Raw genomic sequence first — 57,671 nt, forward strand, 5'->3', positions numbered from 1 at the left:
CGCAGGATCATCCCCATGCCCTGCGGCCCCGCGCGGGCGCCCCGCGGTGCGGTTCGCCGGGGTCCGGCCTACTGCCCCTGGGCGCGGTAGCGTGCCTCGGTGGCCTCCTTGGCCGGGCGCCACCAGGACTCGTTGGCGACGTACCAGTCGATCGTCTGCTTGAGCCCCTCGGCGAAGTCGGTGTGCGCCGGCCTCCAGCCCAGCTCGCGCTGGAGCTTGGTCGAGTCGATGGCGTAGCGGCGGTCGTGGCCGGGGCGGTCGGCGACCCAGTCGAAGTCCTCGGGGTCGCGGCCCATCGCCTCGAGGATCATGCGCAGGACCGTGATGTTGTTCTTCTCGCCGTCGGCGCCGATGAGGTAGGTCTCCCCCATGCGGCCCTTGGTGAGGATGTCCCAGACGGCCGAGGAGTGGTCCTCGGTGTGGATCCAGTCGCGGACGTTCTCGCCGCGGCCGTAGAGCTTGGGGCGCACGCCGTCGATGATGTTCGTGATCTGGCGCGGGATGAACTTCTCCACGTGCTGGTAGGGACCGTAGTTGTTGGAGCAGTTGGAGATCGTGGTTCGCAGCCCGTAGGTGCGGGTCCAGGCGCGCACGAGCATGTCGGAGGACGCCTTGGTGGAGCTGTACGGCGAGGACGGGCGGTACGGCGTCTCCTCGGTGAACTTCGCCGGGTCGTCGAGCGCCAGGTCGCCGTAGACCTCGTCGGTGGAGACGTGGTGGTAGCGGACGCCGTATTTCCTCACGGCCTCCAGCAGGCGGAAGGTGCCCTCGACGTTGGTGCGCAGGAAGGGCTCCGGGTCGGCGATGGAGTTGTCGTTGTGGCTCTCGGCGGCGTAGTGCACGATCACGTCGTGGCCGGGGACGAGCCTATCCAGCAGCTCGGAGTCGCAGATGTCGCCCACCACGAGCTCGACGCGGTCGGAGGGCAGCCCGGCGATGTTCTCGGGGTTGCCGGCGTAGGTCAGCTTGTCCAGGACGGTGACGTGCACGTCGGGGTGGTTGTTGACCACGTAGTGGACGAAGTTGCTGCCGATGAAGCCGCAGCCGCCCGTGACGATGATGTTCCTGGGGGAGAAGGTCTCCTCTGCCATGTTCGTATCTCCTTGTTTCCTAGTACTCGCGCGGGCTGTTGACGATCTCGCCGGCGGCGACCTTCTTCAGGTGCTGCCCGTAGACCGACTTGCCGTAGGCCTTCGCGGCCTCCTCGAGCTCGGCGGTCGTGATCCAGCCGTTCTCCCAGGCGATCTCCTCGGGCACGGACACGGGCAGGTCCTGGGAGTGCTCCACGGCGCGGACGAACTCCGCGGCCTCGTGCAGGCTCTCCATGGTGCCGGTGTCGAGCCACGCGTACCCGCGGCCCAGGGTCACGACGGACAGCGTCCCCTCCTCCAGGTACATCTGGTTGAGCGTGGTGATCTCCAGCTCCCCGCGGGCCGAGGGCCTGACCTCATGCGCCTTGGCGGCCACGTCGCCCGGGTAGAAGTACAGGCCGGTGACGGCGTAGGAGCTCTTGGGCTCGGCGGGCTTCTCCTCGATGGAGACGGCACGGCCCTGCGCATCGAATTCCACGACGCCGAAGCGCTCGGGGTCGTCCACGTGGTAGCCGAAGACCGTGGCGCGGCCCGACTCGGCGTTCTGGACGGCGCGCGTCAGGTGGCGCGACAGGCCGTTGCCGTAGAAGATGTTGTCGCCGAGGACGAGGGCGCACGGCTCGCCGGCGATGAACTCCTCGCCGATGGTGAAGGCCTGGGCCAGGCCGTCGGGGCTCGGCTGCTCGGCGTAGGACAGGTTCACGCCGTAGCGCGAGCCGTCCCCGAGCAGGCGCTCGAAGTTGGGCAGGTCCGTCGGCGTGGAGATGACCAGGATGTCCCGGATGCCCGCCAGCATGAGGGTGGACAGCGGGTAGTAGATCATGGGCTTGTCGTAGACCGGCAGCAGCTGCTTGGAGGTCACGAGCGTGAGCGGGTACAGGCGCGTGCCGGACCCGCCGGCGAGGATGATGCCTTTCATATAATCCGTCCTCTGTAATCGAAAATAGTTATAAATCAAGCGGTTAGTAAGAGTTTGATATTCTTTAAGTTAAACCTTCTCAATATTAACGAAAGAAGCAATTGATGAACAACCGCAAGGACACAACCCGTAGAGACGACATAACGAACGTGAGGGCCCTTGCAATATTCCTTGTAGTCCTAGGCCACAGCATTATTCTGTATTCAAGTGCGTGGGGATATTATCCAACTGAACAAAAATCAATTCTGTTGGATAATCTCAAATTCTTAATTAACGGAATCCAGATGCCCTTGTTCTTTTCGTTATCTGGCTTTTGTTTTTTATGGAGCTGGAATCGATCAAGCGATTTTATAAATCAGGTCATTAAAAAAGCTCAACGCTTAATTATCCCCTATATCATGATTGGAATATGTTGGCTCTTCCCCATCAGGATGCTCGTTAAGTATCCCTATTACAATGGCCTAACTGTACCGCACATCATCTTTAAATCAATTCTGTTGGGCGAAGACAACGGTCACCTTTGGTTTCTCCCGACTCTTTTTTTCATTACAGCAGCCACGTCGTGCATCTTTCAAATACTCGAAAAGAGCCCTCTAACAAGTTTTAAGGTTCCGATAGTTTTCGGCGCTTCAATTTATCTTTACCATTTTGGAATACCATCAGCGAACAGATATATCAATTTGGCAGAAGCAAATGCAATATGGTTTGCGCTTGGCCTAACAATCCACTACTTGGAAGCAAACAAATGGTTCGAGAGCTATAAAAGGCGTAAAAGCATATCAATAGTCCTAATACTATTATTCCTTGTAAACTTACTAAAACAAGTGGTGCCCCCCATTGCTTCCACCGCCCTTACTTGCATGGCGCTTGCATCAATTTATTGTGTCATCCCCCAAAAGGCAAACCTACTAACCGAAAAGATTAGCAAAAACAGTATGGGAATATATCTTTTTCATTCTCCACTGGTTTACATTTCTTTTACCTACTGGCCCAACATAGCCCCAATGGCGATGGCAGCAATTAACCTGATTGGATTTGGATCAGTCGCCTATATGTTGACGAATCTAATTCGAGCCACAAATATGGGTTGGATAATCGGAGAAACGCCAAAGGCACCACACGATAAGAAAAAGGGAAAGCAATAGCCAAGGAATACAGCTAATTAAACTGTTTCTTCCATTTATCGATGCTCGTCCAGGGAAGATTAATCTCAGTTTTAACGGGATGGTTTACCCAATCAGCTAATTTATGGAGATAGCCGTCCTCGCGTTCAAGAACGGGAAGTCCCGTGTCTTCACCGATTTGGCGGGCTCGATTATCAATTGCAATAATTAGAGAGCGATGTCCTCCATTTAAACAGCGGATGCCCGCATGGAGACGCGTCCCCACATAATCAAACTCCTCGGTTTCAATTACACGATTAAGCTCTTCGGTATTGGGGCCTATGACATTAAATTGCTTCAGATCGACTATTTGATCAAGACACCAATCAACATCATGGCTTCCTTGAATCCAAATCGTTACCTTTTCGTATTCCGACGACAGCAATTCCAGCATCTTACGGTCACGTTCCGCATCGAAACAATAATCGGTAATTGACGTAACAACGTTTTTAGAACGCTTAGAGGATATCTCGAGTTGCCTAGATGGGGTTAACGACCACATGGTCGGACATGCGGTATTAAGAACATTCTCTATGCCAATAGAGTTAAGCCTCTTCTTAGTCATTTCATCTCGAACACTATGAAGATATTCATCGGATAGCAAGGTTTTATAGAACTTCTTTGTATAGGCGTCGATAGCATCGTCCACCCCAATATCAGACATGCCCACGCCGAACAAAACAACATTTCTATTATTGCCCAACCGCTTGGCAAGCGCCCATTGCTGCTGATCAGCCATATGCGTATACAGAATATTGGTGCCGCACAACAGCTTTACGTATTCAGGATACATTTCAAGCTCTTTGGAATAATAGTGCGTTGCCACATGGGGCAACGCACCGCCAAAGATTTGATCCGCGATACAGCCACAGGCATCCATGATCACATGGTCACCAGAGTTCTCGCTTCCCATAGCCGTATCCAAAAGGAGATAGCGTTCTTGCTTAACACCATCGGATTTTTCATCGTGCCTGCACGATGTCGCAGAGGCTTTAAGTAGCTGAGTCCATTGGTTAAAGCGCGCCATTAGTTTCTCCGAAATAAACGTTTGAGTAGAGCAACGTGACCGCCTTCGACGCCCGTCGAAGCAGAAGGCTGAAACGGTTCACAATAATCATCAGATAGGTTAAAAACGGCAGACACGCTGCATGCGCCACTTTCAACCGAACGAACAACAGGATGAGCGTTGCGAGAAGGCGAAAGACAGACTAGTTGGCTTAGCTCGGCGACACAAAGCGGATTCTTGCCGTCTTCCGCAAAAGAGTATATATGAATGCGAAGATAGGCCTCTTCATCATCATTTAAAAACAGCGGAACATGCCCCGCAAAAAGACCGTCCCTAGATTCAAGACTAATCCAGCGAATATCAGACTGATCAAGGGCACACCAAACTGCCGCGCGAACATCCACAGGCATCAAAGACGACTCAAAACGCACAGTCAAATCAACAGAAGAAGCTTGAATGAGCGTTTGAGACATGGCAGACGATCGCAATCGAGCATCAGCGAGATGATCGCTGAGCAAGAAGACCTTACTTAGTTCTTCGGTTTTTAGCACATTCCCGAAGGCGGACTTCCCGCTAACCAAGGATGGCTCTTCATTCAGATAACGTGTAAAGGCCTCGAAGAACATTTCATTTTCACGCTCAATCGACGTGCAGCTAAATCGATTAGGCGAATCGCATTTTGAGCCTGAAAGAGCCTCAAGAATAGAAGAAGCAATGCCGCAAGCAGAGGGCTCAGCGAGGTGGATGGTGCCCTCCGGAAAGTCGAGTAGATTATTCTCACGGTTTATTTCAATTACCGAAAGCTTCGATGCAAGCATTTCGAAAGGCAGGCGAGAGGGATTAGTCACGCTCAACGATACGCCGGCAACACACTTGGCATAAAGCGAGGCGCATTCATCAGCGGTCAAGATGCCGAGGCTGCGTACACGTGGATCACGAATGGGAGGCATTACGTCTTCGCCGTATAAATATACGACAACTGCATCGTCGAGCTTGAGAAGCAATTTAATTGCATCAAGCAACATGCCAGACAAACGCCGATCCTTATTGGATTGATAAATAGCACAGATGGCATACTCTCTGCTTAGATTTTGTTCCTGCGCAGTATATATATCGCTAACGCCAAAATCACAATATGGGACTTCATGCGAATAATAGGGTTCAACTTTTTTAGAAAGCCATCTGCCTATTGTTATGGGGTTTAGTTCATAACGATAACTTGCTTCGGCATTTAGATACATCTCCCCCATCGGATAGAACCAAGGTTCAAAATCCTGAATGAAGTAGAACTTATGGGTGCACTTCTGCATAGATGCAAAGTGCGCCGTATTCCAAGCGGTGGCGATTACTGCAAAAAAATCCTCGGACACACTCGGAGCCACACGAACTTCTTTAGGCGAATAACCAAACCAATCCTTTATTTCGGTCTGAACTCTATGAGCACTTTTGTATGCTTCACAGCCCGGCATAATGTAAAAGTAGTTCTCATATCCGCGAGAATCTAGAAAGGAAGCCTTGCTGCAGATGGTTCGAAAGCCGCCAGAACCCTTTGCCGGCGGAGATATTATCCAGGCAATTTGTTTCATTTAAAGCACTCAAATCGCTTCGTAGTCAAAAGGATCGAACTTATATAACGCTGCGCGCTTGGGATCTCGAGAAAAGTTAACGGAGAACCATGGATCTCCCTCAGAGAAACGCTCGGACCAGTTATGCAACAATCGTGCCTTATCCTCAAAATGCTTATGAGAGCGAGATTTACTATCAAGGGATTTGTCAACACATGCCATATGGTAGAGACATGCCTCTGGTGTATAGATCACTTTTAACCCAGCTTGAGAAGACTTGAAGCAAATATCAACATCCGAATAGTCAAGAAGATACGACTCATCAAAACCACCCAGACGATTAAAATGTTCGCGTGAAATAGCTAAACAGACACCACTCACCGCCGATACATCCCTTACGGTCAATGGCATATAGATATAGCCAGGAGAAGAGCGATGAATGCCTTGCGACAGGTTGACGATTGATTCTCCAACATAAGACAGGCCTGCCTGCTGCACAATGCCGTCAAGATCGCACGTCATTGTTCCAACGACGCCAACATCCTCTCGTTGAGAAAAACCGACGAGAGTCTTTAGCCACGAGGAGTCTAGTGCCTGAATATCGTCATGAATAAAGACGAGTTGCTCGCCACGCGCGGCGAAAGCACCGGCATTTCTCCACACAGATATATTAAAGGGGTCATCAAGCGCGTGAACGATATAGCGGCAACGAAGTCCAGAGCTCGATTGCTTAACAGCAGCTTCCGCTTCCTGCGAGCACACGAAAACGACTTCAAGATCATCAAAATCGGTGTCATTGATTGAAGATACAAGAGTCGAAAGAACCGAAGAATTGCCGCGGGTGGTAACGATTAATGAACAGGACTCAGATGAAGGAACATCATAAATGGGGCTATAACGAAAAGCACGATTATGAGAATTGACCACAGTCGCCTTGATACCGCATCTATCAAGGTGCTCCTGAACAGCTTTTATTCCAGCGAGGGTTGCATAGGGTTTACTATCGGAATTACCCGCAGTCGAATTCTCGCTTATTCTCCAGTGATACAAGATTTTAGGAACGTGATGGATCGTCCCACCAAGTTCGGCAATCTTCAGCACCATGGCATGGTCCTGGGCGCCATCCAACTCGCTGTTAGAAAGGTCAATTCTGTCTAAACATGCCCTCTTAATAGTAAGAAGGTGGCAAATATAATTATTGTCTCGAGCCATATCAAGACTAAAATCCGGCTTAAAAGTAGGATGAGCCAAGGACCCATCAGGCAATAGCTTATCTTCATCACAGTAGAGAAGATTAATATCCGAATTATGATTTAGAGCGTGTGCATACTCAAACAAGATATTCGGTTCGAGAACATCATCATGATCGAAAAAGCAAAGGTAGTCTCCCTTGGCCATCTTGATTCCGACATTGGTGTTCTCAGTGATACCTAGATTGCCCTCAAGATCAGTCACTTTAATTCTAGAGTCTGCAGTCACATACTCGGAAACCAAGTCGCTAAGTCCATCGTAATCTGGCGTAGAGTTAACCAGGATGAGTTCCCAATTCGAATACGTCTGAGCAATCACAGAATCAGCCATATCCCTGAAGAAATTCAAGGGAGTCTTATATAGAGGAACGATGATTGAAAACAAGGGCTGGTATGCAAGTCTTATTTGTGCTTGTGCCCGCGAATCGGATCCAGTCAATCTGCGCCCAGAAAACCAGGACAAATAACGGGGTTGATCGAATGCACACGCATGATTCCGATCAGCCTCATCCAAAAGCTCTTTAAGCATATCTTTCTTTAGATTGATAAACGTATCTAGATGACCAGAAGCCCTGTGTATGCAAATGCACAGGCTATCCCCGACCTCAGGAATATGAAGAGAGAAATTTATTAGACCAGGATTCGCATCGGCTATTAATTTATTAAATAACAAAGATTCCCCAACAACGCAGGCTTCTTCATTAAAAGCGACAATACGATCACCCTCAAGGTAATCAGTACCCGAAAGAACACCTCTAACGATTACGCCATCAACGCAGGGAATAAAGCTCTCAATTTGGATAGAAGCGAGCGCATGCACGCCAGAACGGTCAATATTGCGAAATTGTCCACAATGCTCCGCGCGCAGCAAGCCGTTAACTTTCGACTCAATCGAAAACTTGCCAGGATTGATGCGGCGCTGGTAAATTACATTATCTCCGCTAAAGAAAGACAGCGATTGGTCGACACCAAAATCGGCAAGAACAGCAACAAATTCAGTCTCTGAAATAGGAATGATTCTTGCGGGCAGAATTTGCCCATTAGGTGATTGCGACTCAACAGCATCAGGAAAAACGGATGCGGCTTCATACAGTAGATATAGCTTGCCGTCGCCACGGCAATTTAGCTTATTGTTAAATTCGGTATTAAAAACTATGCCCATATCAGCAACACTTTCCAACAACTAAAACAAACTCGCAAATCGTAGCCAAAGTAAACGGGAATACGAGGCATATCAATATGAATCGTTTACTGTCCCCAAAGACCAAGCGACTTTGGTTAAGGATAAACGATAGGCACGGAACCAGAAGTGGCAAAAGGTAACGACTCTGGCAACCATTAACTGTCCCCAATCCAACGGGAGTAAAAGACACATAAAGTGCAGTTGCCACCAAAATCACCGTAAACAAAAACACAAATGAGGCCCATAGAAATTGTGCGAGACCAATATGATTAACGCTAATCGAATCGGCCGAAAAAAGCCCAAACAACAATAGGCAAACAGCTGGAAGCACCTGAACCAACCCACGGATTGCATTTACAGAAATCTGAGCAGCAAGCGATCCAAGGTATGCAAAGTTCAATGCATATCCAGAAGAGGTTATCGGATTTAAATAATAAGTTGAAAAATAATTGGCGAGTATTTCCGCGTAGCGCAATGGATCGGCGAGAATGAAAGCGATTTGCTGACCAGAGTTAACATCGGAGCCGCCTCGCATATCGCCAACGTTAGATCCGCCGGCCGTTGAAAACAAGAACGGAAGCGCAAATGAGGCAAAAGCAATCAAGCCCAAAACAAACACGGCGGCATAGTAATGAACTCGTTGCTTCGAGCCCGCAAAACGATTACGCGGAACCATAAAGAAAAGACCGATTATCGGAAAATACACAGCTTTGACTGCGAGTCCTAAAAAGGTAAATAAAAATGCGAGTGCTATATTGCGAACTGTAAATTCATTTAAATCACCCCATGCATACCTCAAAAAATAAGCAAAACCGAGAATGATAAACGAAATGAGCCATGCATCATATGAGAAACATGACGCAAGAAAGATCGAAGTTGGCAGCATTCCCACAAAAGCAAATAGTCCCTTTTTTGAGGGCGTAACCTTGATTGCAATGGCAATTGCAAGACAGTAACTAAATAAATTGCAAATCCGAGCGAATTGAATCATAGAAGAAAAATCGAAATGCAGAAGGCGAGCGAGCCAAAGGCCAATTGCCGATGGAATATACCCAATGCTGCTAAGCGTATAAACGAATTCTTCATGCTTGTTAACTTGCACATGACCAGAAGCGATATCAGATCTATAGGAGCCATTCAACTGCCTAGCATGCTCAAGAATTTCCGCTCGATCAAAATGGGAAAGAGAGGGCTCTTCATAGCCCTGTGCACGACGGACCGCTTCGTCAGTAAAGTTAATATCCGAATCAGTTTTTTGAGTTTCAAATAAATAAGATGTCGAAAGGGCATTGGAATAGTGAATTTGATCATCCCATGAAATACCCGTCGTTATCGGAGTGCTCACCACAAGGAAAACACCAATTGAGAATGCAGCGATAAAGAAAGCAACAGGAAGGGCAGAATTTCTCTTTCGAATGCCCGAGCAAGCCGTGAAAACCGAAGTTATGATTACCAGCAGGAAATAAACAACAGCATTAATGAACCCATTCACGAATGCAATCGTAGAGCAGCCAAAAACAATAAAGAATGCGATAATCAGCAGGGAAACGTAATCGGTAGCCTTGACCCTCGCCGAAGCAGAATGGAACAACGCTTTCAGAGAAAAGCCGCTTTGGAATAAATAGAGTATTGCGCAATAGGAAATCAGAAAAAAGAATATGAGCCGCTTTTTATTCCAGTCAGCAATATTCGAGAAATGAGAAGCCGGCGAGCCAAGAACGGTGCAGCCCTCCCAGATGACCGCCACAGCAAATGCCGTAAGCAACAGGACTAATAATTGAGCGCAGCGACCAGAACAGTTGCCACGCTTTTTTTCATCATCTGAGGAAAGGAAGATATAATATGATTGCCAAATGGCAACATCTACAACGACGCAATAGAGCGCTAAAACGAACAGCTGTGAGACAGAGTGGTTCACATAAAAGTGCTTCATGCACAGAAGCTCGACAATAAAGAGAAGAGCAACGAAGACGGCTTTCATTATTTGCTTTTGGTTTACGCATCGAGACAACACGGGGCTAATTCACCTTTATCCAAATCAAGCTGCAAGGGCCCTCGAAGAATCGTTCCCAGTCATCTGGATGACAAGTATGGGCACCAAGCACTGTTCACAACTGTTGAAAGAAATATAAGTAGAGACATTCCCATCCGGATGATTTATACGCCAAAGCGAAACGCATAGCCTACTTTTCCTTCTCCCTACTTAACGCAACAGCCTGAACAAGCGAGTTCAAACGCTCTTCCTGTCGAGAGAGGCGAAGAGAATTGCAGAAATCACGGACCACAAGAACGGCAATAACGTAAAGGAACACGAAGTTAGAAGCCGACAGGAAACCAAATAGACTTGAAAGCCACATTGCAACTTGTGGAAAAACGCCCAAAATTACAAAACTGACGCTGAATAGCAGCCAAAACAGAGAATCCAAAACTTGCATTTGGGATTTTTTTAATTTGCGCAATACGAACACGAATACCAAAACAGCGCAAACGAGAAGCAAAATACGAAGAGAGACCGGCAAATGGATCACCTAAACCACTGAACGACAAGGAGCGTAACGAAAACACGAACCATATACTGCATAGACCTAACAGGGTTAAGATAGCTCTCGCCACCTTGACGCTCGCGCATCTTAACCTGTACCTCTGAAATAGAATACCCTTGCTTCAAAAAGAGAGCGAGAGATTCTGGTTCCGGATTTAAGGTATTGTCGTAATAGTATTTCGTAAGAATATCCCGCCCAAATAGCCTAAATCCAGACGTGGGGTCACTGATCCTCTTGCCTGTCAGAATCTTTATTAGCACCGTAATCATACGCGAGCCGATCATGCGAAGCGTCTTGTCTTTGCGCACGCTTACAAACCTAGAGCCAATGACAATATCTGATCCATCAGATTGAGCCCTATCAACAAGGACCTTTATATATTCCGGACAATGCTGGCCGTCAGCATCAAACTGAACCATATAGTCATATCCATGATCAACCGCATAACGCGCAGCCGTCTGAAACCCAACGGTCAAACCACAGTTAATGGGCATATCAATGATGTCACAACCAAGATCCTTGCAGATAGCTAGCGTTCGATCTCGAGACCCATCATTGATAACAACAAAATCAAACTCAGGTGCAATTTGCCTGAGCTCGCATATCGTCTTTTCTATGCATTCCTCCTCATTATAAGCAGGAATAGCGATAAGAGTTTTAGGTGTCATATACACATAAACCGATCTCTAGTTTTTCTCATTATTATAGCGAGAGATATACAAATGGTTAAATAGACACAACGAATGGTGCACCCTTGATTATCAACCCTTGATTATCAACTTCATCCGAACACCTCCCACATTCATCCGCACATGTGCGGATGAATGTGGGAACCCGATACCCTGAGGGCCGAACCGGTTGGCCCCGGGGACTCGAAGGACGGCATGTCCGGAAAGAAGAAAAAGGGTTCCGAGAAGGCGACCCCGAGTATCTACGGCAGGCGCTCACCAGACACGAAAGGGACACGGTCCAGAAGATGCTGGAGCTGGACGCCCGCGCGCCTCCAGGGCGATGCTCGGCGGCGATGCGGAGGCGCTGCTAGACGCCTACAGCCTGGAGGACGTGCCCATCGGAAGACTCGACCTGACGCCGAGCCTCATCGAGAGGGCACGCGCAGAGAGGCGCGACGCCCCGCTGGCCTAGCCCAAAGGCAAAACGGAAGAGGCGGACCGACCGTCCGGCTGAGTCTGGAAAGAGGTGCCAGACTGAGGGCGGAGAATGGCCCCCGGACCTATCGAACACATATCCACCGTTCCTTCAACTGGGGAAACGGCGCCCCCGGGGTCCATGGGGGCCGCGGGGGCGTTCGGCTAGCCGCGGGTACGGACTATCTGCGCAGTGTGTTCGGCTGAGATCGGAAATCAACCACGAATGGTGCACACGGCATCGAGAACCCCGCAACAAACCTAGCCCTAGATTTCAAAGCTAGCAATCTTCCGAGTGTCAAACGGCATGGTTACGCCATGTCTCTCTAAGCGTAGGTGCACAACTACGAGGTTTTCTCAAATGTTTTAATTGTAACCACACGCGCCATATTAATGACATTCATTAAATACGACTTAGAGCAAAATGGGATTTGAAGCAATTGGGAAATACCTTTTGCTCGATTACCAGAATGAATATTTCTCAACCCATTATTAAATAATGCATTTGCCTTTAGATAGTTCTCAGCTCGTCGCCGATCGAACCGCTCGGCGACGATTGTATCAATCTTATCGACATCCAGTGATCGGCCCTCTTTGAAAGCTGAACGTAAACACTGAGAAACAACGAACTGTTTATACAAATTGCTACGCGAAATGCTATTAACAGTCATTCTGTATCGAATGAGCGGCTCTGGAACATTTCCAATAGTGAACCCTTCCAGCTCGGCACGCAACAGTAAGTCATAATCTTCTGCTAGCGGAACAGACCGATACCCCATTTCAAATACAGACCTTCTTCCAAACCAACTCGGATGAGGTACGCAATTTCTAATCATAAGAGAACGCCTAACGCCTTCACTCGAACTTGGAATTGAATCAACGAGATATAATTGACTACCGTCTTCGTCAATGGCGTTCAAATAAGAACCCACTAGGTCAAGCTCATGTTCTTCAAGATACGACAACTGCCGTTCAATGCGCTGCGCCTCAGAAATGTCATCTGAGTCCATTCGGCAGATATACTGACCGCGTGAGACCTTGAACGCCCTTTCCAAAGATGCAGCAAGACCAAGATTGCGTTCATTTCTCACGAGGCAAATCCTACTGTCATGAGAGCTATAGTTTTGAGCAATATCGTAAAGTGTGTTGTCATCTGGATTATCAAAAACAACAACCACCTCGATTCGATGATAGGTCTGCTTTAAAATAGACGCTAGTGCCTCAGTAAAATCTTTGGCGCTCTCCCTATAACAAGGCATGAGCACTGAAACCAACTGTGAATCTGTCAACTAAAACCTCCAACACCGCTGCGGGAGCAAACGCTAATGAAAACTACCGATAGTTTAATAGTCCTTCATGTGGCATATATTACAAGTGATTTCGCTTCTGGCGTGTCTACAGTGGTGCCTCAATACCTAAATGAGCAGTCAGAAATAAAGGACATGAATATAGCTCTATTAAATCTTACAAACTACAGACCTAAAGATGCGAAATATCCCGTCTTCTATCAGTCATGCATAGAAAAACTTCCTGAACCGTTTTGCAATCCGTCACTCGTAATATTTCATGAGATATATAGGCCAGATCACATTAAACTAAGCCATTGGCTCAGAAGACGTGCGATCCCATACATCATCACACCACATGGGTCTCTAACATATGTGGCGCAAGAACAGCATCATTTAGCTAAACAATTGCTTAATGTTTTCTTCTATAACGCCTTTATTCGCAATGCTGATTGTATCCATTTTCTATCGGAAAAAGAGGCGATGAGTTCAAACGGCTTTAAACATAGGAAAGCAAGCATTATTCCAAATGGTGTTAGCATCCCAAAAGCCAAAGCCTCAAACTTAGACAGCCGCATCGCGCTTTTTATTGGCCGCCTAGATATAGAGGTCAAAGGTCTTGATCTACTGATCAAAAGTCTGCCACTAATTGCTGATGAGCTAAGAGGGCTCGGAGCAAAAATCTACATCTACGGTCCAGACGAAGATGGGTCTATGGCCAAACTGGAACTACTTATTGCCGACAATCAAGTATCCGATATTGTTTTATTAAATGGTCCAGTTAATGGTCAATCTAAAGCGGACGCTTTTCTCCAATCGCAGTTTTATATCCAACTTTCACGCACTGAAGGTTTCCCGACGTCTGTTTTGGAAGCACTAGCATATGGCCTCCCAATTATTGTTACCGAGGGAACTACATGGAAAGAAACAGCGAACAATAAAGGAATTGGAATCGGTGTAGAATCTGATCTCGAAGCCATTTCTAAAGCAATTCTCACGCTGTTCAATGACGATGAACTTCGTTGTAAACTTGCAACTGCAGCTAGAAAGTATGCAATTGAACACTTTCAATGGAAGGCCATTGCCAAGCGTCAATTTATTTTATACAGGGACATTGTAAACGGGCTTTCTAACTAACCATCTTGTTCTTCCAATACGGAAAGGGACTAAATGCTGTTTTCAATTATTATCCCTGCATATAATGCGGCATCCAGTTTGCCGGAAACGCTATCATCCATCTACCAACAAACATATGACGGCTATGAAATTATCCTCATTAATGATGGATCAGCAGACGCTACTGAAAGTGTCTGCAAAGTGTTTTGTGAATCTCACAACAATACTCATTACGTTAGACAAAATAATATGGGCGTATATGAGGCCAGGCGAAAAGGCGCGGAGATAAGCGCCGGAGATTACCTGGTCTTTGTTGATGCGGATGATTCTTTGCGCTTCGATACCCTATCTATTCTTGCTCGCGAAATCGATAAGTGCAATCCAGACATAATCTGTTTCAGCTATACAAGAAACCCAGACTATTCAAACGATCCGTTTATCAATCCCGCCCTTCCGTCTGGCATCTATGAAGGTGACGATCTCGACGAAGTCAAAAAATGTTTGGCGCGAGGGAAACTCAATTCAATTTGGGGAAAGGCAATCAAAAGAAACTGTCTGATTGACGATTTAAGCAATACCGATACAAAGAGAATCGATTTTGCAGAAGATTTTCTGCAAATGATACCCATAGTCGATTCAGCCAGATCGGTTTTACAAATAAGTGATGCGCTGTATTATTACAATTGTCAAAACGGACAAAGTGCAACACACAGCTATAAGGAAAAACAGCTTTCAGATTTAACCTTCGTCACCTCAAGCCTAGTGAAAATCGCCGCTCGTTGGGGAGAAGAAACAGAAAGGCTGGCATGGAAAACAAGAACGGAACAGTATCTTTATCTCCTATCGATCAACGAGCTCAGTGACAATAATGAGACCAAAAAACGTAACTTTGTTTCAATTTCAGAGGCCTTATTTAATCCCTCAATTAAAGCTGATGTCCCTTGCAGCACCTACAGACCTGACAGCTATTTACTGTTCCTTGCGGCAAAGAATAAGCACTATTTGTTATCTCGAGTAGTAATACGCTGTTGTGAACAGCTAAAACTATTGATACTGAAAATCTTGAGCTAATCGCCCTGTTGTCATCGCTCATTTTTCCTGGCACCGAGTAGTAAAACCAACCGACTTAGCCTTCGATAATCAAATGTCAGGCAAGCCGGTTGGTCATAAAAGTAATGAAAGAACATTAGGCTATTCTGCTTAACAAGCGTCACAGATTATCGCTTGATAAATGCAGATATGCTCGTCTTTTCGGATTCGTTTAGCCCAAACATCAAAACCAAGAAGAAATAGATAAAGAAATAAATTATTGCTGACACCAAAACCACCACAAGGCCAGATAAAAGGCTTTTAATTAGGTTATAGAGCAGCAGCAAAGCCCCCGTACCGGCAATAACCAAGACGGAAAGTTTGGCAATTTCAAGCCAAAATTTCTTTATGTTCAACCCAAGCTTTTCAGAATAATACCAATTCATACAGAAACCGTTACCTATAACCATAGCGATGGCTGTTGAAACTGCTGCGCCCACTATGCCCATAAGCTTGAGCAATATAATCGTCACGACCACGTTGACAAGCGCAATCGCAAGATACATATACCCCCTATACAGGTAAACATTCGCAACCTGCATTATGGTAAGTCCCAGGTTCTGAATTAAGTCAATGGTAAATGGAACCATTACGATCAAGGCGATATAGAAAGCGTCTATATAGTCCTTACCAGCCCAAATAATGATGAAATCTTTCCCCAGAACAATAAATAAACTAAGAACAAATCCGCAGACGATAAAGGAAATGCGACCGACTTTAATGAAGAGATCCGAAATTTCAGACATATCCTTATTCTGGCAATACAGTTCTGAAACTCGAGGAAGAAAAACTGATGAGGCTGCCGTACCGATTGTCATATAAATCGTGTAGATTTGAGATCCGACAGAATATACCGCAACGGCGGCAGCACCAAAATAATAGCCGACAATTAATTGATCGGTTTTCCAGAAAATCTGGTCAGCAATCGTCACCAATACAATCGCGCCGCTAAAAAATAGCAATCCTTTAGCCAGTTTCATGTCCCAGCCATGATATCTGAAACTAATGTGCAGATTATATTTAGCAAACAAACGCTGACTCACCGCGCACAACACATTTGTAACAAGCACAACTAAACATACGGCTAATGCATTCTTAAAAATTGTCGTAAGTCCATACACTATGAAAGGCTGAGCTATTAGGGCGGCCAATTGCGAGCCCTTCAAAAAAACGAACCTTTCATTAGCAGTTATCGCCGCAACGCTAATAGTGTTGTTCATGATAACAATTGTGTTGATCCCTAATACAACAAGCATTGCGGAACACTCATCAAGCTGTGAGTTTGTAAAACTGGCTGAATATACAAACCGAACAACCACGGCGAGAACGCAACTTATTAGCATCACGAACACAGATAGGACCCAGTACAGACGCCTAGCTATTGCGAGAGTATTCTCCATTAAGTCATTTTTGCCCTCTGCCATATACTTGCAATAAAAACGCCCAACACCGGCAGACAAAATCCCATTAATGGAAACTATATAAGACATGATAGAGCCTATCAATTGATAGAGTCCATATTCGTCTTGTCCAATGTTTTGCAACAACATCGGAACATATACAAAGCCGACTAAAGCCTGAGCCAGTATATAACCATATGTAATTATTATGCCAGTAAGTCTTCTGCTTGCGCTACTTATCAGAATCACCGTTTCACAATTAGTTGCTTCAAATACCATTCAGAAATTAAAGCACTATTTAATCAGAACAACCGATTGCCGAACCTCTCCTTTGTTCGCATTGTTAAAACAGGGTCCGATTAAATTCCCAGGCAGAATTTGATGCCACATTTTATTGTCATGCGGATTATCTCCCCAGAAGAACCCAATATGACAGTCGATTGATCCGTCAGTCTTAAAGAAGATAATATCTCCCTTTTGAGCATAACCACTATTTAGCATATCTTGGACAGTACGGAACTCATACATTTTGCATCCCAAATCTCGAGCATAGCCATACCATCTCCAAGCGTTAATATAGCCGCCACCGCCTGGCCCCCCAGCCCAAGGAGAGTGATTATTATTCTGCGCAATACGATTGACATCGCCACCAACCGCAGCATAAGCATGGGCCACGAAGCCAGTGCAATTCATGCCAGTATAGCCATCCCATCTCGGGGCACCTTTTGGGTAAAGGCAACTATCATAGGAGAAGCCACCGGAATATCTCGTTCCTAAATAATAGCCATCAAATTGATGCGTCGTAAGCCAAGTGACGAGTCCAATACGACTAACCCCCAAAACCGTTGAGCTGCCAAATGGGCTGTAGTAAATCTGAGTCGACTTCGACTGGAGAGTGCCATCAGGAAGCAAGACATCGCAGTAAAGATCGTAATAACCATCTTGCAATCCAAGTGCAGAGGGATTGAAATAAGCGTCATTCACACTGGAAAATTCTTTTAGAACACCCCATTTACTCCAGTCGGACTTGGCCCAAACAAATTTAAACTGAAATTGTCCAGATTTTTCAGCTGCAAGCGTTCCCAAATCAGCTCGAACTCCCCAAGAATTATTGCCATCAGTCGAAATTGCAGTAATCCTCGAGAAATCCCAACAGCTAATGATTGTTCTTTTTGTTTGGACAACTCCATCTGACCCCGAAACGTCACAGATCAATTCATAGTCTCCGGCGTCTTTTGGAGCCCATTGCAAGTGTGAACTTGTGCCCTGTTGAGCAACGCCCCAGTCAGCCCAATTATTCTTATTCCAGACGAACTTATACTGTAAGTAATTAGTATCACCCGAGCATCTAGCATCGATCTCAGTGCTTTCATTAGGCCTGACAAGCGTTGCAGAAGAACTCAGGGACTCGTAATTCCACTTCTCGGAGCCAATCGAGCATTCAGTCTTCGAGGTCATCGTCTGATCGTTGGCCTCATCAATAACATCAACAAAAACGGTGACAGCGCCAGATTTATCGACTCTCCAGTCAATTGAGGATTTACCTCTGCCGGAGTCAATCACACCCCATTCAGCCCAGTTGTTCCGCATCCAAACATATTTGTATGAAATCTGATTATTCTTTCGGATGGTAATCCGAGGTGTAATTGAAAGCGTATCCCCTACGCACAAATTGGATGAATCAGATTTCAAATCTATTGAAGTGAAGTTAGATAGATTTCTCTCCACCCTGACGGGGAACCTCCAGGTCCTCACGTTGCCGGCCGAATCGACGGCGTCGACCAAGATGTTGACGTCGCCGGCGACCTCCGGCACCCAATCGCAGGAGGCCTCGGGCCCGAGCTGGCGGATGGTGCCCCACCTGGACCAGCCGCCCTGCTCCCAGACGAACTTATAGCGGACCGAGCCCGAGTTGCCGGACGCGGTCAGGCCGAGCGAGCAGCGGTCGCCCAGGAGAGGAGACCCTCCATCGGACGCCTTTGCCGAGAGGCCGTCGACAGAGTAGTCCTCTGAGATGCGAACGGGGAGTCTTGACGTCGACGTGAGCCCGCCGACCGTGACGTCGGCATAGAGAGTATAGGAGCCGGAAGACGGGGGCGTCCAGGTACAGGCGGCGGACTCAGATGCTGCCTGGATGACGCCCCACTTGGACCATGAGCCCCGTTCCCAAAGGAATTTAATCTTTGCGCCGGGAGCCGCGGCGGCGGAGATATCGACCTTCATTCCGCCGCTCCACTCGAGCGTATCCCCGCCGCTCACGGAAAGGCGACAGGCATCCACCCTGACGGGGAACCTCCAGGTCCTCACGTTGCCGGCCGAATCGACGGCGTCGACCAAGATGTTGACGTCGCCGGCGACCTCCGGCACCCAATCGCAGGAGGCCTCGGGCCCGAGCTGGCGGATGGTGCCCCACCTGGACCAGCCGCCCTGCTCCCAGACGAACTTATAGCGGACCGAGCCCGAGTTGCCGGACGCGGTCAGGCCGAGCGAGCAGCGGTCGCCCAGGAGAGGAGACCCGCCATCGGACGCCTTGGCCGAGAGGCCGTCGACGGAGTAGTCCTCTGAAACCGGCGAAGTTGCACTTAAATCATCGGCCCGTGTTGAATCTTCAATCTGTGATGGAGACAGGCCCGCTTCACTCAAACCAAAGCAAGGAGTTACGGCCAAACAGAAATAAAAGAAGAAAAAAGCGACACGGACAGCCTTACTTCTAAAGAAATGCATATAGAACCTCCCCGATAGTTCACTCCAACATAATATTGCTAGCAAGTAACAATTTAAGGCCAAGATTTACCATACAAGTAAGGTCGACTACAACCAGCGCAGTCGACCTAGAGAATTCATATTGATATTAGCCAATTAAAGAAATAATGCGCGCAATATTCTGACCATATGTGTCACCCGGAACAGCCCAGCGGCCGTTTAAATCTTCCAAATATGGCGCAACTCCGAGAAAACCCTTAGACTGAAGGACTTCATATCGAGGATCCACACAAGTGTTATTCAACGCCGCACCAGTAGCATATCCTTTAAGATGCTGGACTTGGGCAAGCAAGCCCTGATATACATCGTCAAATCTAGCGCCTCCCGATTGTTGATTGACGGCGCCCAGTCCGGCGAAATTGCACTGATTCGGCTTTACGGAACCTCCAAATTGCAACCATCCAGTCTCAAGCATAGCCTGAGCAAAAACAACTTCCGGACGAACCCCTTCAGAAACAGCGGCTTCAACAATTAATGAACAAAAATCACGAATAGTAGGTGCTCCCTTTGAAACAAATTCGTCTGAGGGATATGTATGTCCTGTTGATTCATATAAGTTCACCATAGCATCAACTGAAGTCTGCAGACTTCCCATAATTGGAGTACCCTCCACCGTGACCTTGCGGGTCAGGTGCCTCTCGGCGGAGCCGTCGATCACGTCGAGGTAGACGGTGTACTCGCCCGGCTCGGTCGGGGTCCACTCGCAGGAGGAGGAAGCGGAGGGCTGCTGGGCGACGCCCCACTTGGCCCAGCCGCCCTTCTCCCAGACGAACTTGTACTTGAGGCCGGAGGCGTCGCCGGACACCTTGGCCTGCAGCTTGACCGGCTTGCCGCAGAGGGCGGAGCCCGAGACTTCGAGCGACTCGACGGAGCAGCGCTCGCCGACCGTGACCTTGCGGGTCAGGTGCCTCTCGGCGGAGCCGTCGATCACGTCGAGGTAGACGGTGTACTCGCCCGGCTCGGTCGGGGTCCACTCGCAGGAGGAGGAAGCGGAGGGCTGCTGGGCGACGCCCCACTTGGCCCAGCCGCCCTTCTCCCAGACGAACTTGTACTTGAGGCCGGAGGCGTCGCCGGACACCTTGGCCTGCAGCTTGACCGGCTTGCCGCAGAGGGCGGAGCCCGAGACTTCGAGCGACTCGACGGAGCAGCGCTCGCCGACCGTGACCTTGCGGGTCAGGTGCCTCTCGGCGGAGCCGTCGATCACGTCGAGGTAGACGGTGTACTCGCCCGGCTCGGTCGGGGTCCACTCGCAGGAGGAGGAAGCGGAGGGCTGCTGGGCGACGCCCCACTTGGCCCAGCCGCCCTTCTCCCAGACGAACTTGTACTTGAGGCCGGAGGCGTCGCCGGACACCTTGGCCTGCAGCTTGACCGGCTTGCCGCAGAGGGCGGAGCCCGAGACTTCGAGCGACTCGACGGAGCAGCGCTCGCCGACCGTGACCTTGCGGGTCAGGTGCCTCTCGGCGGAGCCGTCGATCACGTCGAGGTAGACGGTGTACTCGCCCGGCTCGGTCGGGGTCCACTCGCAGGAGGAGGAAGCGGAGGGCTGCTGGGCGACGCCCCACTTGGCCCAGCCGCCCTTCTCCCAGACGAACTTGTACTTGAGGCCGGAGGCGTCGCCGGACACCTTGGCCTGCAGCTTGACCGGCTTGCCGCAGCGGGCGTCGCCCGAGACTTCGAGCGACTCAAGAGACCAATTAACAACTTTGTATTTAGAAGTGCTAGTCACATATCCATTGGAGTCAATGACATCAGCATAGATCTCATATTCACCAGCCTGGGGCAGGGTCCAAGAAATCGACGGCGAAGTTAAGTCTTGACCGATTACACCCCAATTGGAATCACTCCAATCAGACCCAGCCCTATGCCAAACAAACTTATATCTAAGGCCATCAGTCTTGCCGCTAACATTTACACCGATTTTTACCGTTGACCCCGCATGTCCCAGTTCTTCCGAGAAGGAAATTCCATTGACGGAGTAGGGATGCGGGAACTGCGCGATGATTGCGGCAGCGTCAGCCTCGCCAAGACGGCGGCAACCATCGTCCGAGAAATAGTTGGCCACATCACCGTAATTCGAGATAAAGCCATGTTCGATAAGAATACCTGGAATTCCCTGCTCGCGAGCGCAGCGGATAACGGCGAACTCGTCGCCTACCTCCATTTGAAATACGCCGCGGTATGTTAGTCCCATAGCAGCAAGGTTGTTCATGACCTTGTTGGCAAGCTCAACAGAGACCTGCGTGTAGTCGGTGCCATTTGCGGTAGGAGCATAAACTTCTGCGCCGTGAGCCCCAGAAGACCCAGAGTTGATGTGAAAGCTAACAAAGGCCTGCGCGTCCTGATCAATGCAGCGCTGTACGCGGTAAAGATAATCATTGCTGGGATAGTAGCCAGACTGCTCGCGCGCAAGAACGATCTTAAAGCCGTAAGCTTCAAGTTTATTTTTGCAGGCTGTCATGATCTTCCAGGTAAGGTCGGCTTCACTCTTGCCATTACCCTGAGCGCCAGAATCCACCCCGCCATGTCCCGCGTCAAGTGCAATAACCCCCACATTACGCGCGGAGCGCTCAGCATAGGTGGAAATGCCATCGGGTGAATCGGCGCATTCCAATGCCTGCTGAATCGACTGGGCTTCAACGGCATTGCCATCGCCGTCCGCATAGTAAACAGAAGTGCCCTCGGAGCTCACGGAGCCATTAATGACCGTAAACGAATAATCCCTGTCAGAAAGATCCACCTCATGCTCAGAGCCATCGCCCTGCAAAGCATAGGTTATCGATGTGAGGAAATATGTATTAGATTCCAACTGCGAACCAAAAATAAAAGCAGCAGAATTATCAGCCGTTGCAGATGCTTCAATAGTCCCCTGAACCCCATTGGCACTTACATAGTTGAGAGTTGCGGAGGCAAGGCTATCGCCGTCATCGGGAGTAGCAAAGGCAACGACCTGATCAGTCCCGCTGGAAAGGCTCGGGTAGGCAAGATATACATACTGGAAAGAAGAATCGACCGGTTCAGCCTGCTGATGGTTCTCAGATACATCAACGCCAAAATCCTCATCAGCCGATTCGTCAACGTTCGTTGCCGGCGATGAATCATCAGCAGCGTCGACATCAACAGAACCCGCATCACGCGAGGCCTCGCCATCATCGTCTGCAGTAGCAGCGTCCACGGCAGCGTCCGCAGACGGGACGTTGCTCGCAGCGTAGGCAGCAGCCACAGGACCCATCAAGGATGAAATGGTCAAAAGACCAGCAAGAGAAAAAGCTGTTGAGGCACGCAATGCCTTTTTCATATTGAATCCCCCGTCACAAATAATGTTACTAAGAGAAGATTATCTTACAATCTCCTCTGCATCGGAAGTCCAGTTATTCGAAGCGCGGGAATTGTTATAAAGGCAGGCAGAAACCTGCTCTTATAAAAAGCAGGTTACGTTCTCAGCAAACTTTTGTTTTTTCGTCCTTCCATGGACACAGTGCTAGCTCTAGTTTTTGAAGCAATTAGCGGCGCCCCAAACAGCGCAAGTGCCAGTAACACGAAAATCCACTGAAGCACGCAATTCGTTTAAGCACGTGACGGACGACGAAAGCGTGTACGCAGCCGCGAAATACAGCAAAAAGCCCCATGTTTCGCTTGTATCAGAGGCGTCTGGGGCTTCATCGAAAGAGTAGCCTGGCTAACGCATTCAAGAAAAATAGAGCGTGGTCTTCATGAATCAAACGCCAGTATGCAACGCTCGCGCGCGTCTTTGAATCTTCTAATGAGCAAGAAGAGGGGGGTCTAGGAAAGACCTAATAGTTCTTGGAATCTGGGAATCGTCGAACTCACCATCTTTAAACAAGAGAATCATATAGCTTCTTATCGTTCTGTCTCGAAAAGATATGAGTGACCAGATGCACATCGTGGGCCTTTGAAATACAATCTTCGTCCCTTAAAGATTCAGCAACATAACAACCGCCCCAATCAAAAAACCGAGATAGCCCCGGCTGATAATCAAAGAGGCGGTTGGATTGGCAACACCTATTTGGACGATTCCGGGAGGGACAGCCCCGCCTCCCTGAACTCGACCGGCGACATGTAGCCCAGCGTCGAGTGGATCCTGAAATTGTTGCACCAGTGCACGTAGTCCGAGAGTTTGACCCGGAGCTCGCGCGTCGTGCCGAACGTCTCGCGGTGGACGAGCTCGGCCTTCAGTATCCTGTTGGTCGACTCGTCGACGGCGTTGTCGTAGGGGCAGCCCATGGCCGACAGCGACCTCTCTATGCCGAAGGCCTCGAGCATCAGGTCGATCTCGGCGTTGTCGAACTCGCTGCCGCGGTCCGTGTGGAAGACCTCGATGTCCGAGATCGGGAAGGAGAGCGTCGCGAACGCCGACCTGACCAGCCGGGCGTCCTTTGTGTTCTGGTGGCGAAGCTCCTGCGGTGGTACATTTCATTTTTCAGCGTCGCAAAGAACGACTCTGCGACGGCGTTGTCGTGGCAGTTGCCGGTACGGCTGCAAGAGAGGCGCACATGGTTGCCCCTGGCCCACTCAGCGAGCTTGCGGCTGGTGTACTGCGCCCCCTTGTCCGAGCGGAATATGGCGTTCTCTGCCACGTACCCGCGCGCACGCGCGCTCTCGAGGGCGCTGACGACGATATCGGCGGTCATGCGCTCGGACAGCGACCAGCCCACGAACATGCGGGTGTTCAGGTCGATCACCGTCGACAGGTAGAGCCAGCCCTGGCCGGTGCGCAGGTAGGTGATGTCGCCGACGAGCTTGTAGGTGGGCACCGGGCTCGTGAAGTCCCGCCTGATCAGGTCGGGCCTTGGCTTGGCGTCCCTGTCGGGGACCGTCGTCCTCTTCGACTTGTACGGCGTGCAGCCGCGGATCCCCAGCTCGCGCATGCACTTGCGCACACGGTACAGCGTGATGCCGCGCAGGCCGTCGGGCAGGAAGCACTTCACGAACCGCGCGCCGAAGCGCCTGTCGGACTCGAGCCACACGCGCCGCACGGCGTCGCGCGCCTCGGACCAGTCGTCGACGGGGCAGCCGTTGGAAACCCAGCTGCAGTGGCCCGACCGGCTCACCCCCAGCACCTTGGCCATCATCGCCACCGTGAAGTTGCCCTTCTCCGCCTCCATGAGCCTGTACCTGGCTAGAGTGCCTGCTCTTTGGCGAAGAAGGCCGCGGCTTTTATTAGGAACGCGTTCTCCGCCTCGAGCTCGCGTATGCGCTTCCTCGCCTCGCGAAGCTCGCGCTCCTCGGCCCTCGGGTCGGGCTCGCCCCCCAACTCGCGCTTGCGCTTGAGCACCCAGTCGTTCACCGTCTTGGGGTTGAGCCCGAGCTCCCCGCAGACCTGGGTTATGGGGCGCCCCGTGGAGATGACGTAGTCGGCTGTCTCCCGCCTGAACTCGTCGGTGTACTTCTTCTGATTGGCGACCATGAGGCAATCCTTCCGTCCATCGGCTTGAATGCAGTCTAGGGCATCGCGGCCACACGATCCCTCCAGCCCGCGTGTCCGAAAAAACGATACAGGTCAGAGGTCGCCCCGCGACGCGGCGCCACGCGACGAAGTGCAACCGCAGGCTGATCGACCGCAGGGAGGCCATGGCCGCCGCCGGCAAGAGGCCGTGCATGGCCAACTGCGCCACGGCGCGCGAGATGGCGTGCTGGGTGTGGGCCATAGCCGGGATGGCGGCGGCGTAGCGCGCCGCCGCCCCCGGACACGGGTTCCGACCCCGGCGCGCGCCGCGCTCGAGGCCGTTGGGAGGCCATCCGAGTCCCTTTTCTGGGCGGCGGGAGACCGCCATGCCCGCATAAAGACTCCGATTTCGCCGCGAGGCCCCCAGCCGTAGCAACGAAATGCGCAGCCGAGAAGGCCACGCGCGGATATTAGAATGCCGAACGTGCGTCGAGCAGACACGCCCTCCAGCGGCGCGGTCGCAGGGTGAAGATAGGTAGGCCCGGCCGTGCGCGGTAGCTCCGTGGGCGGCCGGGCCGGTTTTGCCTCTTGGCAATGTTCAACTCATATTAAAAGGGAGGAGTCGACTGATCGGCCCCTCCCACGGCGTTTCGCCGTTTCTCTCTGCACATATTAGCACACGGAAGGAACGTCACCGCTTGCGCCCGTAGCCATCGATGAACCCCTCAATAAATCCGTATTTCTGCCGGTCACCGCTTCCGACGATCATCATGTACGTATCAACCCCGACAGCGCTCTCGAGCTTCTCGAGCTCCCGCAGGCATTTCCGAAGAAAATCTCTGGAACGCTTCTTCTGATGCGTTAGCAAGGTCAATAGGTAGGCCAGGAGAACGATGTAGTCGATTATGGAATTGAAATTCAACCTGTACCCGATAGAAAGATCCTCATCGAGAAGCTCGCCAACCGCGGTCAGGTTTCTGTCGGTCTTGGGATACTTAACCGATTGGCTGAACCTCGAATCAAATACCGCCCCGTTATGGGCGACCGCGTTCCTTAAGGGACGAATCGTCTCGACGATGTTGATGACGATGCCGGGGTTCGCATGTAAGAGACCTAGGTCGCTTGCGATATCGGCGAGGATTTCATCGGGAAGGCTTCTGCATACGCTTGTGAGATCGCCGAGGGTCATCACCTCGAAAATGCTCCAAACGGGCGCGTCATCGTCGCGATCGACATAATGCTTCACGAGATCGTTTTTGTAACTCCGTCTCACGATGTTCTGAAGCTGGCTCTTGAGCTTGAGCTTTTCCCCCATCTGCCCGTTCACGACCCTTCCGTTGACATCCCTGCATGTCCGGAGGCCGCGCTTTAAGAAGGTCGCCAGCCCGGGGTCCTCTATGTTCTCAAGTATTCTGGCCAAGACTATGTTTTTAACCGCCGTTTCGATGAACATTATCTCCGGGTAGATTGCAGCCTTGATGGCGGAATCGAACCCGTATATGTCCATGAGTGCATCGAACGAAGGGAGGGGGAGCGCATTTTTGGGCTTTCGGACAAACCGGAAGCCTTTATAGCCATGGAAATAGCCCATGTTTCTCAGCAGTATCTTTCTGTCGCTCCCCCGCAAATCCTCCATACCGTGATTCGTCCTCATGTGCTTCATGAGGGAATTGATGCTCATGCCCTTCTTCATCGAACCTCCCTTGGCCTCCTTCTAGGAAATTATATCCCAGCCCGCCTCGACGGGGCGAGCCTGTCGTTGGCGCCGGCCTATTTGTGTTTGTTAACGTCGTGATTGCGGGTTTGGTCACATCCGATTTTCAGAATTGAGCACGATAGTTTTTCGGTTTTGAGCACGGCCACGCCGACCAGACCGCATGCCTTAACGTTGTCGGTGCGTCGTATCGGCAACGAGCAAAGGCAGGAGGGAATGATCGACGTGGACAAGATAGAGGACGCAGGTGGCGGGCTGCAGGGCCATGCTCGAGGCCGAGCTCGCGCACAGGGACGCGACCAAGAGGGCACGGCTGCTCAGGCAGGCGAGGCTCCCCGTGCACAAGTCGGCCGAGGGGTTCGACTGGTCGCACGTGCGGTTCTCCGAGGGCTGGGGCCGCGACGACATGCTTTCGCTGGGCTTCGTCGGCGCCCGCGAGGACCTCGTGTTCTTCGGCAAGACCGGCAGGGGCAAGACCCACATGGCCGTGGCCCTGGCGATGCGCACGGCCGCCGCCATCTGGTCGTCGCCGAACACCGCGCCCCACCGGCTGAACTCCAGGTTCGTGGTGATGACCACCGACTGCCGCTCGTAGGCGTCGGCGAACACCTAGAAGAGCGCGCGCGCCGTCGGGATCCAGCGGCAGGAAGCCGAGCTCGTCGATGACGAGCAGCCTAGCGCAGCCGATGAGCGCGGCCTCACGGTCAAGGCGCCCCTCGTCGCGGGCGCGCCGCAGCCGCATGACGAGCGATGACGCGGTGAAGAAGCGGGCCTCCATCCTCCGCTCGCACGCCAGCATGCACAGCGCCGAGGCCATGTGCGTCTTGCCGGTGCTTACGTCCCCCACCAGCACGAGGTCCTCGCAGAAACCAGTTTCATGGAGCGTTTCATTGAAAATCCCCCTAATCTAGCAACGGTTTAAAGTCTACTAGATTGGGGGGGGACGCGAGCCAAGTCGACAAAGGCAGTTAACCGGCGGCTATTCATGCCTCAATTTAGAACCGCTCGAGAATCTCCGCGGCATTCTCTCGCAGATAGATATCTAGGTCCGGCACGACAAACTGCACGTAGCCCCTCTGTGGAGCCTGAATAACCTCTCTTTGTAGCAGCTTAGCCCTAATAGAGCTCTGACCTCATTGGTCTTTTTACCCATACGTTTAGCAATCTCAGATGATTTGGACTGCTGCTTATCCTCGCACATGGCCAAAAGGTATTTGATATCTTTGAGTCCAAGTCTAGAAATCGCGGGCTCGTGAACAACATCGTGAAAACGAGCCTCTGCCAGCGCAATGCCTTCGATAACATCGCGCTCGCTCACGTTGGCACTTTCGACACGATGCAAGTTGGCGCGCTGCCAAATGGAGTAACCGACCAGTTGCGCCAGATAGGCATAGCCCTTAGTGGCCTTAGCAGCTCTCGACAGCAATTAAACCATTGTCTAAAGCGAGAAAAACTCGCTCTCAGCGGATATGTTCGGCCCCAACCACGGATCGCCCGTCAAGAAGAACTCAGGCCAGCGCTGCATGAACAGTGCCTGTTCGCGCTTCCAGCGGCGCAGTTTTCCCTCGTTGGCCTCTTCCCTACCGCGCGAGGTGAACTCGTAGTGGTACAGCTCGGCATAGGGTGTAAAGATTGTGCGGTAGCCCGCCTCCCACACGCGCAGGCAAAAGTCTGCGTCGTTAAAGCCGACGGCGAATTCCTCGTTGTAGCCGCCGACCCGCTCAAATACGTCGCGTCGGACCATCTGGCAGGCACCCGTTACGGCGCTGAAGTTACCGGGGCGCACAGCGCGGGCAAGATAGCCCTCGCGCTTTGCCGAGAAGTCCTGGTTAGCATGGGCAAGTGCGCCACGCACGCCAACCAAAATGCCGGCATGCTGCACCAGATGATCGGCAAAGTAGAGTTTAGCGCCCACCACGCCCGCATCGGGACGCTGCAGATAGCTCATCATCTCTTCGATAAAGTCGGGGCTTATGACCTCGGTATCGTTGTTGAGCAGCAGCAGATAGTCGCCCTTGGCATGCTCCACGCCAAAGTTAATGATCTGGGAGTAATTGAACTCACCCGGCCAGTACACAACGCGCGCGATACCCTTGCCTTCGGATGCCGCAGCCACGCGTTCCGGCAGGGTTTCGTAATACGCAAACGTCTCCGGGGCTTCGCTGTTGTTCTCCACCAAGACAATCTCGTAGTTGGCATACGTTGCCTTCCGGGCGATCGACATCACACAGGCGTCAAGCGTCTCAATGTGATCCTTGGTGGGAATCACAATGCTCACCAGCGGCGCAGGCTCCGGCAGCGCATAGCGCATGCGGTAGACAAACGGCGTCTCGGTATCCTCAACCGTTCCGCAAATGCCCAGCGCGTTAAAGTGGCGCTGCAGCGCAAGACGACCGGCTTCAATAGCATACGGCTTGCTATCGGCAGAGCCATCGGCGGTCGATCCCGGATGCACGCGCCAGTGATACAGCACATGCGCAACATGCTCAAACCGCGCGTCCGCCGCAAGGCAGCGAAGCGTAAGGTCGTAATCCTGGGCGCCCGCGACGTCTTCCGGCGACATGCCAATACGGTCGATGAGTGCCTTCTCCACCATCAGAAAATGCGTCACGCAGTTATGGCTATAGAGCAGGTCGACGTTGAGCTTAGTCTTAAAGACCGGCTGGCCCCACTCCCCCATTTTTTGGAACATGTCCTCGTCGCAGAACAGGACCTGGGGACGCTCGCCCTCGGCAGCCTTGTTCAACGCGGCAACATAGTGGAATAACGCGTCCGGTTCCAGGATGTCATCATGGTCCAAGAACGCGATGTAGTCGCCCGTCGCTTGCTCAATACCAGCGTTGGTGTTGACCACAATGCCGCCGTTGCCGGGAAGCTCGATGCGACGGATGCGCTCGTCATTGGCATCCGCCGCAAGATTGGCCACCGCATCCCATTCAGGCGAGGCATCCATAAGGAGCAATTCCCAGTTGTCATAGCTCTGGGCTAGCACCGAGTCCAGCAGCTCGCGCAGGTAGACCCGATCAGTCTTGTAGCACGGCACCACAATGCTCACGAGCGGCCTATAGGCAAAGGCCGCCGAAGCGACACGCTGGCACGCCATATCGCCCGGCTTTGCGCGATGTTGCTCAAACCAACGTCGATAAGCTGCGTCGTCTGCACGCGCGTCCTTCATGCGGTTCCAGCTGTCGTCAACCATGCCGTTGTACAGGCGACCATCCATGGCGCAAAAACCGCTCTGGATTAGGCCCGTGGGATCGCTCACAATCGCGACAAAATCTCGTATATCCCGAGGCATCTCTACGCTCAGATACGTTTTATTGACACGGCATCCGTCCTGCTGCGGCACATCGACCTGCGACTCAAACACATGCACGGTAACATCGATGGCGTTCATATGCGTATCGAAGATCAGGAGCTCAGGTGCGCACTGGGGGTCTCCCGCCCAGGTAACCTCATAGCGCCACACCGCGCCGGCGTCTGCCGGCAAATAGCGAATGGCATCGATCTCGTAGAGGCCGCAGTGTTCGCCACGCTGCGCATCGCGGATAAGCGCACACAGCGCAGGCTTAGCTTTGTAGTTAATCTTGGATTCCAGCTTGGCCACGCGGCTATCGAGGCGAATTGAGCCCAACCTTTGGTCACCGGATGCAAATGTGACGTCAATCGTAGAGCCGTCCAGAAAGGGAAGCGCCAAGACGGCGAGCTCGCGCTCGTAATCGGAAACGGAAGGGCAAAGCGCCAGTACACGGCCATGATCGACCGGGAACGCCAGCGACGGCACAGAAGAACCGCTCGTCGTCGCATGGGCAAACGCTTGAGAACCCTCCCGCTCAATAAGCGCGGCGACATCCTGACCGGCAAAACGAAGCAGCACAAACAGACGGCCCTGACTGCGGCAAAGTGCCAAACGCTTGATACTCATCTACACTTCTCGCTTTCCCAGGGCGTTCGCTGCCATGCGCTTGCAGGCACCCAGACACCCAAACCTCAAGACGTCGTAATCGAACATGAGCTTTTTGCACTCACGGGCATTGGGGGCCTTGCTGGTAAGCGCCGCACGCACCATAGCGGCAACAGAAGGAGCGCATTGTGCGAGCGCAGCATCGCTGCCCACGGCAGAACCGGCAAGCGCCGTGGCAACGGCGGCAAACACCTTGCCGCAGTCCGAACCCAGCAACCTGAGCGCATCGTACAGCACCAGATCGCAGAGGAAGTACGCCAGGTCCTCGGCATGCTGTACATCGAGACCGTCGCGCTGCCAGTCAGCCATCACCGCGGAGTAAATCTTCACGTGCTCCAGCAGTCGCGTCTCGTCGTCATAGCGCATAGTGTCCATAAGCGAGCCCTTGCGCGCGACACGGTAGTCATACAGCTTGTTCGAGATAAGCGCGGTCTTACGCGAACGACCGTACACGGCAAAATCGAAGACCTGGTCCTCGCCATACTTGACGGTTTCGTCGAACACGATCCCGTTACCCAGCAAAAACTCACGCTTGCAGGCGGTGCGCCATGCAAAGGGGCGAGATGCTTCCTTAAACAGCAGGTCAGAGCTATAGCCTTCAAACGACACATCGCGCGGGCTCAGCACATAGTTAAGCCACGGATACCCCGCCTCCAGCGGATACGGATTCGCACCAAAGGTCAAAACAACGCAGTCCTCGCGCTCAAAGGCATCGACGATCACGCGGCATGCATCGGGCGTAAACCGGTCATCGGAATCCAAGAACGCAACGATAGACGCCGTGGACGCGGCGATGCCTGCATTACGCGCACTCGACAGGCCGCCGTTCTCCTTATCGACCAGCGTAAAGCGCGCGTCCTTTTCGCAATAGGTAGCCGCGATATCGCGCGAGCCGTCCGGCGAGCCGTCGTTGACCAGCACGCCTTCCCAATCGGGCATGTCCTGCGCAAGCAGGGAGTCCAGGCACCAGGCCAGGCACTCCTCCACGTTATAGATGGGAACGACAACGGAAATCTTGGGGGTAGCCATAGTCAAGTGCTCCTACTGTGCGACCGGAACGTCATCGGGGTGCGGATTATCACCGTAGGTGCGCTGATACGTCAGCACGCGCCAGACCAGCGGCAGCCCGCCGATCTTGAAGTAGTGCTTAAACGTATTGATCTTGCCCGGCTTCTTAAAGCCAAAGCGCGAATCGATATAGGCGCGGGGCGACTTGACCATCAGGCGCAAGTCGGTCTCGCCACGCGGATCGAACAGCGACAGGTCAAAGCGACCGGCATCCCAATCGGACTTGAGCTCGGGAGAGGCCTTCTCCCAAAACTGCTCGCGCAACTCATCGACCAGGCGCTCATCATTCCAACGGTACGTATCGACCTTCATGCGCATTAAAATGCCCTGAAGCTGAGCCTTAAGCTCGGGGCGTTCATCCAAAAAGCGTTGCATCTCGGCATATTCGTCGCACACGCAAAACACCTTGTTAGGCGAATTAACGGAGCTCTTCTCGTTATCCTGGCGATAGCACAAAATGGGGTCCGCAATAAACGCGGCACGCTCGGCGCATGCCCAGACCTTAAAGTTAAAACCCGCATCCTGATACGAGGCACCCGGCGTGGGAAGGAACCGAATCTGATTGTCGTTGAGGAACTCGCGCCGATAGATAGCCGACCAAATGGAAGGTTTGCGGTAGAAGATGCCCGGGCGATCGACGGGGCGATAAGCGGCGCCCGTCATATGCTCGTCGATGATCCCAAACAGCTCACGGCGTTCGCTGGGCGTGGACCAATACAGGTAAAAGTCGCCCTTTACCACATCGGCATGTTCAGCATCGGCCTTGGCGACCAGCTTTTGGAGCGAATCCTCAAACATAAAGTCATCGGACTCAAGGATGCCCACGTACTCGCCGCGCGCCATCTCCAGGCCGCGGTTCATCGAGTCGCCGTAGCCGCTGTTGGCCTTGTCGATCATCTTTACACGGGGGTCGCGCTCCATGTACTCGCGGATGATATCTGGCGAACTATCGGTGGAGCCGTCGTTGATGCAGATGATCTCGATGTCCTTGAGCGTCTGCGCCACGGCGGAATCGAGGCACTCGCGCAGGTAGCGCTCAACATTGCAGATGGGAACAAGCAGCGAAACTTTAGGGGTATCAGAGTTCTGCAAGAGAACCTCCTATTGAATAGCGTGTAACAGGGTTATTTTAGCAGCCGAGTTGCGGCGGGCGGCAGCGCTTGGAACTAGAGAAAGCGCTCCAGGCAGGCCTTGAGACCACGGGTCGAAAGATAGAACAACGTGGCGTCTGCCATCGAAACGCCCGAGGTCGCCACAACGAGCTTATGGGCGACACGGCGAACGGCGCCCTTAGCAGGCATATCCGCCCACTCCGTTCCCAAAAACGTCGTGAGGTCCATGTTGACGCGAGCCGCCACGCGATGGAAGTCATCGGCATCCAAGCGCGCCAGGTCGAACACAATGAGGTCCAAAAACCAAGTTATCAGCTCGCCGGGGCACAGGTCCAAAAGACCGTAGGCCGCCCAGTCCTCCAAGACTTCCTCGAGCATCCTCATGTGGGCGTCAAGCTTTTTGGCGCGAGCCTCGGCACTGTTGAACTCGTGCGTCGCCGATTCGCTCTCCATCACGTAGTGGTAGAACTTGTCCGGCATGACGACGGTCTTGCGGGCAAGCGCATAAGCCGCAAATTGGAAGACGACGTCCTCTCCCAAAGCCAAACCGGGGGCGAAGCGAATGCCTTCGCGATTGAGCAGCTCGCGCGAAAAAGCCGCACGGCAGGCATAGGGCTGCGCATTCGAATGAAACAGCAGTTGGGGATCACGGGCGCCGAAGGTACCAGCTTTGGGGCTCATGAGCTGCTGAACGCGTTTGGGGGCAGCATCGGCTGGTTCACAGACGCCGCCAAAAACGGCGGCCTCGACATCTGCAGACTCCATGGCATGCAGTACGCGCTCGACCGTCTGGGCATCGATGTAATCGTCGGCGTCCACAAAAAAGACGGTCTCGCCCTCGGCGGCATCGATACCGGCATTTCGAGCACACGAGACACCCGCATTTTCCTGGTCAATCACCAGTACGCGATCGTCGGCCTGCGCGACCTGGCGCAACACGTTCAACGAATCATCAGTCGAACCGTCGTTGACGCAGACAACCTGAATCGAGCGCTCGGACTGAGCCAACAGCGAATCGAGGCATCGCTGAATGGAGCGCGCAGAGTTGTAAACGGGGACGACAATGGTCGCTTTGGGGGTCAAAGTCTCTCCCATGTCGACCTACCCCCTCAGCGATTCGATGAGGAAGGCAGCAACCACGCCTGGGCCTCCAACCGAGGCGTAATACTTAGCACGCCCCAAGGCACCATCCGTCGCAAAACTCGGATGCTCGTCAACCCAGCCCTCAGGATCTTTGAGGATGGCAGCGAGATTTGCGCGCTTCCACGGCTTGAGATCGTCAAGCGAAAACTCCCCCGCGTCCAAGGCCGCTTGGAACTCCTTGGCCATCTGAACCAGGAACTCCTTATAGAACTTAGGCGCCAAGCGCACGTAGTTCCACATATACGAATCGTACTTAATGAGTTGGTTGAACTTGAGCATGCGCGCGACGTCATCACTTGCGTGGTCGCGGGCATAATCCTCTCGAATCCAACGCTCAATCTCGGCATACTCGGTATTGACGCAAAAGACCTTAGCCGAAGAATTGACCGAGGAATTCTCGTTGTCCTGGCGATAAGACAACACGGCATCATGAAGGTAAACAGCCTTATCGGCGCACGCGATCACCTTAAAGGCGAATGACGTGTCCTGAAAGGATGCCCCCGGAGTCGGCAGGAACGTAATGCCGTTGCGCTCAAGAAAATCGCGACGGTACACGGCCGACCAAATCGACGGCTTTTGCTTAAAGAACTGCGTCGTATCGCTCGGGTGCACCGGCTTGCCACAGTCCTTGGCTTTAAACATCTCGTGCAGCGAACGGCGCTCCTCGGGCTTAGACCAGTAGAAATCAAAGTTCGCCTTCGCGAAGTCGGCATTATTGCTATCGGCGGCCGAGACAAGCTTTTCGAGTGCGTCGGACGCCATAAAGTCATCGGACTCCAAGATGCCCACGTACTTGCCGCGCGCCATCTCCAGACCGTGGTTCATCGAGTCGCCGTAGCCGCTGTTGGCCTTGTCGATCATCTTGACGCGCCTATCGTGCTCCATATACTCGCGAATAATCGCCGGCGAGTTGTCGGTCGACCCGTCGTTAATGCAGATGATCTCAATATCCTTGAGCGTCTGTGCCAGGGCGGAATCGAGACACTCGCGCAGGTAGCGCTGAACATTGTAAATGGGAATAAGCAGCGACAGAACAGGGCTGCCAGAGACGTTAGTAGACAAATGTGCTCCTTAGGAAATACCTGTCGTTTCATGGTATCAAAGGGTCAGCGCGCCAGCGGGCGTTTATATAATCTATGGAGCCTCTTGCGGGCAAAGTAGCCGCACGTCATGCGGCGGGCCCATGGCAGGTTCCTGCGTTTTATTCAAAGCTTGCCGACAAGGTGCGGTGAGCCTTTACAATAGAACAGTCCCAAGGACGTATTCGATAGCTTCCGCGCAGCGCTCGCCCGCCGCGCGTGAAAGGATATATTGCCCCATGCCTTCAACCCTTCCCGCTCCCATCGATAAGCTCGCCATCGTTGTCGTTACGTACAAGCGCCAGGAACTCCTGGCCAACCTGTTCGACTCCATGACCGAGCTCACGGCAACGCCCTGGCGCATCGTGATTGTCGATAACGAGAATTCGCGCGAGACCGAGGCCATGTGCACCGCATTCAACGAGCGCCTGGCCAGCCTGTGGGGCATCGACACCGAGCAGCCCGACGCGCAGGGCGGCACCGACCGTGTCATCTACGCCCCGCAGCTCGAAAACGGCGGCGGTGCGGGCGGCTTCTCCGCTGGCACTAAATGCGCCTACGATCTGGGGGCCCAGTGGTTCTGGGTGATGGACGACGACGTGCTCGTCATCCCCGAAGGCATCGAGCGTCTTGCCAAGTGGACCGACCGCTACGATGTCATCCAGGGTTCGCGCCTGGACTTTGACGGCGGCGCTTTCTTTTGGCAGTACCAGCTCATCCTTTCGCTCGGCATTCCCAACCCTGTCGCCAAGTGGGACCTGGGACCCGAGGGCTACCGCGCCATGAACCAGCTGTGCTTTGAAGGCGGCATGTTCTCGCGCCGCGTGGTCGACAAGATCGGCCTGCCCGATGCGCGCTTCTTCATCTACGGCGACGATGCCTGCTATGGCTACGTGGCCAGCCAGCACTTCCCCGCCGCCGTTGTTGCCGACGTGGTGCTCAAGCGCGCCCGCGCCGTCTCCAACTGGGACATCGCCGGCAAGCGCCAGCTCAACTCCACGAGCGACACCAACCGCTACTACATCATGCGCAACCGCGGTTATCTGGCCCGCTACATGCAGATCTACGGCGACTATCACCCCATGCTGTTCCGTCTGGGCAACGCCGCGACCTTCTGCAAGGAGTTCATTCGTCTGGCCGCCGTTGACAAGTGCTTTAAGACCGGCATTCCGGCGCTGCGCCGTGGCATGAAGGACGCCCGCAAGATCGTTAAGGATCCCAACTGGAAACCCATGCCGCCCCTGAAGGACGCCGAGTAGTAAAGGGCTTTCGCCCGCCGCTACAGGCGTTGACACACCACGGACACACGCTGACCGTCAAAACCAAAGCCCCAACGCATGCGCCCGACGGCGGGGCGCGGCACGCGGATATCATCGATGCCGTCGCGCTCTATGTCGAGCAGCGCCTGAACCGCTAACAGTTCCAGGCCCAGGGCATCGACGCCAGGGTCATACAACATGTTGATCGTAATGAGCGGTCGCTCATCGAGCATGCCGAGCGTGTCGGCCACGTCAAACACCCGACCGGTGGGAATCACCTGGATATCCCAGCGATCCGAGACGCCACTTCGCTTGGAGCTGGGATTGCAATAGCCGGACAGTCCAAAGCAAAGCCCCTGCAGCGCCAGATGATAGGCTGTCGGCATATCTGATTTGTCCACATCGATGCCCAGATCGCCGATAGCACAGCTCAAAGCTTGCTTTACAGCGTCCTCGTCTCCTCGACACAGCCCGTCATGGAACGAGTCGATAACTCCAACGTCCTCAACGGCGCACTCAAACCATTCCAGAATTACAAGACGGAGCGCCTGACGCACTTCGTTGTTAGGCAGACGCAGGGAACGAAGGCACGCGCCGTTTTCCGAATGCCCCGTCATGTCCGTCGTAAGAAATCCAGACAGATACAGCGCTGTCCAGATATCTTCGGGCTTGGCGGCATCGGCCTCCTCGGCATGCACATGCACTGGCACCTCAATAAACCCATGCGCCTCAAGTAAATCGAACAATGCGGACAGGCGCATGAGATTCCAGTCGCCGACGCATGCGCTCAGACGGTCGGCGTAACCATACAGATCTGCCCGAACGGGCGCGACGCAACCGCGATGTGCGTAGTCCACCACGCGCTCCGGGCTCGAGCAATAAAAACCACCAAGCAGATAGCCCTCGAGCCACTCACGCGCGTCATCCAGACAGCCGTTGCGACCGATGCAATCCAACAGCACTTGGACTTCGTCGTCCGAAAAACCGAACCATCGATCACACCAACTCGACAACGCTGTCGCCGACCGATAGGAAACCCCACGTTGGGACAACGCAAACTCGGCATGACCGGGGCGTTCGCACATCAGACACGTCAATCGCAACGAGTCGCCGGCATCGGCAATGGTGTCGAACAACATTCGGCTGAGCGACTCTAGGGAATCCACGCTACCGTCGTCCTTAGCGTCCAAACGCTTTGGACATACCGCGTCGTAGTCGTCTATCAGAAGAACAACCTGCTCATCGAAAGCTGCCTGGAGCAGTTTAATAAGCACGCCAAGCGCCGCATCGATCTCCTTATCGCTGGCCACCCCACGCGCCGCCCTCTCGATAAGACGAACCTCACGTCTTGACAGATCAGGCGCGGCAAGCAGCGGCAGTAATCGGGCGCACTCGCGCACGACAGCCCCGCGAATTGCTGCCGCAGCACCAGCGCCATGCCTCGAAGCGGCAGCTGTAAAGTCGAGCATGATGACCGGATAACTCGCGTACTCATCACGATAGCGACCGCCGCCCGCCTGCCAAATCTGGGTACCAGCGAACAGGCTTCGATCCGGCAGCCGGCGATCAGGTCGTTCCAAATAGCACTTGAGCATCGATAAATTCATGCTCTTGCCAAAACCCTTGGGCCGACAGCAAAGCGCAACAGGTGCTTCACTGTCCAATATATCGGCAATAAACATAGTCTTATCGACGAGTAAACACCGATTGATTGCATCGGAAAAGCCGTGTGCATCAACCGGTAGAGCTGCGCTATCCGCATGATTGAGCAACCGTGCACCAAACGCATGAGTAAAACCACAATTCACCTGTTCAGACACCGTAAACTCTCCTTCTAACGCAGCACGATGCCCATTGTAGCGAGCGGGTAGAGCGCAACAATATCGACATGCAAACGTTTCGGGCAGCGGTAGCAACAGCCCCCCGAGGGGGCATAACAAATCGTTGCACAACAAAAAAAGGGGGGCCGATGCCGCCGCACCGGACCCCGTCCCAAACTCTTATAGAAAACGATCTGGAAGATTACTCCTCCAAGCCGTCCTCCCCAGAAGCCTTCTTCTGCTGATCGAGCTTATGCTTACCACTTACGATAGACGTAGCGCCCAGTGTGGCCAAGCTTGCACTGGCAAGGCTCGCCATCACAATCAGATCGCCCGTCTTGGGCATATTGCCGCCAGATGACTTGGCTGTGGTGGTCATCGTGGTCGTAGTGGTCACCGTTTTGGAGTCATTTTGCTCCTGAACCTGGTTGTCAGCACCGCTCTTGTCGTCGTCTTCGGACTGTTTCTTTTCGCCCTCGGTCTTGCTCTCGTCCTTCTTCTGACCGGACTTGTCGCCCTTCTCATCAGAGCTAGGACCCTTATCGGATTCAGCCTTCTCGGAAGCCTTGTCCTTTGAGTCGCCCTTTGCGGCCTCGGTCTTTTCCATAGAAACCTGATCAGAGTTGTCCTTGTTCTGAGTCGAGCCATTATTGACGCCAGCCATCAGCGAAGAGCCCAACGTAGAACCAAGCTGCACGGAGAAAGAAGGCTTCTTGTCCGGCGAAGCAACGGGAACGTCCGGCGCCTTATTCGAGTCATCCTTGGAAGCATCGGAACCAGGGGTTGCGTCAGAGCCGGAGCCGTTGTTAGAGCCGGTGCCAACGGACGAATCGCTCGAGCCGGTGGATGAGTTAGAGGTGCCAGCGCCGGTCGAACCAGAAGCGTCGCTGTCCGTATTGCCGGCAGAGCTTGAAGACGAATCGCCCGCAGCAGAGCCGTTCGAAACGGAGCCGTTCGAGGTAGAGCCGTTGTTGGTAGTGCCACCAGCAGAGCCATCACCGTCAGCACCGGTCGAGGGCGCATCCATCCTGTCATCGTTGGCATCGTCGCTCGAGTCGTCATTCGAATCAGGCGTCGGCGAGGGCGCCGGCGTGGGCTCGGGCTGCACGGGCGTCGCAGCGGCAGCGGCCTCGTCCTCGGCGATATAAACCAAGCAGTCCTTCAGCTCGTTGCGGTAGCGGTTCTTCCAGCCCTCATGATACTGGGGCTGGCTCGAATACTTGGTCGCCACGTTATTGACCACACTGTTGGAAAGCGCCGTCACAAACTCGCGATCAGTCATACTGTTAGAAAGGTTTGCCCAACGGAAGAAGTCCCTGCAACCACCGGTGCCGCACATGTTGGTGATGCTCCACACCATGCCCTTGACGCAATCGGCGCGGCCGGAGATGTCAATGCCAAGAGCGCTCTTAAGCCACGCCTCGGTCACCGCATAGTACGAGTTGTACGCATAGGCATCTTGAAGTGCTGAGAACTCAACAGGATCGGTGTTATAAGCACCTTGGAAGGCATCCTGCGCGATATGGCCCAGCTCGGTGAGCTGGCCGTTCTCGTACATGGCATTGCTCGTGTTGGAAATCTCGCTGCCGCGATCAATCGCATCCTTGAGCATGCAGTATTTTTCGGGGTTGTAGTTGTAGGCCTGCTTCATAAACGGGATGAGCGACCAACGACGGTCGAACTGGTAATAACCCAGCGCGTTGTAGCCGTCGCCATACGAAAAGCCCTGGTTGTAGTTGCCATGGCTCTCGTACTTGGTAAAGTACTTCATCTCGGGAGTCACGTTGACAAACGAAACGCCCTGGACCGACCTCAGCACGCCCGAGAAGGACTGCTGGGTGTAGAGACCTTTGTCGATATCGGTGGCATCCGAGGCAACGCCCGGCGTGGGCTCCTCGGCGGCGGCGGGCGCGGGTGCGGTAACGGCGCCAAACGAAAGCGCCAGCGTCAGGCCCGCGACAATAGCAGAATGCTTGGGCTGCATAAGATCCTCCCTGCATTGGTGTAGTTAAAGTGCGGTTTGCAAAGATAGAATTAAGTATTGCAGCTCACCCGTTGTTGCACAACAACCCCTCGGTAAACGGCAACAACCCTCCGCGAAATCCGCGAAATCTAAAGGAATTAAACAAACTGGTCGTCGGGCACCAGAAGAAGATCGCCGTAGCGTCCCATCAGCCCGTCTCTCAACCGACAGAAAGCGGGGATATAGACGTTTAAGATACGCTGAATCAAATCTTGAGCGAGCTTGTTGTCATAGATATGGACGTTCGTATTGCGGTCTCTGAGCATATCTAGCCATGCCGCCTCATCAATAAAGTCGTAGAATCGGTAGGCTTCCTTCAAGATGGCACGAGGAGACCCCGATGCAGCAAGCGTGGCGCCCTCATACTCGAGCAGACGTTTAAGGAGCTTCCAGCTCAGTTCAAACTGAAGGTTGAACTTATTAATCAATCCACTCTGAACAAAATCATTGCTAAGATCCTGATTGGGTGCATCCTCAAGATTCGCCAAGGCGCTGGCAAAGTTCTCATATTTTTTCATACAGAATCACACCATCCCTGGCAATTTCATCGAGCAATTGCTGCGATAAGGACTCATCCAGATTGACGACGTCTATATCTAAAAGAGTATCAAGACGCTCCTCTATCAGATATGAGAAACGGTCGAAATCCCGGCAACCTGCTACAGCAATATCAATATCGCTCTTAGGCAAGTTGTCACCGCGGGCACGAGAACCAAACAGCACAACCCTCTCGGCGTCACATTCCCGAGCAAAAATCTCAATTTGCTTGTACACCTTGTCGAGAGATACCATCTGCAGCCCTACAGCTTAATGTCGAAGTTGATCTCGGGGACGGCAGCAAGGTCGGCCAACGTCACGCCGTCGACGTACTTTTCGATCACGTCGTCCAGACCGCGCCAGAATTTGACGGTCGAGCAAAGATCGCTGCGGGCGCAGCTGTTGTCGATGCCATCGCACGCCACCGGAGCCGTGCTGCCTTCGACGGCGCGCAGGATGTCGCCGGCACGCACCTCGGCCGGGTCCTTGGCCATCATGTAGCCGCCGCCCTTGCCGCGCACGCTCTTAAGTAGGCCCGCCTTCATGAGCGGACGAACCAGCTGCTCCAGATACTTTTGCGAGATACGCTCGCGGTCGGCGACCTCGCGCAGAGCGATCTTGCCCTCGGCGTCGCCCAGCGCTGCGATATAGATCATCAGTCGGAGGGCATAGCGGCCCTTAGAAGAAATGAGCATACCTACCCTCCCATCGCATCTTGGACAACATAACCAGGTTTGTTTGTCCCAAATCTTAAGTAAGTGGGACAAACACAACAGGTTATTTTGTCCCACATCTAGAAAAGTCGAGTGGATTAGTCGGGTTTTCCCTTGACTAACGCCGAACCCATAGTAACTTTATTCCGAGAAGATTCCTAGGGTTTCGTACACCCATGAGTACACCATATACAGAGAGGGACAGCATGAGCGCAAATCCGCTGCTTTCCATCGAAGGTCTAACCGCCTCCGTGGACGAGAAGACCATCCTCCACAACGTCAACCTTAACGTCGCCGCCGGCGAGACCCACGTGTTGATGGGACCCAACGGCGCCGGCAAGTCCACCCTTGGCCACCTGGTCATGGGCGACCCCGTCTACACGGTCAACGACGGCCGCATCGTCTTTGACGGCCAGGACATCACCGAGCTCACCACCGACAAGCGCTCGCGCGCCGGCCTGTTCCTGAGCTTCCAGGCCCCTGTCGAGATCCCCGGCGTGCCACTGTCGAGCTTTTTGCGCGCCAGTATCGCCGGCCGCCCCGGCCTGGAGATGAAGGGCAAGGAATTCCGTCGTCGCGTCAAGGAGCTCGCGGCCGAGCTTAACATGGATACCGCCTACCTCAACCGTGAGCTGGGCGTGGGCTTCTCGGGCGGCGAGAAAAAGAAGGTCGAGATGCTCCAGCTTCTGCTGCTGCAGCCCAAGCTCGCCATCTTGGACGAGACCGACTCCGGCCTGGACGTCGACGCCCTGTCCACCGTCAGCCACGGTATGGACGCCTACCGCAAGAGCTGCGACGGCTCCATGCTCATCATCACGCACAACACGCGCATCCTGGAGCACCTGGATGTCGACCGCGTCCACGTTATGGTCAAGGGCCACATCGTGCGCGAGGACGATGCCTCGCTGATCCCCTGGATCGACAAGAACGGCTTTGAGACCTTCGAGCGCGAGGCCGCCGAGCAGCGCGCCCAGGCCGAGGCCGCCGCTGCCGAGCAGCAGGCGTAAAGGGGCGACGCAATGACCAAGAACCGCACCGAGGTCGCGGACATCGACCGCAGCCTCTACGACTTCACCTACGGCGAGGAGGGATTCGAGCGCCTCGACGCCGGCATCACGCCCGACATCGTGCGCGAGATCAGCGCCAAGAAGGACGAGCCACAGTGGATGCTCGATCTGCGCTTAAAGTCCCTCGAGATCTTCAATCGTTTTCCCGACCCGACGTGGGGCCCCTCCATCGAGGGCCTGGACATGGACAACATCGTCACCTACGTCAAGCCCAACACCGACCAAAAGCACGACTGGGAGTCGGTGCCCGACGACATCAAGAACACCTTTGAGCGCCTGGGCATCCCCGAGGCCGAGCGCAGCTACCTGGCGGGCGTCGGCGCGCAGTACGACTCCGAGCTGGTCTACCACAACATGCAGGACACCGCGTCCAAGATGGGTATCGTCTATTCCGGCATCGAGGAGGCCCTGCACGACCCGCAGTGGGAGCCGCTCATCCACGAGAAGTTTATGACGCTCATCCCGCCCACCGACCACAAGTTTGCGGCCCTGCACGGCGCCGTATGGTCGGGCGGCTCGTTTGTCTACGTGCCCAAGGGCACCAAGTTGGACTTCCCGCTGCAGAGCTACTTCCGCCTTAACGCCAAGGGCGCCGGCCAGTTTGAGCACACGCTCATCATCGTCGAGGACGACGCCGACCTGCACTTCATCGAGGGTTGCTCCGCGCCCAAGTACAACGTTGCCAACCTCCACGCCGGCGCCGTCGAGCTCTTTGTGGGCAAGCGTGCGCACCTGCGCTACTCGACCATCGAGAACTGGTCCAAAAACATGTACAACCTCAACACCAAGCGTGCGCGCGTGGACGAGGATGGCGACATAGAGTGGATCAGTGGCTCCTTCGGCAGCCACGTGGGCTACCTCTACCCCATGAGTGTGCTCAACGGCCGCCGCGCCCGGTCGAGCTTTACCGGCATCACCTTTGCCGGCGCCGGGCAGAACCTCGATACCGGCTGTAAGGTCGTGCTCAACGCCCCCGAGACCTCGGCAACCGTCGAGACCAAGGGCATCTCCAAGAGCGGCGGCATTCAGACCTTCCGCAGCTCCATCGTGGCCACGCCCAAGGCCGAGGGTTCCAAGGCAACCGTGAGCTGCCAGTCGCTCATGCTCGACGACCAGAGCCGCTCCGACACCATCCCCGCCATGGACATCCGCGCCAAGAACGTCGACATCGGCCACGAGGCCACCATCGGCCGCATCGGCGACGACAAGGTGTTCTACCTGATGAGCCGCGGCATCTCGGAGGAAGAGGCCCGCACCATGATCGTCAACGGCTTTGCCAACCCGGTCTCCAAGGAGCTGCCGCTGGAGTACGCCGTCGAGATGAACAACCTGATCAAGCTCGAGATGGAAGGAGCGATCGGATAATGAAACAGGAAACCAACACCGCTGCTACCACCCTTGAGCAGGTCAACGCGATGCCGGCTGCCACTTGGGGCTGGCTGAAGATGAATCAGACCAAGCTCGAGCTCTCTGACGAGCTTGCCGCCGCTCCCGCGGAGGCCGTTGAGGTCGAAGGCTTGGGCGAGCAGTTTATTGGCGTGACAGACGCGTTCGACGCCGCCATGGACGCCATGGCCGAGCGCTTCCCCGAGCGCCGCTCCTCCGCCCCCGGTGATGCCGCCGACCGCGCCCGCATCACGCCCGAGACCGAGCTCGACGTGCCCGCCACCTCCGTCTACCAGGCCGGCGCCATCAAGCTCGAGGAGGAGCTCTCCCCTGCTGAAGCCTTCGAAACCGGCATGGGCGAGGCTGCCTACGCCTACTTGGCCGAGCACGCTACCAAGCGCATCGTCATCGATGTGCCCGCATACCAGCACGCCACGGTTACCGTGCGTGTGAGCGGTGTCGATGCCGCCGCGGCCATCGCCGCCATCGACGTCGTCGCTCGCCCGCAGGCAACGCTCGACCTGCATATTGCCCTAGACTCTCCTGTTACCGGCGAGGGTGTCGTGGGCTCCGTGCTACGCGTGTGCGCCCACGAGTACGCCACCGTCAACGTGACCTGCACGCAGACACTCGACGACAGCTGGATCGCACTCGACGACACCGGCCTGTTCCTGGACGAGGGCGCGCGCGTCAACGTGCAGCACACCGTCCTGGGTGCCGGCGCCAGCGCCACCGGCCTTGCCGGCGACCTGCTGGGCGACACCGCCAAGGTGACCATCGATACCGATTACCTGGGCGCCCGCGAGCAGGTGCGCGACTTTAACTACGAGCTGCGCCACCGCGGTCGCAAGACCGAGTGCGAGATCGACGCCAACGGCGTGCTGACCGGCACGTCCAAGAAGGTCTACCGTGGCACCATCGACCTCGTGCACGGCTGCAAGGGTGCAACCGGCACCGAACGCGAGACGGTGCTTTTGGCCAACAAGGGCGTCGACAACAAGACCGTTCCCGTCATTCTCTGTGACGAGGACGACGTCGCCGGCAACCACGGCGCCACCATCGGTCACGTCCGCGACGAGCAGCTGTTCTACCTCGCCTGCCGTGGCCTTGACCAAAACGCCGCCGAGGACCTGTTCATCCGCGCCAAGCTGGAGGACGCCGCGCTTTCCGCCACCGACGAGCGCACCCGCGCCGCCGTCGTCCGCCTAGGCAACAACCTGATCGACAACTTTGAAGAGGAGCTCGCATGATCGACACCGAGCACGTTAAATGCGATACCTGTACTGCCCCCGAGCCCATGGAGCTCGACGCCAGCGACGAGGCTTCGCGCGGCTGGCCCACCGTGGACATCGAGACCAACCCCTACAAGGGCCAGTTCCCGCTGTTCCAGCAGCACCCCGAGATCGCCTTCCTCGATAGCGCCGCCACCGCGCAGCGCCCTGCCTGTGTGCTCGACGCCGAACGCGACTTCTACCAGCGCATGAACGCCAACCCCCTGCGCGGCCTGTACTCGCTGTCCGTCGAGGCCACCGACGCCATCGCGAAGGTCCGCCAGCAGATCGCTGACCTCATCGGCGCCTCACAGGCCAACGAGGTCGTCTTCACCCGCAACACGAGCGAGTCGCTCAACCTGGTCGCTAAGAGCTTTGCGCCCACAGTGCTCGAACCGGGCGACGAGGTCGTCATCACCATTATGGAGCACCACTCCAACCTGATTCCGTGGCAGCAGGTCTGCCGCGAGACCGGCGCCAAGCTCGTCTACCTCTACCCCACCAAGACCGGCCAGCTCACCACCGAGGAGGTTCTTGCCAAGGTGGGTCCCAAGACCAAGATCCTAGCCGTGGGACAGGTCTCCAACGTGCTGGGCGTCGAGAACCCGGTCAAGAACCTCGGCAAACTCGTGCACAAGTACGGCGGCTACCTGGTCGTCGACGGCGCGCAGTCGCTGCCGCACATGCCGGTCGATGTGGCCGACCTGGGCGCCGACTTCTTTGCCTTTAGTGCGCACAAGGCCATGGGCCCCATGGGCATCGGCGTGCTGTGGGGCAAGATGGACCTGCTCAACGCCATGCCGCCCATGCTTACCGGCGGTGAGATGATCGACTCGGTTACTGAGCAGGACGCCGTCTGGGCTCCCGTCCCCGAGAAGTTCGAGGCCGGCACGCAGGACGCCGCCGGCATCTTCGCCACAGGCGCCGCCCTCGACTACCTCGTCAACACGGTGGGCTACGAAAACATCCAGGCACGCGAGCAGGCACTCGTCCACTACCTGATGGGCGAGCTCATGCAGCTCGACTTTGTCCAGATCATCGGCTCAATCTATTGGGATAACCACCACGGTGTCGTGAGCTTTAATGTCAAGGGCATCCACCCGCACGATGTCGCGAGCATCATGGACATGGACGGCGTCTGCATCCGCGCCGGTCACCACTGCGCGCAGCCGCTGCTCACCTGGCTGGGCGTCGAGAACCTTGCCTGCTGCCGCGCCAGCGTGGCCTTCTACAACGACAAGGCCGACATCGACAAGTTCATCGCCGGCCTGCATCACGTTTGGAGCACATTCAATGGGTAATCTGTACACCTCCACCACATTTATGGAGCACAACTCGCACCCCGACTATAAGTACGAGATGGATGCTCCCACGCACGAGCACGACGGCATCAACCCCAGCTGCGGAGACGAGCTCACCTTGCAGCTGCGTGTCGAGAACGGCGTGATCGAGGAGGCCTCCTTTACCGGCCACGGCTGCGCCATCAGTCAGGCCAGCGCCGACATCATGGCCGACCTCATCACCGGCGAGACGGTCGAGGAAGCGCGTCGCTTGGCAGGGCTCTTCCTCGCCATGATCCGCGGCGAACAGCTCTCCGAGGAGGACCTGGAAGATCTGGACGAGGCCGCCCAGCTCCAGGACATCTCGCACATGCCCGCCCGCGTCAAATGCGCCGAGCTCGCCTGGCGCACCCTCGACGGCATGCTCGAGGGGCAAGCAAACCAGTAGCGTATGCCCCGAATCCAAGGTTTTTGATTGCCGAGCCGCCCGATACGGGCGGCTCTGTTTTTTCTAATGAGCGCGAACGCACAAAGTCCGCGCGTCCGGCACCCCGTCTGTCATTTACCACACAGCCAGACGCGAACACGGGCGTTTTCCACAGCACCAAAGGCCTGCGGCAGGGCCACGAGCACGCCTAGCATCGTCCCATGCCCCATCCAGCTGGGCTCCGATTCGCTTCGCGCCTGCTGCAGACGGGTCCCATAGGGAGCGGCGTGCATTTTTGCGAGTATTCAGCACGCCAAGCTGTGTGTATACGCATCGAAAGCGTTAATCAACGTCTCCAGGCGCATATATAGTGCGTTTTAGAACAAGCATCGTGGTCTCAGGGGCGCAAACATGAGCTTCGGGAGCGCATCGGCAGGCATAAATAGCTTCGGGGCCCGTATGTTGCAAAATTGCGACGGTAGTGGCAGTACCGCGATGCTGAAAACTCCATTTTTTGCACGGCGCAGATGGGGGTAGGCACGGGCAAACCCGGACTGAGCCCTTATTTTATGCAAGATGGCGATTGTTCTAAGCATATTAAGAAGTGCAGTTGCCGCACCAAGCTTTTGAACGCTTGTTGCGGCGTATGGACGACCCCATCTGCGGCGCACAGGCGACCCTACATCACGTTTCCGCCAGTCCGCATCGCCGTCCGCGCGCGGGCACGCACAATACGAGAGACGGTACTTTTGCCAATCCCGGTATAGCGCTCAATCTGGCGCACCGTGAAACCGGCATCGTGCAATCCAAAAATAACGGTATCGCGCTGCGCCGGCGGTGCGGCTTTAACCCCGCGAAGCGGAACCCCGAGTTCCTTAGCCATCTTGCCGGCAAAGGCGTGGCGTTCCCACTCCGTCTCTTTCATATCGCCCAGCGCTGGCTCGCCGCCGTCGGGCGTCGAAAGTGAATAGGCAATAAAGCCCTCGGCAGAACCAAAGAGCTCAAGCACGCAAGAAGGATCAGAAAATCCCCTCGCGACATCAGCCGCGTCACCGTCGTAAGCGCGCAAATGCTCCGCAAAGCTGCTCCAGGGATAACGCTCGATTAGGCCAACGCCCGCCTCCTGTGGATCGGCGTGTACGGAGCGAATAGCCTCCATCACCTGCCAGTCGGTATCGAGCGAGCGCCGGTCAAAACGGTTCTGGAACAGATGACCTGTGCGCCCCGTGCGTTTATTGAACCGCCGCGCGTACGTCAAAAGCAGCCGGTGCATCGCCGCGCTCATCGCGTCCTCGTAATCTGCCAGCACCAGATGCACGTGATTGCCCATAAGACACCAAGCGATAACCGTGACGCCTGCCTCCCGGCAGCAGTCGCGCATCAACTCCAAAAACTCCCACCGGTCTTCATCGCCCTCAAAGATGAGCTGCTTGCCCGTACCGCGGGCACAGACATGGTAAAAGCCGGTAACCGTTCTCCAAACGCGCTGCATGGCGCTCCCTTCGCCGGGATCTGCTTGCCATCCAATACAGCACGATTGAAGCGTGCCATCAAAACATCCACGCAAAACAATAGACTCGCGCGGCCAAAGGCAGTAAATAGGCGGCGAACGGCACCGTTGCAACAGGTCAGCCCCTGCAACGCTTACAAGAGCTGACCAAAAGCTTGCCCAAGACGAACCCCCTCTACGGAAGTTCGCGACCACAGAACATAGAGTTAAACCGTTTCAATTTAAACTTCCGGACTTCTCGCTACGAAAACTGAGCCGTTCGCCGAATATTCCGTGCATTTCGCGGTATTATAGGGGCTGCATGTCATGTCCCTTTCGAAGGGTCGCCCGGCAATCGCCAGCCACGACCCCCAGACGGGACGCCAACACGATAGAGAGGAGAGGCATGCAGTACTCACAGGAAGTGGAGAACATGTGCCCCGTTGCCAAGGGTGCATACCACGGCCCCGCACCCATCCCCGAGGAGGGCAAGTGGGTCCAGGCTAAGGAGATTTCCGACATCTCCGGTCTTACGCACGGTGTGGGTTGGTGCGCACCTCAGCAGGGCGCCTGCAAGCTCACGCTGAACGTCAAGGACGGCATCATCGAGGAGGCCCTCGTTGAGACCATCGGCTGCTCGGGCATGACCCACTCTGCCGCCATGGCTTCCGAGATCCTTCCCGGTAAGACCATCCTCGAGGCCCTCAACACCGACCTCGTCTGCGACGCCATCAACGTTGCTATGCGCGAGATCTTCCTGCAGATCGTTTACGGCCGCAGCCAGACCGCGTTCTCCGAGGGCGGCCTGCCCGTGGGCGCCTCCCTCGACGACCTCGGCAAGGGCCTTCGCTCTCAGGTCGGCACCATGTTCGGCACCAAGGCCAAGGGCGCTCGTTACCTCGAGCTCGCTCAGGGCTACGTCACCCGCATGGCTCTCAACGACAAGAACGAGATCATCGCTTTCGAGTTCCTGAACCTCGGCAAGTTCACCGACGCCGTCAAGGCCGGCAAGACCCCCGAGGAGGCCATCGCTGGCGCTATGGGCCACTATGGTCAGTGGGAGAACGCTGCCAAGTACATCGACCCGCGCACCGACGAGGAGACTCACTCCGTCGCCAGCGTGTTCCCGGTTCACGAGTAGAAAGGGAGGGAAATAACTATGACTGTTACGTTCGAAGGTTACGAGCGCCGCGCTGACAAGATCAACAAGTGCCTCGCCGACAACGGCATCGCCTCCCTCGAGGAAGCTCTGCAGATCTGCACCGACAAGGGCTTCAACCCGCGTGAGATCGTCAACAACACCCAGTCCATCGCCTTCCAGAACGCCGAGTGGGCCTACACCCTCGGTTGCGCTCTCGCTGTCAAGCGTGGCGCCAAGTCCGCTTCTGAGGCTGCCGCCATCATCGGCGAGGGCATCCAGGCCTTCACCGTTCCCGGCTCCGTCGCCGAGGACCGCAAGGTCGGTCTGGGCCACGGCAACTTGGGCGCTATGCTACTCTCCGACGACACCGAGTGCTTCGCCTTCCTGGCCGGCCACGAGTCCTTCGCTGCCGCTGAGGGCGCTATCGGTCTGGCTCTGAACGCCAACAAGGCTCGTAAGAAGCCGCTGCGCGTTATCCTGAACGGTCTGGGCAAGGACGCTGCTCAGATCATCGCCCGCATCAACGGCTTCACCTATGTGAAGACCCAGTTCGACTACTACACGGGCGAGCTCAAGGTCGTCGAGACCATCCCCTACTCCGATGGTCCCCGCGCTGCCGTTAACTGCTACGGCTCCGACGACGTCCGCGAGGGCGTTGCCATCATGTGGCACGAGAACGTCGACATCTCGATCACCGGTAACTCCACCAACCCCACGCGCTTCCAGCACCCCGTCGCTGGCACCTACAAGAAGGAGCGCATCGAGGCTGGCAAGAAGTACTTCTCCGTCGCTTCTGGTGGCGGCACTGGCCGTACCCTGCACCCGGACAACATGGGCGCCGGCCCTGCCTCTTACGGCATGACCGACACCATGGGCCGCATGCACTCCGACGCCCAGTTCGCCGGTTCTTCCTCCGTGCCTGCACACGTCGACATGATGGGTCTCATCGGCATGGGCAACAACCCCATGGTCGGTGCCACCGTCGCCTGCGCTGTCGCCGTCGAGGAGGCCCTCAAGGCCTAATCGCGCCCGCGCGATGCTCATACAGTTGAGCTTTGGAGCCGCTACCTTTCGAGGTAGCGGCTCTTTTTGTTTACGCTGTCGCAGGGTAGCTAATGCCGATATATCAGTTGGGGCGAAATACGAGATGAGACGAGATGGAACGTCAGAGTGTCCATGACGCCCACCTGTCATATTTGCCCTTTACCGATTTGCCGAGTCTTTGCGATACCTTTGCCGATCACCCGTGCGACAATGCGCCGGACGAGAAAGGAATCCGATGGAATCGACTGATGTACTGGTAATTGGATCTGGCATTGCGGGCCTTTGCGCCGCCATCGAAGCGGCACGCACGGGTGCAGCCGTCACTGTGGCAAGCGCCGGCAAGACCATGAGTGGATCGAGCTTCTTCCCCGGAACCTGGGGCCTGGGGCTTATCGGACCCGTTAACGAAGACGACGAACAAGACTTCATCGACACCATTCAGACCGTTGGTGGCGGCGTCGCCGACCCCGAGCTTGTCCAGACGTTTGTGCACGGCATTCCCCAGGCAATTGAATGGCTCGAGCAAGACCTGGGCGTTGAGCTCCAGCGTCCGCAAAGCGCTGAGAGCGCTCAGCAAAAGCAGTTTATTCCCTGCTTTGACCACAAGACGCGCATGTGGCGCGGCCTCACCCGCAAGCCCCTTGAGGACGCATGTATGGCCCAGATCGAGTCGCTCGGCATTCGCCTGCTCCCCCGCCATGAGCTTATCGATCTTGTTGAGAACACGAACGGCAGAATCACCGGAACCGTGCTCTACGACCTTACCGAAAATCGAATCGTGCCCTTTGCTGCCAAGGCCACGATCATCGCAGCCGGTGGCACAGGCGGCCTGTTCGAGCGCAGCCTTACGTCGGCTGATGTGCTCAGCTCCTCGCAGGCCATCGCACTGGCGCACGGCGCATCGCTTACTAATATAGAATTCATGCAGATGATGCCCGGCTTCATCGAGCCCAAGCGCAACCTGGTCTTCAACGAGAAAACCTGGCGCTACGTACATGTAGACCAGCCGGTCGATATTGCCGACGGCAAGCTAAACGATCTGCTTGAGCAGCGCTCTGGATATGGTCCTTTCACCTCGCGCTTGGCCTCCCGCGCCATCGACCTCGTCATAGATCAGGCAGGTGCAGAGGGCCTGGCGCTCCACTACGACTTCCCCCGCGAGGACATCCCCGAGTTTGTGCAGACCTTTGCCACCTGGCTGCAAGACGAGCACGGCATCGCGCCGACCGACGAGATGCGCGTGGCGATGTATGCCCACGCCGCCAACGGCGGTATCAAAATCGACAAGACCGCGTACGCAGGCGTTGAGGGCCTCTACGCCTGCGGTGAGGCAACAGGCGGCATGCACGGCGCCGACCGCATCGGCGGCTTGTCGAGTGCCAATGGCATCGTGTTCGGGCGCATTGCGGGCGCATCGGCAGCCCAAGCAGCGCTGGACGCTCCTGAGGCGGCCGCACCGATGGATATCGCCCTCCCCCAGCATGGCATAGCTACAGCAGACGCCGAGCGCCTGACCCGCTGCCTCAAACGCACAATGAGTACCTACTGCATGATCAACAGGACCGAAGCGGGTCTATCCAAGGCCCTGCAACAGCTTGAAAGCCTGCAAGACGACGCAACGGCGCTGAGCAAGCCACACGCCAATGACAGCGAAATCGCAGCCCTCGCCCGCCTGCAATCGCAGATTCAACTAGCACAGGAAATGGTCAAAGCCATGCGCAAGCGAACCGAAAGTCTCGGATCGCACTATCGAGCGAATTAAACTGGACACCTATCTAAAGCAAAACACAACTAATCGATATCTATGGGCCCCGTGAACTCGAAGTGGCACGGGGCCCATTCGTGTCCGCACGGCAGCGTATCCTAATTCTGAATACAGAGCGGGCAAAGCCCGCATAGACAATAGGCCAGCGAGGAGGAGATATGGACAGTAGAGATATCGAGAAGTGGCGTGTCAAACTTGATAGCTACGCCAATGTGGCAGACGGCGTTGAGTATTGGCTCGCACGCGATTTAATGGAACCCATGGGGTACACTCGATGGGAGAACTTTGCCGAAGTTGTTAAGAGGGCAAAAGTCTCGTGCGAAACAAACAAAACTCCAGTTGATTCCCATTTTCGTGACACCACGAAAATGGTAACTGCCGGTGTCGCCGCTCGCGCGGTTAAAGACTACAAACTTACGCGCTATGCATGCTATTTAATCGCCCAGAACGGAGATTCAAACAAGCAAGAAATCGCGCTCGCACAGGCGTACTTCGCCGTGCAGACGCGCCGGTTTTACTGATCCCCAGGGTAGACTCGATCTGTGAAAGTGGCTGTGCCCTTTCGGGTTCGACCCCATGCAAGGTCAAAAAAAGCGACCAGCCGAAGCCAGTCGCTTTAACATACTTTGGTGGGCCGTCAGGGGGTCGAACCCTGGACCTTGGGATTAAGAGTCCCCTGCTCTACCAACTGAGCTAACGACCCAAAGCTAAAGTCCGTGTTGGCGGACTTTAGAGGAGATATCGTGTGGTGGGCCGTCAGGGGGTCGAACCCTGGACCTTGGGATTAAGAGTCCCCTGCTCTACCAACTGAGCTAACGACCCGATATCAACACGAAGCAAGAACTGGGGTGGGTAAAGGGACTCGAACCCTCGACCTACGGGACCACAACCCGTCGCTCTAGCCAACTGAGCTACACCCACCGTGTCCTGTGCGCTTCGCGCTCGACTATTATTGCAAGGAACGCCACGCGATGCAAGCCCCAATTTTCAAGAATTTTGAAAAGAGTTTTTCGAGGCCGTTTCGAGCAAATCCCACCGGTTCCATAGGAGTAAACTTGCTCCACCCAATGCTCGAAAGGATAGGCATGAAAGAACTCTCCAACCGCACGGCGGCGTTTACCGATTCGGTCATCCGCCGCATGACGCGCATCTCCAACAAGTATGGTGCCGTCAACCTGTCGCAGGGCTTCCCCGACTTTGATCCCCCGGCGCAGCTGCTCGATAGCCTCAGCACCATCGCCACCGATCCCAAGCCGCTCTATCACCAGTACTCCATCACCTGGGGCTCCCAAGCCATGCGTGAGGCGCTTGCCGCCAAGCAGGAGCATTTTATGGGCATGCCGGTGAACCCCAACGAGAATATCGTAGTCACTTGCGGCTCCACCGAGGCCATGATGGCCGCCATGATGACGGTCACAAACCCCGGCGACAAGGTCGTCATCTTCTCGCCATTCTACGAGAACTACGGCGCCGACACGATCCTCTCGGGTGCCGAGCCCATCTACGTGCCGCTTAACCCACCTGCGTTCGACTTTGACCGCGAGACACTCGAGGCGGCCTTCCGCGACAACGATCCCAAGGCCATCGTCCTGTGCAACCCTTCCAACCCCTGCGGCAAGGTCTTTACGCGCGAGGAGCTCACCTTTATCGCCGACCTCTGCAAACAGTACGACGCCTACTGCATTACCGACGAGGTATACGAGCACATCGTCTACGCGCCCCACGAGCACGTCTATATGGCCACGCTGCCCGGCATGTTCGATCGAACCATCAGCTGCAGCTCGCTGTCCAAGACCTACTCCATCACCGGCTGGCGCCTAGGCTACACCATCGCTCCCGCCGAAATCACCGAGCGCATCAAAAAGGTCCACGACTTCCTCACCGTAGGCGCCGCCGCTCCCCTGCAAGAAGCCGTCGTCACCGCCCTCAACTTCGACGACAGCTATTACCAGGAGGTCCTCGACCTCTACACCGCCAAGCGCGACCTGTTCTGTCAGGGACTCGACAGCATCGGCCTTACGCACAACGTGCCGCAGGGCGCCTACTACGTGATGATGGATATCTCGGAGTTTGGCTATGACAGCGACCTCGACTTCTGCGAGGATTTGGCCTCCAAGGTGGGCGTGGGCGCCGTTCCGGGCTCGAGCTTCTTCCGCGAGCCCGTCAACCATCTGATTCGTTTCCACTTTGCCAAGCGAGACGAGACGCTCAACGCTGCGCTTGAGAACCTCAAGTCGCTACGTGATAAAATCAACCCGCGCGGGTAAGGACGGCCCGGCAACTAAAGTAACCAAAGAAGCCCCGCATCGCCCGCCGCGTTGCGAGGCTTCTTTTTATAGCGCTTTCTTAAATGGTTTAGAGCGCTATATTTTAGTCACGGAGCAACTCATCCCGGAGAGAGGAATACTATGGCAGAGCAGCAGCTTATCGGAGCGCTCGAGGCCGGCGGCACCAAGATGGTCTGCGCCACGGGCTATGCGGACGGCACGGTCCTGGAGCGTGAGCAGATCGCGACCACGACTCCGCAGGAGACCGTCGAGGCCGTCAACGCATGACTTGCCGACAAGGGCATCGCCGCGCTGGGCATCGGCGCCTTTGGCCCCACCGCAGTCAACCCTGCCTCGCCCCAATACGGCAAGATCCTGGAGACGCCCAAAACGGCATGGCGCTACTTCGACCTGCTGGGCACCATCCAAAACGAGCTCAATATTCCCTGCGGCTACGACACCGACGTCAACGTCGCCTGCCTGGGCGAGGTCACCTTTGGTTGCGCCCAGGGCCTCACTGACGTGGTGTATCTGACCATCGGTACCGGCGTGGGCGCTGGCGTGCTCTCGGGCGGTAAGCTCGTGCACGGCATGATGCATCCCGAGGCTGGCCACATCCTGGTCACGCGCGACCCGCGCGACACCATTGGCGAGCACAGCGCCTGCCCCTTCCATGACAACTGCCTCGAAGGCCTCATCGCCGGCCCCGGCGTTAGAAAGCGCTGGGATGGCAAGAGCGCCGGAGACATGGCTGATGACCCGGAAGCCATGGACCTGCTCGCCGGCTATCTGGCACAGGCACTCATGACCTACACGCTGTGCTACGCGCCGCAAAAGATCATCATCGGCGGCGGCGTGGCCGACCACACTCCCATCGTGCCGCTCGCACGCAAAAAGTGTGCCGAGATGCTCAACGGCTATATCGTCACGACCGAGGTCAACGACATCAATAACTACATCGTCAACAACAGCCTCGAGGGCAAGCAGGGCGTTATGGGCTGCCTGGCCCTGGGCGCACAGGCGCTTCAGTAGCAGATGAACCCACAGGGCGTGGCGCGCCCGGCAAATCCGACCTACGAAACGACGCCACCACGCCTCATATAAGCCCTCAAATAAAAAAGGCCGCCTAGGACCAAACAATACGTCCTAGGCGGCCTTTTTGGCGCACATCAGCGACCGTAAGAGATATCGGAGCACAACGCCCGTTGCCGCTCCACAGCAGTCGATCATCACATCGGTGATCATGCCGGCGCGTCCCGGCACAAAGAGCTGAATCGTCTCGTCAATCGAAGGAATCAGCAGCAGGAACACCGCCGTGGGCAGCAGCACGTCAAAGGTGCGCCGGCCCTCAAAATCAAAGGCGTGCGTTGCCAGGATGCCGAGCACCATATACTCGGAAAAATGCGCGCACTTGCGAACAACAAAGTTGGTCACCCATTCATATGGAAGTCCCACGCCGTGCAGGAAACCGCGGATAGCTTCCATGACCGTTAGGCTCAGTGAGCCCGACCCCGAGCCGGGAACCAGCGAATTGCCCCAGATCAAGAGCGCCATCAGGCAGGTTACGACCGCCCATTTTCGATTGATCTTAACCATGCAGAAGTTATGCCTCCGCGCGGAGCGGCGCGAAGCTGGCGGTACCGCCCTCGATAACGCTCAGATAAGCACGGCCCGTACGCTTGGCGGTAGAGGACTGAAGACGCTCGATCTCTTCCTCGAGGATCTGATTGACGCGCTCGTGACGACGATTTTCCATAATGCCGGCGGCAATAGCCTCGGCCCGCTCGATGCTCTCACGCGAGATACGGGCAGTATCCTCGGGGAACACAGCGCTGTGACGGCCGACATAGGCGGGGGCAGCAGGCTGAGGGGCAGCGACGGGAGCGGGGGCTGAAACAGGAGCAGGCTCGTCAATCTCATCCAGAATCGCGGTGGCGGCGGCCCACATACCCTCGTGGCCCGAGTAATCGGCCATGGGGACATCAACCTCGAGCGAGGCGTCCGGAAGGTCGCCGGTGTCGATGCGATCTTGGGCATCAATCGATGCGGTGATGGCTGCAGGCTCATCGAGGTCATCGAGATCGATGTCCGCGACACCGGAGATGATAGGCATGCTGGCGAGGTTTGCGTTGTACGGCGCAGCCTCGGCCGCCTGCTGCCGGGCAGGAGCGCCCCAAAGCGAGCTTTCGGCGGCGCGGCGGGCGGCAACGGCCTCCTCGTCCGCGGCCATGGCTTCATCAACGTACGAATTGTCGGCAGAAGCGTTCGCGTCCGCCGAGGTAGCGCTGCAGGCGTTATTGGCTGCCGCGTTGGCAACGAGTGCCACGAAAGCCGCCGTGCTGCCCGCAGGGGCGGCCTGGGAGCCCGACACGGCGCGTGCCGCAGCGGCGATGTCATCGCGATTGAAGGAGCCGGTCTGCCCGCCGTTGGTGAGCTCGTCGATGGCGACTTGATAGACGTCGCGCGAGCGCGCAGGGTCGCAGCTAACCGGCGAATCGTCGTCGAGCATGCTGTCGATCATGGACCAAGCCTCGGCCTCGTCCATAGCATCTGCGGCTCGAGCGATGGTAGGGACACCATCGTCGGCATGACGGCGTTGGAACGCACCAGTCAGGCCGGAAAGGAATGCCGAGGTAGACTGCTCCGACTGAGCCTGAAAAGCAGAAGCCGCAGCGTATGGAGTCGCATCCTGCTGCTGAGCTGGAATCGAGGCGGTCTTGAACTCGCTTTGATGCTGATTGAGATTGGCGGCACCGCCCATGGCATCGGGCTGGAACAGACGCTCTTCACGCTGCGCACGATACTCGGAGATACCCAGCGAGGCGGCATAGATACCCACGCCCGCCACCGCGCCCACGGCGAAGGGAACCGCACCCGCCACGACCGTCTCGTTCACCGACGAAAACGGCAGCGTCGCGGCATACATAACCACGGGAGCGGCAAGGCCGATCCCGCACGAAAGTCCGGCAAGGACTGCTCGTTGTGTTGCATCAGAAGAAGCCATGAGCTCTCCCCATCTTCCAGCACCCAAATCGCATCATTCAGTTGGCTGCGCGAGAGAAGATGAAGCGGGGCTATGCCCCAAAGCAACGGTATATGGTTCGTTTCATCTGCGTTTTCCGTCGCGAAGCTTAAAAGCTATTATGCGAAACCACCCTGCCGATTGCAAGCGACGATGT

43 protein-coding genes, 3 tRNA genes and 3 pseudogenes are annotated in these 57,671 nt (G+C 55.1%); 16 read left to right on the forward strand and 33 right to left on the reverse strand.

Annotation, left to right across the window (positions count from 1 at the left end):
- Positions 1-68 precede the first annotated feature (68 nt).
- Positions 69-1,091, reverse strand: coding sequence for a dTDP-glucose 4,6-dehydratase (gene rfbB / locus DWX39_RS01815; protein WP_117758304.1), 1,023 nt, complete (start codon positions 1,089-1,091; stop codon positions 69-71).
- Between the two features lie 19 nt (positions 1,092-1,110).
- Positions 1,111-2,010 carry a glucose-1-phosphate thymidylyltransferase RfbA gene (rfbA, locus tag DWX39_RS01820; protein ID WP_117758305.1) on the reverse strand — a complete coding sequence of 300 codons (900 nt, stop codon included), beginning with the start codon at positions 2,008-2,010 and terminating at the stop codon, positions 1,111-1,113.
- Between the two features lie 104 nt (positions 2,011-2,114).
- Between rfbA and DWX39_RS01825 the strand changes: the two genes are divergently transcribed.
- Complete coding sequence (locus tag DWX39_RS01825) at positions 2,115-3,155, forward strand: acyltransferase (protein ID WP_117758306.1); 1,041 nt, start codon at positions 2,115-2,117, stop codon at positions 3,153-3,155.
- A gap of 13 nt (positions 3,156-3,168) precedes the next feature.
- Here the strand turns inward: DWX39_RS01825 and DWX39_RS01830 are convergent, their stop codons facing one another.
- From DWX39_RS01830 to DWX39_RS01865, 7 genes are all read right to left on the reverse strand, one after another.
- Positions 3,169-4,200 carry a polysaccharide pyruvyl transferase family protein gene (locus DWX39_RS01830; RefSeq protein ID WP_117758307.1) on the reverse strand — a complete coding sequence of 344 codons (1,032 nt, stop codon included), beginning with the start codon at positions 4,198-4,200 and terminating at the stop codon, positions 3,169-3,171.
- On the reverse strand, positions 4,200-5,765 hold the full coding sequence (locus DWX39_RS01835; RefSeq protein WP_147336365.1) for a hypothetical protein: 1,566 nt from the start codon (positions 5,763-5,765) through the stop codon (positions 4,200-4,202). Before DWX39_RS01835 ends, DWX39_RS01830 begins: the two co-directional genes overlap by 1 nt.
- A gap of 9 nt (positions 5,766-5,774) precedes the next feature.
- Complete coding sequence (locus DWX39_RS01840) at positions 5,775-8,156, reverse strand: glycosyltransferase (protein WP_117758309.1); 2,382 nt, start codon at positions 8,154-8,156, stop codon at positions 5,775-5,777.
- Between the two features lies 1 nt (position 8,157).
- On the reverse strand, positions 8,158-10,158 hold the full coding sequence (locus DWX39_RS01845; RefSeq protein ID WP_117758310.1) for a DUF2142 domain-containing protein: 2,001 nt from the start codon (positions 10,156-10,158) through the stop codon (positions 8,158-8,160).
- A 202-nt stretch (positions 10,159-10,360) separates the two neighbouring features.
- Complete coding sequence (locus DWX39_RS01850) at positions 10,361-10,696, reverse strand: DUF2304 domain-containing protein (protein WP_117758311.1); 336 nt, start codon at positions 10,694-10,696, stop codon at positions 10,361-10,363.
- 5 nt (positions 10,697-10,701) lie between these two features.
- Complete coding sequence (locus DWX39_RS01855; RefSeq protein WP_117758312.1) at positions 10,702-11,388, reverse strand: glycosyltransferase family 2 protein; 687 nt, start codon at positions 11,386-11,388, stop codon at positions 10,702-10,704.
- 821 nt (positions 11,389-12,209) lie between these two features.
- Positions 12,210-13,154: a glycosyltransferase gene (locus DWX39_RS01865; protein ID WP_117758313.1), complete on the reverse strand. Its 945-nt coding sequence runs from the start codon at positions 13,152-13,154 to the stop codon at positions 12,210-12,212.
- Positions 13,155-13,190: 36 nt separating this feature from the next.
- Between DWX39_RS01865 and DWX39_RS01870 the strand changes: the two genes are divergently transcribed.
- The gene (locus DWX39_RS01870; RefSeq protein WP_117758314.1) at positions 13,191-14,288 is read left to right on the forward strand and encodes a glycosyltransferase; all 1,098 of its coding nucleotides are present in this window, start codon (positions 13,191-13,193) and stop codon (positions 14,286-14,288) included.
- 33 nt (positions 14,289-14,321) lie between these two features.
- The gene (locus tag DWX39_RS01875; RefSeq protein ID WP_117758315.1) at positions 14,322-15,338 is read left to right on the forward strand and encodes a glycosyltransferase family 2 protein; all 1,017 of its coding nucleotides are present in this window, start codon (positions 14,322-14,324) and stop codon (positions 15,336-15,338) included.
- A 146-nt stretch (positions 15,339-15,484) separates the two neighbouring features.
- Here the strand turns inward: DWX39_RS01875 and DWX39_RS01880 are convergent, their stop codons facing one another.
- The 7 genes and pseudogenes from DWX39_RS01880 to DWX39_RS01910 form a co-directional block, all read right to left on the reverse strand.
- Entirely contained in the window at positions 15,485-17,035 is a 1,551-nt protein-coding gene (locus DWX39_RS01880) for an oligosaccharide flippase family protein (protein WP_117758316.1), read from the reverse strand.
- 15 nt (positions 17,036-17,050) lie between these two features.
- On the reverse strand, positions 17,051-19,480 hold the full coding sequence (locus DWX39_RS01885) for an NlpC/P60 family protein (RefSeq protein WP_117758317.1): 2,430 nt from the start codon (positions 19,478-19,480) through the stop codon (positions 17,051-17,053).
- Between the two features lie 127 nt (positions 19,481-19,607).
- Complete coding sequence (locus tag DWX39_RS01890) at positions 19,608-22,814, reverse strand: N-acetylmuramoyl-L-alanine amidase (RefSeq protein ID WP_117758318.1); 3,207 nt, start codon at positions 22,812-22,814, stop codon at positions 19,608-19,610.
- Positions 22,815-23,539: 725 nt separating this feature from the next.
- Positions 23,540-23,800 carry an IS3 family transposase gene (locus DWX39_RS01895; RefSeq protein WP_233508905.1) on the reverse strand — a complete coding sequence of 87 codons (261 nt, stop codon included), beginning with the start codon at positions 23,798-23,800 and terminating at the stop codon, positions 23,540-23,542.
- Positions 23,800-24,648, reverse strand: a pseudogene (locus DWX39_RS11180) (IS3 family transposase); the annotation flags it as partial. The pseudogene DWX39_RS11180 and the gene DWX39_RS01895, both read right to left, overlap by 1 nt.
- Before the next feature lie 8 nt (positions 24,649-24,656).
- On the reverse strand, positions 24,657-24,944 hold the full coding sequence (locus DWX39_RS11185; protein WP_233508906.1) for a transposase: 288 nt from the start codon (positions 24,942-24,944) through the stop codon (positions 24,657-24,659).
- A gap of 670 nt (positions 24,945-25,614) precedes the next feature.
- Complete coding sequence (locus DWX39_RS01910; RefSeq protein WP_117758319.1) at positions 25,615-26,616, reverse strand: Abi family protein; 1,002 nt, start codon at positions 26,614-26,616, stop codon at positions 25,615-25,617.
- A gap of 286 nt (positions 26,617-26,902) precedes the next feature.
- Between DWX39_RS01910 and DWX39_RS01915 the strand changes: the two genes are divergently transcribed.
- Positions 26,903-27,232 (forward strand): ATP-binding protein, encoded by a 330-nt coding sequence (locus DWX39_RS01915; RefSeq protein ID WP_117758353.1) that lies wholly within the window; start codon positions 26,903-26,905, stop codon positions 27,230-27,232.
- On the opposite strand, the pseudogene DWX39_RS11330 reads toward DWX39_RS01915, so the two are convergent.
- The 6 genes and pseudogenes from DWX39_RS11330 to DWX39_RS01950 form a co-directional block, all read right to left on the reverse strand.
- Positions 27,202-27,454: pseudogene (locus tag DWX39_RS11330) on the reverse strand (ATP-binding protein); the annotation flags it as partial. The gene DWX39_RS01915 and the pseudogene DWX39_RS11330 sit on opposite strands and share 31 nt — an antisense overlap.
- Positions 27,455-28,075: 621 nt before the next feature.
- Entirely contained in the window at positions 28,076-30,562 is a 2,487-nt protein-coding gene (locus DWX39_RS01930) for a glycosyltransferase family 2 protein (RefSeq protein WP_117758321.1), read from the reverse strand.
- Positions 30,563-31,630 carry a glycosyltransferase gene (locus DWX39_RS01935; RefSeq protein WP_117758322.1) on the reverse strand — a complete coding sequence of 356 codons (1,068 nt, stop codon included), beginning with the start codon at positions 31,628-31,630 and terminating at the stop codon, positions 30,563-30,565.
- Between the two features lie 12 nt (positions 31,631-31,642).
- Positions 31,643-32,761, reverse strand: a complete 1,119-nt coding sequence (locus DWX39_RS01940; protein WP_117758323.1) for a glycosyltransferase family 2 protein — start codon at positions 32,759-32,761, stop codon at positions 31,643-31,645.
- Positions 32,762-32,835: 74 nt separating this feature from the next.
- Positions 32,836-33,876 carry a glycosyltransferase gene (locus DWX39_RS01945; RefSeq protein WP_117758324.1) on the reverse strand — a complete coding sequence of 347 codons (1,041 nt, stop codon included), beginning with the start codon at positions 33,874-33,876 and terminating at the stop codon, positions 32,836-32,838.
- 6 nt (positions 33,877-33,882) lie between these two features.
- On the reverse strand, positions 33,883-34,986 hold the full coding sequence (locus DWX39_RS01950) for a glycosyltransferase (protein ID WP_117758325.1): 1,104 nt from the start codon (positions 34,984-34,986) through the stop codon (positions 33,883-33,885).
- 256 nt (positions 34,987-35,242) lie between these two features.
- Between DWX39_RS01950 and DWX39_RS01955 the strand changes: the two genes are divergently transcribed.
- Positions 35,243-36,262 carry a glycosyltransferase gene (locus DWX39_RS01955; RefSeq protein WP_117758326.1) on the forward strand — a complete coding sequence of 340 codons (1,020 nt, stop codon included), beginning with the start codon at positions 35,243-35,245 and terminating at the stop codon, positions 36,260-36,262.
- A 20-nt stretch (positions 36,263-36,282) separates the two neighbouring features.
- Here the strand turns inward: DWX39_RS01955 and DWX39_RS01960 are convergent, their stop codons facing one another.
- From DWX39_RS01960 to DWX39_RS01980, 5 genes are all read right to left on the reverse strand, one after another.
- Complete coding sequence (locus tag DWX39_RS01960) at positions 36,283-38,082, reverse strand: AAA family ATPase (RefSeq protein ID WP_117758327.1); 1,800 nt, start codon at positions 38,080-38,082, stop codon at positions 36,283-36,285.
- Between the two features lie 202 nt (positions 38,083-38,284).
- A complete protein-coding gene (locus DWX39_RS01965) occupies positions 38,285-40,066 on the reverse strand; it encodes a hypothetical protein (protein ID WP_117758328.1) in 1,782 nt (593 codons plus the stop codon).
- A 137-nt stretch (positions 40,067-40,203) separates the two neighbouring features.
- A complete protein-coding gene (locus DWX39_RS01970) occupies positions 40,204-40,623 on the reverse strand; it encodes an HI0074 family nucleotidyltransferase substrate-binding subunit (RefSeq protein ID WP_117758329.1) in 420 nt (139 codons plus the stop codon).
- Complete coding sequence (locus DWX39_RS01975; RefSeq protein WP_117655961.1) at positions 40,610-40,897, reverse strand: nucleotidyltransferase family protein; 288 nt, start codon at positions 40,895-40,897, stop codon at positions 40,610-40,612. The genes DWX39_RS01970 and DWX39_RS01975 overlap by 14 nt, the downstream gene beginning before the upstream one ends.
- An 8-nt stretch (positions 40,898-40,905) precedes the next feature.
- Positions 40,906-41,337 (reverse strand): Rrf2 family transcriptional regulator, encoded by a 432-nt coding sequence (locus DWX39_RS01980; RefSeq protein WP_099431873.1) that lies wholly within the window; start codon positions 41,335-41,337, stop codon positions 40,906-40,908.
- A gap of 224 nt (positions 41,338-41,561) precedes the next feature.
- Here DWX39_RS01980 and sufC point away from each other — a divergent pair, with 224 nt between their 5' ends.
- The 5 genes from sufC to sufU are packed head-to-tail and all read left to right on the forward strand — an operon-like array spanning position 41,562 to position 46,807.
- Positions 41,562-42,362, forward strand: coding sequence for a Fe-S cluster assembly ATPase SufC (sufC, locus tag DWX39_RS01985; RefSeq protein WP_006235561.1), 801 nt, complete (start codon positions 41,562-41,564; stop codon positions 42,360-42,362).
- 12 nt (positions 42,363-42,374) lie between these two features.
- Entirely contained in the window at positions 42,375-43,787 is a 1,413-nt protein-coding gene (gene sufB, locus DWX39_RS01990) for a Fe-S cluster assembly protein SufB (protein WP_022094821.1), read from the forward strand.
- Positions 43,787-45,058: a SufD family Fe-S cluster assembly protein gene (locus tag DWX39_RS01995; RefSeq protein WP_117758330.1), complete on the forward strand. Its 1,272-nt coding sequence runs from the start codon at positions 43,787-43,789 to the stop codon at positions 45,056-45,058. The genes sufB and DWX39_RS01995 overlap by 1 nt, the downstream gene beginning before the upstream one ends.
- A complete protein-coding gene (locus DWX39_RS02000) occupies positions 45,055-46,380 on the forward strand; it encodes an aminotransferase class V-fold PLP-dependent enzyme (protein ID WP_199411429.1) in 1,326 nt (441 codons plus the stop codon). Before DWX39_RS01995 ends, DWX39_RS02000 begins: the two co-directional genes overlap by 4 nt.
- A complete protein-coding gene (sufU, locus tag DWX39_RS02005; RefSeq protein ID WP_117758331.1) occupies positions 46,373-46,807 on the forward strand; it encodes a Fe-S cluster assembly sulfur transfer protein SufU in 435 nt (144 codons plus the stop codon). The genes DWX39_RS02000 and sufU overlap by 8 nt, the downstream gene beginning before the upstream one ends.
- A gap of 658 nt (positions 46,808-47,465) precedes the next feature.
- Here sufU and DWX39_RS02010 read toward each other — a convergent pair.
- Entirely contained in the window at positions 47,466-48,278 is an 813-nt protein-coding gene (locus DWX39_RS02010) for a transposase (protein ID WP_117758332.1), read from the reverse strand.
- A 403-nt stretch (positions 48,279-48,681) separates the two neighbouring features.
- On the opposite strand from DWX39_RS02010, the gene DWX39_RS02015 reads away from it, so the two are divergent.
- The 4 genes from DWX39_RS02015 (at position 48,682) to DWX39_RS02030 (ending at position 52,746) form a co-directional block, all read left to right on the forward strand.
- On the forward strand, positions 48,682-49,416 hold the full coding sequence (locus tag DWX39_RS02015) for an iron-sulfur cluster assembly scaffold protein (protein ID WP_006235554.1): 735 nt from the start codon (positions 48,682-48,684) through the stop codon (positions 49,414-49,416).
- An 18-nt stretch (positions 49,417-49,434) separates the two neighbouring features.
- Entirely contained in the window at positions 49,435-50,439 is a 1,005-nt protein-coding gene (locus DWX39_RS02020; RefSeq protein WP_117640944.1) for a GGGtGRT protein, read from the forward strand.
- A gap of 256 nt (positions 50,440-50,695) precedes the next feature.
- On the forward strand, positions 50,696-52,222 hold the full coding sequence (locus tag DWX39_RS02025; protein ID WP_117758333.1) for an FAD-dependent oxidoreductase: 1,527 nt from the start codon (positions 50,696-50,698) through the stop codon (positions 52,220-52,222).
- A gap of 161 nt (positions 52,223-52,383) precedes the next feature.
- A complete protein-coding gene (locus tag DWX39_RS02030; RefSeq protein WP_117758334.1) occupies positions 52,384-52,746 on the forward strand; it encodes a BRO family protein in 363 nt (120 codons plus the stop codon).
- A gap of 106 nt (positions 52,747-52,852) precedes the next feature.
- Here the strand turns inward: DWX39_RS02030 and DWX39_RS02035 are convergent.
- The 3 genes from DWX39_RS02035 to DWX39_RS02045 all read right to left on the reverse strand — a co-directional run bounded on the left by DWX39_RS02035 (position 52,853) and on the right by DWX39_RS02045 (position 53,146).
- Positions 52,853-52,928 (reverse strand) — tRNA-Lys (locus DWX39_RS02035).
- Positions 52,929-52,971: 43 nt separating this feature from the next.
- Positions 52,972-53,047 (reverse strand) — tRNA-Lys (locus tag DWX39_RS02040).
- A 22-nt stretch (positions 53,048-53,069) separates the two neighbouring features.
- Positions 53,070-53,146 (reverse strand) — tRNA-His (locus DWX39_RS02045).
- 164 nt (positions 53,147-53,310) lie between these two features.
- On the opposite strand from DWX39_RS02045, the gene DWX39_RS02050 reads away from it, so the two are divergent.
- Together DWX39_RS02050 and DWX39_RS02055 are read left to right on the forward strand one after the other, a co-directional pair.
- On the forward strand, positions 53,311-54,492 hold the full coding sequence (locus DWX39_RS02050) for a pyridoxal phosphate-dependent aminotransferase (protein ID WP_117758335.1): 1,182 nt from the start codon (positions 53,311-53,313) through the stop codon (positions 54,490-54,492).
- 141 nt (positions 54,493-54,633) lie between these two features.
- A pseudogene (locus DWX39_RS02055) lies at positions 54,634-55,524 on the forward strand (ROK family protein).
- A gap of 114 nt (positions 55,525-55,638) precedes the next feature.
- Here the strand turns inward: DWX39_RS02055 and DWX39_RS02060 are convergent.
- Complete coding sequence (locus DWX39_RS02060; RefSeq protein WP_117758336.1) at positions 55,639-56,088, reverse strand: VanZ family protein; 450 nt, start codon at positions 56,086-56,088, stop codon at positions 55,639-55,641.
- 7 nt (positions 56,089-56,095) lie between these two features.
- A complete protein-coding gene (locus tag DWX39_RS02065; RefSeq protein WP_117758337.1) occupies positions 56,096-57,496 on the reverse strand; it encodes a hypothetical protein in 1,401 nt (466 codons plus the stop codon).
- Positions 57,497-57,671 lie beyond the last annotated feature (175 nt).

It is taken from the genome of Collinsella sp. AF19-1LB (assembly GCF_003459655.1).
Taxonomy (GTDB): Bacteria; Actinomycetota; Coriobacteriia; order Coriobacteriales; family Coriobacteriaceae; genus Collinsella.

What these genes read in the sequence shown, in the direction of transcription:
- DWX39_RS01880 (WP_117758316.1), bottom strand. Translation starts at nt 17,035, where the DNA reads ATGGTATTTGAAGCAACTAATTGTGAAACGGTGATTCTGATAAGTAGC.
- rfbA (WP_117758305.1), bottom strand. Translation starts at nt 2,010, where the DNA reads ATGAAAGGCATCATCCTCGCCGGCGGGTCCGGCACGCGCCTGTACCCG.
- DWX39_RS01825 (WP_117758306.1), top strand. Translation starts at nt 2,115, where the DNA reads ATGAACAACCGCAAGGACACAACCCGTAGAGACGACATAACGAACGTG.
- DWX39_RS01955 (WP_117758326.1), top strand. Translation starts at nt 35,243, where the DNA reads ATGCCTTCAACCCTTCCCGCTCCCATCGATAAGCTCGCCATCGTTGTC.
- sufC (WP_006235561.1), top strand. Translation starts at nt 41,562, where the DNA reads ATGAGCGCAAATCCGCTGCTTTCCATCGAAGGTCTAACCGCCTCCGTG.
- DWX39_RS01945 (WP_117758324.1), bottom strand. Translation starts at nt 33,876, where the DNA reads ATGGGAGAGACTTTGACCCCCAAAGCGACCATTGTCGTCCCCGTTTAC.
- DWX39_RS01980 (WP_099431873.1), bottom strand. Translation starts at nt 41,337, where the DNA reads ATGCTCATTTCTTCTAAGGGCCGCTATGCCCTCCGACTGATGATCTAT.
- DWX39_RS01890 (WP_117758318.1), bottom strand. Translation starts at nt 22,814, where the DNA reads ATGAAAAAGGCATTGCGTGCCTCAACAGCTTTTTCTCTTGCTGGTCTT.
- DWX39_RS02065 (WP_117758337.1), bottom strand. Translation starts at nt 57,496, where the DNA reads ATGGCTTCTTCTGATGCAACACAACGAGCAGTCCTTGCCGGACTTTCG.
- DWX39_RS02030 (WP_117758334.1), top strand. Translation starts at nt 52,384, where the DNA reads ATGGACAGTAGAGATATCGAGAAGTGGCGTGTCAAACTTGATAGCTAC.
- DWX39_RS02025 (WP_117758333.1), top strand. Translation starts at nt 50,696, where the DNA reads ATGGAATCGACTGATGTACTGGTAATTGGATCTGGCATTGCGGGCCTT.
- DWX39_RS11185 (WP_233508906.1), bottom strand. Translation starts at nt 24,944, where the DNA reads ATGGTCGCCAATCAGAAGAAGTACACCGACGAGTTCAGGCGGGAGACA.
- DWX39_RS01915 (WP_117758353.1), top strand. Translation starts at nt 26,903, where the DNA reads ATGCTCGAGGCCGAGCTCGCGCACAGGGACGCGACCAAGAGGGCACGG.
- DWX39_RS02050 (WP_117758335.1), top strand. Translation starts at nt 53,311, where the DNA reads ATGAAAGAACTCTCCAACCGCACGGCGGCGTTTACCGATTCGGTCATC.
- DWX39_RS01840 (WP_117758309.1), bottom strand. Translation starts at nt 8,156, where the DNA reads ATGGGCATAGTTTTTAATACCGAATTTAACAATAAGCTAAATTGCCGT.
- DWX39_RS01895 (WP_233508905.1), bottom strand. Translation starts at nt 23,800, where the DNA reads ATGCTCGAGGCCTTCGGCATAGAGAGGTCGCTGTCGGCCATGGGCTGC.
- DWX39_RS01910 (WP_117758319.1), bottom strand. Translation starts at nt 26,616, where the DNA reads ATGAAGAAGGGCATGAGCATCAATTCCCTCATGAAGCACATGAGGACG.
- DWX39_RS01870 (WP_117758314.1), top strand. Translation starts at nt 13,191, where the DNA reads ATGAAAACTACCGATAGTTTAATAGTCCTTCATGTGGCATATATTACA.
- DWX39_RS02010 (WP_117758332.1), bottom strand. Translation starts at nt 48,278, where the DNA reads ATGCAGCGCGTTTGGAGAACGGTTACCGGCTTTTACCATGTCTGTGCC.
- DWX39_RS01975 (WP_117655961.1), bottom strand. Translation starts at nt 40,897, where the DNA reads ATGGTATCTCTCGACAAGGTGTACAAGCAAATTGAGATTTTTGCTCGG.
- sufU (WP_117758331.1), top strand. Translation starts at nt 46,373, where the DNA reads ATGGGTAATCTGTACACCTCCACCACATTTATGGAGCACAACTCGCAC.
- DWX39_RS01970 (WP_117758329.1), bottom strand. Translation starts at nt 40,623, where the DNA reads ATGAAAAAATATGAGAACTTTGCCAGCGCCTTGGCGAATCTTGAGGAT.
- DWX39_RS01995 (WP_117758330.1), top strand. Translation starts at nt 43,787, where the DNA reads ATGAAACAGGAAACCAACACCGCTGCTACCACCCTTGAGCAGGTCAAC.
- DWX39_RS01855 (WP_117758312.1), bottom strand. Translation starts at nt 11,388, where the DNA reads ATGACACCTAAAACTCTTATCGCTATTCCTGCTTATAATGAGGAGGAA.
- DWX39_RS01965 (WP_117758328.1), bottom strand. Translation starts at nt 40,066, where the DNA reads ATGCAGCCCAAGCATTCTGCTATTGTCGCGGGCCTGACGCTGGCGCTT.
- DWX39_RS02015 (WP_006235554.1), top strand. Translation starts at nt 48,682, where the DNA reads ATGCAGTACTCACAGGAAGTGGAGAACATGTGCCCCGTTGCCAAGGGT.
- DWX39_RS02060 (WP_117758336.1), bottom strand. Translation starts at nt 56,088, where the DNA reads ATGGTTAAGATCAATCGAAAATGGGCGGTCGTAACCTGCCTGATGGCG.
- DWX39_RS01845 (WP_117758310.1), bottom strand. Translation starts at nt 10,158, where the DNA reads ATGAAAGCCGTCTTCGTTGCTCTTCTCTTTATTGTCGAGCTTCTGTGC.
- DWX39_RS01835 (WP_147336365.1), bottom strand. Translation starts at nt 5,765, where the DNA reads ATGAAACAAATTGCCTGGATAATATCTCCGCCGGCAAAGGGTTCTGGC.
- sufB (WP_022094821.1), top strand. Translation starts at nt 42,375, where the DNA reads ATGACCAAGAACCGCACCGAGGTCGCGGACATCGACCGCAGCCTCTAC.
- rfbB (WP_117758304.1), bottom strand. Translation starts at nt 1,091, where the DNA reads ATGGCAGAGGAGACCTTCTCCCCCAGGAACATCATCGTCACGGGCGGC.
- DWX39_RS02020 (WP_117640944.1), top strand. Translation starts at nt 49,435, where the DNA reads ATGACTGTTACGTTCGAAGGTTACGAGCGCCGCGCTGACAAGATCAAC.
- DWX39_RS01885 (WP_117758317.1), bottom strand. Translation starts at nt 19,480, where the DNA reads ATGCATTTCTTTAGAAGTAAGGCTGTCCGTGTCGCTTTTTTCTTCTTT.
- DWX39_RS01830 (WP_117758307.1), bottom strand. Translation starts at nt 4,200, where the DNA reads ATGGCGCGCTTTAACCAATGGACTCAGCTACTTAAAGCCTCTGCGACA.
- DWX39_RS02000 (WP_199411429.1), top strand. Translation starts at nt 45,055, where the DNA reads ATGATCGACACCGAGCACGTTAAATGCGATACCTGTACTGCCCCCGAG.
- DWX39_RS01930 (WP_117758321.1), bottom strand. Translation starts at nt 30,562, where the DNA reads ATGAGTATCAAGCGTTTGGCACTTTGCCGCAGTCAGGGCCGTCTGTTT.
- DWX39_RS01875 (WP_117758315.1), top strand. Translation starts at nt 14,322, where the DNA reads ATGCTGTTTTCAATTATTATCCCTGCATATAATGCGGCATCCAGTTTG.
- DWX39_RS01935 (WP_117758322.1), bottom strand. Translation starts at nt 31,630, where the DNA reads ATGGCTACCCCCAAGATTTCCGTTGTCGTTCCCATCTATAACGTGGAG.